Origin of the sequence: Fibrobacter sp. UWB13, from assembly GCF_900177805.1 — a bacterium.
Classification (GTDB): domain Bacteria; phylum Fibrobacterota; class Fibrobacteria; order Fibrobacterales; family Fibrobacteraceae; genus Fibrobacter.
On sequence record NZ_FXAX01000001.1, the window covers coordinates 2,016,699 to 2,074,369 of the forward strand.

The following is a 57,671-nucleotide window of genomic DNA, read 5'->3' on the forward strand; positions in this document are numbered from 1 at the left end:
TTGGAACAAGAGAATGTCCGCGGAAATGACACCAGGCAAGGCCATCCGTGCCGACCGTGGGCTTCGCGGATGGACGCAGAATGTTCTCGCGCAAAAACTCGGCATCTCTATACAGAACCTTTCTGCGATGGAACATGACCGTCGTCCGATATCCAAGAAAATGGCCGCAAAGCTGTCTCTAATTTTCGACGTTCCACCCGAAACATATTTCAAGTTCTGACTGTAAAATTTTCTTACTCCCCTAGCCAACATTTTCGATATTAGGTACATTAATGCAGCACGTGATTTTCTGTCAAATGGAGAATCGCGTTTTTTTTTATTCCGTGATTTTGGAATAAGGGGACGCCTTCAACTAATCAAAGGAGGCGCAACGGCTCTATCTAATATCGACATCGCTACAATTCTTTCAATGGAAGAATCGCAGACTTTTGACCGCAAAAGCATTAATATTGCTCCGCGTGATTTTTCCAACCATGTCTGCGCATTCGCCAATGCCGATGGCGGCATTATCGTAGTCGGCATTTCGGACAAGACCAAACGCATAGAAGGCGTTGATTCTCGGGAACGCCAAGTAAATGAGCTGTTGCGAGTACCAATGGACTTCTGCACGCCAACGGTTCCATTCGTTCATGAATTTGTGGATTGTGTAGATTCAAACGGCAAGGCAAACCATGTTCTTGTTTTCCATATAGAAGCGAGTCCGCTTGTCCACGAGAACCAGGCGCATGACGCCTATATACGGATTGGAGACAAATCAAAAATTCTTTCTTACGAGGACCGCATGACGCTTAGCCTAGACAAAGGATTGCGCTCGTTTGAAGATATTTTGGTTCCAGATTCAAGTTACGACGATATTGATGAAGTTTACCTCAAGGAGTATCTGCAAATGGTAGGATACTCAAGAAGCCCTCGGGAGTATCTATTGCAAAACAAGAACTTTGCCAAGGAGAAGGCCGGCGAAATACGGCTAAGCGTTGCAGCTATATTACTATTCGGAAAGAATCCGCAGCAGTTCTTTCCTCGCGCTCGTGTACGCTTTATCCGCTATGAGGGTACCGAGGAAAAATTTGGAACTGAGATGAATGTCATCAAGGACGTAATCTTTGAGGGGCGAATTCTTGAACAGATTCGGCAGGCTGTTGCCTATATTCAGACGCAAATCAAGGAACGTACGTATTTGACCAAGGGCGGAATTTTTACCACAGAACTTGAGTATCCTGAATTTGTACGTACAGAACTAGTTGTCAATGCGGTAACACATAGGGATTACTCTATTCGCGGAACAGAAATTCAAATCAAGATGTTCGATGATCACTTGGTTGTCGAGTCACCAGGCAATTTGCCGAGTCAAGTAAAAATTGACAAGATTAGGAATGCACATTTTGCACGAAATTCACACATAGCGGAGTACCTGAAAGATTACAAGTATGTTAAAGATTTTGGAGAAGGCGTTGACCGAATTTATCGAGAAATGGAGGCGTCAGGTTTACCTGTGCCTGAATACCGTCAAGATTCATTCATTTTGAAGGTCATTGTCAAAAATTCAGGTTTTGCCCTTCAGAAAACGGGATTTGAGTCCGAAAAAACGGGATTCACCCTTCAAAAAACGGGAATTGAATCTGAAAAAACGGGATTTGCTCTCCAAAAAATGGAAATCGCATCTATTGTATTAAATTCAGGTTTTGGGAAGACAATAAAAGAAAAAATGAAAAAAATCATTGATGAAATAGACGAAAATCAAGTAATTGCAGCAAAGGATATTATGAAAATTTTAGCGTGTAAGCCAACAGCCGCAACAGAGATGATTAAACGAATGCGTTCGCTGAATCTTTTGAAGAAAATAGAAGGAGTAGGACCAGGTCGTTATTCCTTAAATTTTCTCTCAATAACCACACCGAAGGACTTGTAAAATTTTCTTACTCCCATGGCGCAAGCGCCAAATGGAGAATCGCGTTTTTTTATTCCGTGATTTTGGAATAAGGGGACGCCTCTAACATCAACCGGTCGCAAATTGTGACCACATGGAGGCTATTATGGCAGAAAACAAAGAAGAATTTGAGTTGCCAAAGGAACTCTTGGAATCAATAGCGGGGCTTAATGAACTTATGAGCCAGCAACAGGATCAAGCAGCAGCAATGATGTACAGATTGATGTTCCGCCATGAACGGAATCTCCATCTACTAGACCGCTATTCAGATATCGTACTTGAAGGCGTTTCTGGCATGGGTAGCGAGTTCGCGAAAGAGGATTACAGGAATTTTTTGCAATACCTGTCGTATGTTATTCCGGACGAATACGCTCCGCATAAGGAAATGTACGAAGAAGAGCTCAGAATCGCCGAAGATGATGATGAGTCTGCAGATAAGGAGGTCACGTAATGGATCTTGTAAAATAGATGTTCAAGTACGGGCGTCTTTATTCCGGTGTTGATCCCGAGTTTATCGAAGATGATGTATTCCGCATTATCCAGCCCCTGAACGAAAACTATTCATTCGATGCAAAGATTGCAAACGGAATAGGTGGTCAGAAGACTACACAGAAAACTACACAGAAAACTACACAGAAGACTACACAGAAAATTCTTGCTGCGATGGAGGATAACCCCAATGTGACTATATCCGAATTGTCGGAAATTTGCGGAATAACTGTTGATGGTGTAAAATGGCAATTGAGAAATCTCACAAAAACCGGACGCATCGCCCGCATCGGTGGAGATCGTGGTGGTTATTGGGAGGTGTGCGGAAAGTAACTTTTCTATCTTTCACGTCATGCAAAACGAAAACTCTCAAGAAAAGATCAAAGGCAACCCGATTGCCCTTTTGCCTATCGCCGTATTCCTGGTACTTTATCTGGGTCTCGGCATCACGTTTGAATATGTCCTCAAGATCCCGATGGGATTTTACAACATACCGATTGTCGCGGCATTCTTGGTGGCGATTTTCGTGGCTTGCGTACAGAACCGCAAGCTGAATTTTGACCACAAGATGAATGTGATGGCAGGCGCACTTGGCGACCGCAATATTTTCTTGATGATCCTGATTTTCCTTTGCGCGGGCATTTTCGCAGGGATTCTCGGGCGTTCAAGCGCCTCAGCGGCGGCATACTTGCTCTTGGATTTCATTCCGGCGCAGTTCGCGGTGGTAGTGCTGTTCGTTGTCGCGGCGTTTGTCTCTACGGCGATGGGTACGTCTGTTGGCACGATTGCAGTGGTCTCCCCGATTGCGGTCGAAGTCGCACAGATGGCGGGCTTTGGCGTTCCATTCTGCGTAGCGACGGTGATTGGCGGCGCAATGTTCGGCGACAACTTGAGCTTTATTTCGGATACGACGATTGCGGCTACATCTACGCAGGGTTGCAAGATGAAGGATAAGTTCCGTGTGAACTTTCTGGTGGCAGCTCCGGCGGCACTTCTCGCGATTATCATCATCACGGCAATTTCGTTTGTGACCAAAGCAAATACGGTTGCCGAAAACTCCTACAATCTCGTACAACTTATTCCATACGTTCTCGTATTGGTACTTGCGCTTACGGGCATCAACGTTTTTGCAGTGTTGCTCATCGGCATTGTTGCGGCATCCATCATTATGGTGGGTTCCGGCACACTCGACATGATTGGTCTTTTGCAGAACATCGGGAACGGCATTTCGGGAATGTACGAGACAATTCTCGTCGCAGTTCTGGTGAGCGCCTTGTGCGGGCTCATTCGCATTCACGGCGGTTTCGCAGCTCTGTTAGACTTTATCCATAAAGTGTTCAAGGGACACCGCAGCGGTCAAGTGGGCGTTGGCCTCTTGGTGAGCGCACTCGACATCGCAACGGCAAACAACACAGTCGCCATCGTGATGGCAGGTCCGATTGCAAAGCAGATGGGCGACGAATACAGAATCTCGCCGAAAAAGACAGCTTCGCTTCTGGACATATTCAGCTGCGTCGTGCAAGGCATTCTGCCTTATGGCGCACAAATGCTCGTAGCGCTCGCCGCCATTTCAACAGCTATCCCAAATGCAAACATCAGCGCGTTTGACCTCATTCCCTACATGTTCTATCCATTCCTGTTACTTGTCAGCGTACTTATATTCATTGCAATTTCTCCGCGCAAGAACAAACACTAACTTTAACAAAGTTTTGCGCCAACGATCCCCGCTACTAGCGGGGATTTTTTTCATATTCCAATTTAGACTACCCCACAACTACTCCTCATATACGTTACTTTGTAGTTTACAATTGAGGCAGACAAACGTCTCAGAATAAACTAGGAGGAAATCATGAAAACCTTAAAATTCATAACAGCTGTAATGCTTGCGTTTATGGTCACAACATCGTTCGCAGCACGAATAGTCAAATCGAAACTGGGCGATATCGAAGTCACCAACGCAAAGGACGGTGGGAAAGTTTTCTGCACAGCAGAATTCAATGACGAACTGACAATTGTCAAAGAAGCCGAAACTAAAGTCCTCGTCAAAGGGCGATGCGGAATGGGCTGGGTCGATAAATCAAAAGTTGAATATGTCGCCAAGGCGCAGGACAAAGTCATTATTTTTGACGAAATCCCGTTATTAGATTGGCACGACAATCCAATGGTTACCGGTATTTTGATCGACGACATTGAAGATTTTGACATCGCACAGATTGACCGCGATTTCAAAGAATACCTGACATACACTATGGATCGTGAGCAAACAGAAATACGAAATGGAGAGAACTGAGCTCACGCATCAGCGCTGCCCTGCGGGGCAGCGTTTTTTTTATAGCCCTTTCATAGCCTTGTACAAAGTCAAAACAGTTAACAATTCTTTATAATTTTATTACATTTTCCGTCGATTAAACAAACACAGATATTTCATCAAGGAATTCTTATGAATATTGCTATCGTCGGTACCGGTTACGTTGGACTTGTTAGCGGTACATGTTTTGCCGAAATGGGCGTCAACGTGACTTGCGTCGATGTGAACCAGGCCAAGATTGAATCTCTCCAAAAGGGAGAAATCCCTATATACGAACCGGGTCTCGATGAAATGGTGCTCAGGAACCAGCGCGAAGGCCGCCTCAACTTCACAACCGACCTCGCTAGCGTTCTCGACAATGTCGAAATGGTATTCAGCGCCGTGGGTACGCCTCCGGATGAAGACGGTTCCGCCGACTTGCAGTATGTGCTCGCTGTGGCACGCACATTCGGCCAGAACATCAAGAAGTACACCGTTCTCGTGACCAAGTCAACCGTCCCGGTCGGCACCGCCAAGAAGGTCAAGGCCGCCATCCAGGAAGAGCTCGACAAGCGTGGCGTGAACGTCCCGTTCGACGTGGCCAGCAACCCGGAATTCTTGAAGGAAGGCTCCGCCATCACGGACTTCATGAAGCCCGACCGCGTTGTCGTGGGTGTCGAAAGCGAACAGGCCAAGGAACTCATGACCCGCCTCTACCGCCCGATGATGCTCAACAACTTCCGCGTGATCTTCACGGACATTCCGAGCGCCGAAATGATCAAGTACGCCGCGAATTCCATGCTCGCAACCCGCATCAGCTTCATGAACGACATCGCAAACCTCTGCGAACTCGTAGGCGCCGACGTGAACATGGTCCGCAAGGGCATCGGCAGTGACACCCGCATCGGCAGCAAATTCCTCTACCCGGGCTGCGGCTACGGTGGAAGCTGCTTCCCGAAGGACGTGAAGGCACTCATCAAGACCGCCGAAAAGAACGGCTACAAGATGGGCGTTCTCAAGGCTGTCGAAGAAGTCAATGAATACCAGAAGACAGTCCTTTTCAACAAACTCGCAAAGCGTTTCGGCGGCGAAGCCAACCTCAAGGGCAAGACGATTGCCATGTGGGGTCTCGCCTTCAAGCCGGAAACGGACGACATGCGCGAAGCGACCGCACTCGTGCTTATCGACAAGCTCACCAAGGCTGGCGCTATAGTTCGAGTCTATGACCCGGTTGCCATGAACGAATGCAAGCGCCGCGTGGGTGACATCGTCACTTACTGCAACGACATGTACGAAGCATTGCTCGATGCCGACGCACTCCTCCTCGTGACCGAATGGAAGCAGTTCCGCATGCCGAGTTTCGGCGTGATGAAGAAGTCTATGAAGAACGCCCTCATCATCGACGGCCGCAACATCTACGACGCGAAGGAACTTGCCGACGCCGGATTCGAATACAGCGCCATCGGTTGCTAAGGAATAGCCATGCTTGATAAAAACGTTATCCTCAATGGAAAGGCCGTCCTTGTTACGGGTGCGGCAGGATTTATCGGCTGCAACCTCTGCAAGAAGTTGCTTAACGACTACAACTGTTCCGAACTCGTCGGACTCGATTCCATCACCGACTACTATGACGTAAACATCAAGCACGAGCGCCTCAAGGAAATCGAGGCTCTCGCGACATCAACCGGCAAGAAGTGGACATTCGTAAAAGCGAACCTCGCCGACAAGGCTGCAATCGACAGCCTGTTCGAGAAATACCACTTTGCCGTCGTCGTGAACCTCGCCGCCCAGGCCGGTGTCCGCTATTCCATCACGAACCCGGATGCCTACATCCAGAGCAACCTCATCGGTTTCTACAACATCCTGGAAGCATGCCGCCACAATGAGGTCGAGCACCTCGTGTACGCGAGCTCCTCCAGCGTGTACGGCAGCAACAAGAAGATTCCGTATTCCACCGACGACAAGGTCGATAACCCGGTCTCGCTGTACGCCGCCACCAAGAAGAGCAACGAGCTCATGGCACACGCCTACAGCAAGCTCTACAACATCCCGAGCACGGGGCTGCGCTTCTTTACGGTCTACGGCCCCGCTGGCCGCCCGGACATGGCATACTTCGGCTTCACCAACAAGCTCAAGGCGGGCAAGACCATCCAGATTTTCAACTACGGCAAGTGCAAGCGCGACTTCACTTTTGTCGATGACATTGTCGAAGGCGTTGTGCGCGTGATGCAGCACGCTCCCGAAAAGCAAAACGGCGAAGACGGCCTCCCCCTCCCGCCGTACAAGGTCTACAACATCGGCAACAACCACCCCGAAAACCTGCTGGACTTCGTGACAATCCTCCAAGAGGAACTCGTCCGTGCGAAGGTGCTCCCCGCCGATTACGACTTCGAAGCGCACAAGGAACTCGTGCCAATGCAGCCCGGTGACGTGCCCGTGACCTACGCTGACACGACCGCCCTGGAGAATGATTTCGGTTTCAAACCCGCCACCCCCCTCCGCGAAGGTTTAAGAAAGTTTGCAGAATGGTACGCAGGGTATTACGGAAAAGTAGAATAATAATTAAAGTTCTTTTTACAGAACAATCAAGCCGTCACTTTCAATCTGAAATTGGCGGCTTTTTTCTATTAAACATTAGAAAAACCTCAAAAAAAAAAGATTTATCAAAGAAATCATAAGACAAAGCGAGAGTATATTATAAGGAAATAAAAAAAATGTAAAACGTAAACAGTGAAATTTTCTACTTTTACGATCTCAATTGAGAATTGACCTATTGGAATTTTGCACGTGAAAAAAGTATTGCATATATCGAAGTACTACTATCCCTTTACCGGAGGCATAGAACAGGTCGCCAGAGACGCCGTTCGAGCTCTACAGGGAAAATTCGAGCAAAAAGTTCTTTGTTTTGAACACGACAACAGCGAGAACCAGAACGTCGTTGACGATATCGAAGTCATTCGCTGTAAATGCCAGTGCAAAATTTTTTCGCAGTCCATTTCGCTAGAATTGGCTTGTAAGTTCAAGGAACTGCTTAAGACGTTTAAACCGGATTATATCGTATTTCACTATCCGAATCCATTCGTCGCAAGCATTCTTTTAAGGAACATTCCCAAGGAAACCAAGCTCATTCTCTACTGGCATCTGGACATTACCCGCCAGAAGATCTTAGGCAAGATATTCCATCCGCAAAACTTGGCCCTACTGAAAAGAGCAGACAGGATTATCGCGACAAGCCCCAATTACATTGAGGGCAGTAAGTATTTGTCAAGATTCAGATCCAAATGCAAAGTCATCCCGAACTGCATTGACGAAAACCGTCTTGCAAAGACTCCCAAAGCAGTCGAGCTGGCAGAAAAGATCAAGCAAGAAAACAAAGGCAAGACCATCTGTTTGTCTGTCGGACGCCTTGTACCATATAAAGGCTACAGCTATCTCATCAAGTCAGCTCAAAAGCTAAACGAAAATTTTGTTTTCTATATCATTGGCGATGGAGAAAAGAGAAAGTCGCTAGTAAGTCAGAGCAAAAACTGCCCTACAGTCAAGTTCCTTGGGAAACTAGCGGACGACGAACTTAAAGCCTACTATTTGGCAGCAGACATTTTCTGCTTCCCATCAATTACCAAAAACGAAGCGTTTGGAATCGCCCTTGCCGAAGCCATGTACTTCGGTCTGCCCTCCATTACATACACCATTCCAGGAAGTGGCGTAAACTACGTGTCCCTGAATGGCGAAACGGGCTTGGAAGTTCCTAATAGGGATGTCGAAGCTTATGCAAACGCAATCAAGGAACTTTCTGCGGACAAGGACAAAAGAAAACAGTTTGGGGAAAAAGCATTTAACCGCGTGATAGAAAAATTTCTTTTCAACCAATTCAAAAAGAGCTTTATTGACTTGATAGCGGAGTAATGAATGATTGCGGTCAACGCACGCTTTTTAACCCAACCCCTTACTGGAGTTCAGCGGTTTGCACTCGAAATATCGAGAGCGTTACAATCTCTTTGTGGAAAGAATAATATTCTTTTTTTTTCACCGAGCAACATTCTATTACAATCAGAAGCAAAAGAACTTAATGTTGAAATCATCGGCAAGCATACAGGGCATCTTTGGGAACAGATAGACCTTCCCCGTCACTTAAAAAAGAACGGCAATCCACTACTTATAAATTTGTGCAATATAGCCCCGATTTTTTATAGCAATAAATTATCTACGCTGCACGATATTATATACATCCGTTATCCCCACACCTATTCAAAAGCATTTCGCTGGTTTTACCGAATTACCATGCCTCTTGTTTTAAAAACAAGCAAGCATATTTTTACAGTCAGCGAGTTTTCAAAAAAAGAAATCACCAGTCACTACCACATCCCGCAAAATAAGATTACAGTCGTTTATAACGCAGTCGATAAAAAATTCCGCCCACAGCCCGACAACGCACTAAAAAAAGAAAACTACCTTTTGGCGGTATCCTCCGTAAAGGAAAGCAAAAACTTCGCATTAATCCTCAATGCTTTTGAAGCCTTGTCAAAGCAAAGAGACGACTTAAAATTATTCATTGTTGGCGATTTAAAACAAGGAAATTTTTCCAATATCGACTTGAATAAATTTGTCAATCATCCAAGAATCAAGTTTTTGGGAAGAGTTGACGACAACCAACTAATAAAACTGTATTCCAACGCAAACGCATTTCTTTTTCCTTCTTTATATGAGGGCTTTGGCATTCCTGTTTTAGAAGCACAGGCTTGCGGGTGTCCAGTCATAGCATCAAACACCGCCTCATTGCCAGAAGTGTTACAAGATTCAGCAGAATTTGTCAATCCGCAAGACCCAGCAGACTTAACCCGCGCCATCAGCAAGATAGTAACCCATTGTGAATACAAAAATCAACTGATAGACAAAGGTTTCCAGAATCTGGAACGTTTTTCATGGGAAAAAAGCGGAAATACCATATTAAACGAAGCAAGAAAAGTAATGTAAAAATTCACTTTTTGCAAAGGATCTAACATGGCAGATAAGGCAGTTGCAATAATAGCGGTCACTTACAATAGATTAGATTTGCTGAAAGAAGAAATTAATTCCCTAAGAGAACAAACATACAAAGATGCACAAATCATTGTAGTCAATAACGGATCCACGGATGACACTCTTTCATGGCTACAACAGCAGCAGGATATCATAACTATAACACAAGAAAATCTAGGTGGAGCAGGCGGTTTTTTTACAGGTATGAAGTATGCCGCTGAAAACGGCTACAAATACTGTTGGGTTATGGACGATGACGTCATTTGCCAACCTACAGCCTTAGATGAATTAGTCTCAGCATACAAAGCGCTCCCAAACATAGGATTTGTTTGCAGCCGAGTCATTGGCATTAACGGTCAGCCGATGAACACTCCCAATATCAATTCACTAAAAGCAGACGGCTACAACGATGTGATTGACTATGTGGCAAACTACGCCTTGGTAAAAGTTATACATGCCACATTTGTTTCAGTGTTCTTATCGACAAAAACAATTTTTGAAGTAGGTTTACCGCTAAAAGAGTACTTTATTTGGGGGGATGACGTTGAATACACACGCCGAATATCTTCCAAGTACCCCTGTTTTGTTGCATGCAGAAGCATTGTAACCCATAAAAGAGCCATTCAAAAGTCATTACAGCTAATTCAAGAAACCAATCCACGACGAATAGCAATGAACTTTTATAAATTCAGGAACGAACTGAATAACGAAAGAAAGTTTAAAGATTGGCACATGTTCTTAATTACTTTTTTAAAGGATATCATTCTCCTAATAAAACTACTTAGCCATTTTAAACTACGACATGCATTTATCATAGTAAAAAGCATTCTTTCTACTATTACCTTCCGACCCAAAGTTCAATTCCCAATTGAAAATAGCAAATGAAAATTTTAATTGTAAATGAGTTTTATTATCCGTACCAACGAGGAGGCGCAGAGGTCTCTACGCAGCTACTTGCAGAAGAGCTTGTGAATTTGGGTCATCAAGTTACAGTCTGTTGCTCTTTTTCCAAAAATAAAATCGAGACACATAACGGCGTAAAAATTCATTACATGAAAGTCAACCCCTTATATTGGGGTGGGAATAGCACATCTCCGAGCGGTTTAAAAAAAGCTCTATGGCACATTATAGACTTGTGCAACCCATTCATAGTCAAGCCATTCCTAAAAATACTTGAAGAAGAAAAACCTGATATCCTGCATACCAATAATTTAAGCCATTTTTCAACTCTTATTTGGTTCTTGTCAAGCTTAAAGAAAATACCGGTATGCCACACAATTCGAGACTATTATTTGTTATGCCATAAATGTACCATGTTCAAAAACGGGTGCAACTGCATTAAAAGATGTCCTTCATGCAAAGCGACTTCTTTTTCCAAGCGCTACTTTTCAAAATACGTAAATGGTGTTGTTGGCATAAGCCAGTTCATTCTAGATTGTCATACATCATTCAACGTTTTTTCCAAAGCAAAAAACAAAGCAGTCATCTTCAATCCTGTAAAAAAAACATCTACAAATACTGAACATAAAGTCAATCACGCAATAGGCTTTATAGGAACAATACATCCAAGCAAGGGCATTGAAGTTCTAATAAAAGCATTTGCCAAATGCAATTTGAACAACTACCAATTGCTAGTTGCAGGTTCTGGAGACAGTACTTATATAGAATACCTAAAGCAACTTGCAGGGAATTCAAAAGTCACATTCCTGGGAAGGCAAGTCGCTTCTGAATTTTACACCAGAATCGATTTATTAGTTGTACCTTCTTTATGGAACGAACCTTTCGGAAGAACCGTTGTCGAAGCGCAATCCGCAGGAATTCCAGTCATCGCCTCCAACAAAGGTGGCATACCAGAAATTTTGGCGGATAGAAAATCCGGCATGTGTTTCAATCCCGACATCGAGGAAGAACTAACAACATGCATTCAGAATTTCGTCAACAAAAAAATTCAATTTGAAAATAATTTTCGTTTTGAAAATTTCAGCAGCCCAGAAATAGCCCAAAAATATATTTTATTTTACGAGACCATAAAAAGAGAATATTAATATGGGAACTTTTATTTTAATCATAAATGTACTTATATACCTATTCGTATTCAAATACACAAAAAGCAAATTTTCAAAATTTGGTCCAACATCATTTGCCCCCCTATTTTACGCATTTTTTGCAATAACAGCCGTATTTCTATATTATTCGGGCTATTATGAATTAATAAGACATGCAACAGAAGAAAAAATCAATGAAGTTTCCATATGGCCCTATTTGTACATGCTAATGTTCATAGGTATATTCTTTTATCCGATTTACAAAAATCCTATAGAAAAAGTATCTTCCATATTACCACCGCATCGTATAAATGAAAAAATTTTCACTATAATCTTTTTTACAGTATCTTTCATAGCAATAATTTTACTTTTACCCAACATGACATCAATATCTTCAGTATACGATCAAAGTACCGTTGCTGACGATTTTATGGATCGATGCATGGGATATTCACGATTTTCCCCCATTCAACAAAAATTCTTAAACTTTGTCAAAGTTTTTCGTACCGCAGGAATCCCTCTATTCTTTTTCTATCTATCGTACAGAACACATAAAATAAAAATGATTGTTCTTCTTGGCATAAGTTGCTTTCTTCCAACGCTACTAGAATCCATTGTAAATATATCTCGCGGAGCAATGCTTTATTTATTGTTAGACATATTTGTTGGATACATTCTATTTTATAATTTCATGCCAAAAAAAGTCAAACGATTCATAATTTTGACAGCAACCATCACTTTAAGCCTATTAACCATTCCCGCACTAATCATCACATTCGCCCGTTTTAGCGATGGCGCTTCCGGTTTCATGAGTATCGCCACATATTTTGGCGAGCCGTTTTTAAATTTTCCATTACTTTTTTGGGGTAATTACAAAGGTTTTTCTATGGGGGAATATTATTTTGGTCCCGTAATATCTCTATTTACAGAAGTAAACGCACCATCGGACAAAATAAGTCGTTTTTATTATTTTTCGCGAATTACAGGAACATCAATAGCATGGTTCAGAACAATCGTAGGGTCCTTGGTAATGGAATTTGGATACTGGGGAGCAATAGTATTTGCTGTTATATGGAATAAATTCTACAGTTATTTCATTCACATAAGAAGCACGACTATACCGTTCAACAAAATGATTATATATTACTATTGCTACATGCTCTTAATCCAAGGTATATGGGGATTCAACACGTCATATGATTTAATTTATAGGATTATCATTGTTTGGCTGTTTTTTGGCTATAACTTTAAAAAGAGAACCATCAGTATTTAACTCAAATGAGCAGTACAAGTTCAGCGCAGCACATTGCAAAAAATACAGTTTTCCTCTATATAAGAATGATACTAATTATGGCAGTATCCTTGTTTACCACAAGGGTTCTTTTTCGTTCTTTAGGAGAACAAGATTTTGGCTTGAACAATGTTATCGCAGGCGTTATCATTGTATTCTCCTATTTAAACAACTCCCTCGCTGCAGCAACATCTCGTTTTATCACCTTTGAGCTCGGTCAAAATAATTTAGAACGCTTAAAGCATGTATTCAAGACATCGTTAACTATTCACTTTCTTTTCGCATTAATAGTCGTAATCATTGGAGAACCGATCGGCATCTATTTAGTGAACAAAGTTCTTTCAATACCTCCGGATAGATTATACGCATGTAATTGGACGTACCAATTTGTAGTACTGTCTTCCATCGCTACAATACTCCAAGTTCCATTCAACGCACTCATCATTTCCTATGAGCGCATGAATATTTATGCATACATAGGCATTTTTGACGCCTTTGCCAGATGCGCCATAGCTTATATGATTTGGTCAACAGGATACGACAAACTCATTCTCCTAGGCCTTCTTCAATTTGTCTTATCAGTACTATTAACCCTATTTTACATTACATACTGCAAAAGTAATTTCAAATCTGTCTTTTCTTTAAGACTGTGCTTCGAGCAGAATCAGATTAAATCAATGCTAAGCTACTCTACATGGAGCCTTATCGGTTCTACGGCAAACATGCTAAAGAACCAGGGCGTAAACATCATACTAAACGTTTTTTTCGGTTCCGTTATAAATGCGGCAAACGCAATTGCCTACCAAGTATGCCATGCTGTGACAAATTTTTCAAATAATTTTACCATGGCAATGAACCCCCAAATTATCAAAAGTTATGCAGCCAAAGAATATGAGAAAACAAAGCAACTTATTTTTAGGGGTGGAAAACTCTCATTCTACCTTTTAATGTTCCTATGCATTCCAATTATATACGAAATCGACTTCATTTTAAAAATCTGGATGGGAAATGTTCCTGAATATACAAATCTCTTTACCCGCCTTGTTTTAATTCTTTCTTTAGTAGAAGTATTCACATTTACCATTGGATGCGCGATTCAAGCAACAGGAAATATCAGGAACTATCAGCTTGTAATAAGCGGAATAAACATGTTAAATTTTCCAATTTCATTCATCCTGTTTAAATTTGGTTTACCCCCATATACAGCACTTACCGCATCTATCGCCATCAGTACCATCACTGTACTAATGAGACTTTATTTCATCAAGCATTTGCTTAACATATCCCCATCTGAATACTTCTTTTCAGTTCTATTAAGATCCTTTGTTGTAGCAATTCCATGCCTAATCGTACCAACAATTATCTACACAACCATGCACGACGGTATAATCCGCTTTTTCACGCTTTGCATTGCGACATGGTTCTTTAATTTTCTTATTATTTATCTTATAGGAATCGACAAAAGCGAAAAATTATTTCTCAAGCAACTACTAATAAAACTCAAATCAAGATTTTATCATGCCAAACCTACCTAAAGAAAAAGATTGTTGTGGATGTGCAGCATGCGTTGACTCTTGCCCCAAAAAAGCAATTTCTTTAAAAGAAAGTAAGAACGGTTATTTTTTCCCTTTTGTAAATGAAGACCTATGCATCAATTGTAAGTTGTGCGAAAAGAACTGCCATATACTGCACCAAGATGAGCTTAAGCGCAATGACCTTGCATACGAAAAGCCCTACGCCGCATGGACCTTAGATGATGAACTAATAAAGCATAGTGCATCTGGCGGTATTTTTGCCCAAATAGCAAAGGATTTCCTGCAAAACGGAGGTTTTGTGTACGGAGCCGCCCTGCAAGACGATTCGACAGTAAAGCACATCGAAATATCATCAGTCGAAGAACTTCGCAAACTTCAAAATTCCAAATATCAGCAAAGTAACGCTTCAGGTATATACACCCAAGTAAAAAAACGCCTTACCGAGGGGTATAAAGTACTATTTTCAGGAGTACCCTGCCAAGCAGGAGCTCTTTATACGTTTTTACATTATAATGAAGCTTTATTAAAAAATTTATTCGTATTAGAAATTGTATGCCACGGAGTGCCAACAAATCATCTAAGCAAGTTAGCCCTGAAATTCACTGGAGCAAAGAAAATATTAAAATACAGGACAAAATCTAAAGGATGGTTGGAAGGCAACAGAATTACATACGAAATGCCAGACGGTTCCATTCTAGAATGCACTAAGCGCCGTAAGGATTTCTTATTCCGTTCATACTTGACGATGTCCAACATAAGAGAAAACTGTTATACTTGTAAATACGCAAGAATAGACCGAGTAAGCGATTTAACACTGTGCGATTTTTGGGAAGTCAATCAAAAAAAATTTAATCATCGAGATGGAATTTCTCTCGTCCTCGTCAATTCAGCAAGAGGCCGAACTCTATTCGTAGACAATCCTCACATATACAAAGAACAGGTTTCTTGGGAAGAATCCATTCCACAAAATCAAAATCTTTATATGCCAACAAACCGGCAGCTTTTTAAAGGCTGCTTTAAAATATCAAAAATAATGAATTACCCAGATTGGCTATGCAAAGTAATCTTTCAGAACGGATTTGAAAATAAATACATAAACAAGATATTTTTTATTCTACAGTCCTTATTTACTTATCCGCTCAAAAAGAAGCAAAAGAAAGAACAAGCTCGCAAAGCTCATGAAACGTTAAAAATGTTAAAGGATTTTCAATAATGAAGACAGCCGGAATCATAACGACTTACTTTGCAACAAATTTCGGGGCTATGTTACAGCCATTTGCAATGAAGCGGACTCTAGAGCAGTTAGGATTAGATGTCGAAATAATCCGTTATAAGCAGCCACACGTCTATAACGTGTACAATCCTCTTCATTATCGTAAATTTATCAGAAAAAACGTTTTTGCAATTTTAGAACATTTAGAAGGACTTCCTTCAAAGCTTAAAAAGAATCAAGTTTTCCAAAAATATCTACTACAGCACCTGAATCCAGAGCCTGGTTTTTGCAAGCAAATCCCCCAAAATAAGGATTATTACTTTTTCGGCAGCGATCAAATTTGGAATCCCATAGTTACTGGCGGCTATGACAAAATTTACTTTGGTGAATTTCCTGTAAAAAAGAATGCCAAAAAGATTGCATACGCAGCCAGTGCAGAATCAATTCAGTATAATCCTAATACAATTGAATTTTTCAAGCATTATTTAAAAAACTTCTACGCAATCGGCGTAAGAGAACAAAAATTAAATGATGATTTGACAAAATATACTGGCATAAAAAATATTACCACAGTCTTGGATCCAACTCTAATTGCGGACCCAGCAATTTACAGTGAAATAGAGCAAAAAAATCCACTTCCAGGTGAAAAATTTGTTCTATTTTATAAAATTCGCGACTGCATGTATTTCACAGACAAAATCTATGAATATGCAAAAAAAACTGGGGCAAAGCTACTCATTTTATCCTCATGGTTCGAAAAAGACATTGTAAAATACGCCAAGGCGCACACAAACGTTATATACATGCCCAACGCAGGCGTTGAGACATTCTTAGGTGCAATCAAAGCAGCCGAATGCATATTCACTCCATCATTTCATGGTTGCGTATTTCCAATCCTAAACCACAAGCGCTTTTACAGCCTCGTCCTTAAGGATTCCTGGAATACAAGAGCTAACGACCTTTTAAACACCCTAAAGCTTCAAGACCGTTTATTGACTATAAACGGAACAATTTCAGACAACTCAATCGATTTTACAGAAGCAGATCTCATCTTAGAAAAAAGACGAGAAGAATCCCTTAATTTTATCAAAACATCAATAAGTGAATAGTAATGCACCATTTCGATTATCTCATTGTCGGTTCAGGTCTTTTCGGCTCCACATTTGCATACCGCGCCACACGTGCCGGGAAAAAATGCCTCGTCATAGACAAACGTGAACAACTAGGTGGAAATGTTTATTGCGAGAATGTCGAAGGAATCAACGTCCACAAATATGGGGCCCACATATTCCATACTAGCAACAAGCAAGTATGGGACTTCGTCAATTCCATCGTGGAATTCAACCGCTACACAAACAGCCCAGTCGCTAATTACAAAGGCAAGCTTTACAACCTGCCATTCAACATGAACACGTTCTACCAGATGTGGTGCGTCACAACGCCGGCAGAGGCAAAGGCAAAAATCGAAGAACAGAAAGCCGAAGCTATCGCCGTATTGAATGGACGTGAACCAGCCAATCTCGAAGAACAGGCGCTCACGCTCGTCGGCAAGGATATCTTTGAAAAGCTTATCAAGGAATACACCGAAAAGCAGTGGGGTCGCAATTGCAAGGACTTGCCGGCGTTCATCATCAAGCGCCTCCCAGTTCGACTCGTATTCGACAACAACTACTTTAACGACAAGTACCAGGGCATTCCCATCGGCGGTTACAATAAGCTCATTGACGGTTTACTAGCAGGAATCAAGACACGCACCGGCGTCGATTTCTTTGCTGAATATAAAGACAACTGGCGTGAAATAGCAGACAAGCTTGTCTATACGGGTGCTATCGATGAATTTTTCGGATATAAGCTCGGCAAACTCGACTGGCGCACCGTCAGTTTCAAGACACGTATCGAAAACACTCCGAATTTTCAAGGAAACGCCGTTGTCAACTACACATCGCATGACCAGCCGTACACGCGAATCATCGAGCACAAGCATTTCGAAATGTTCGGCGGCGATGTCTATAACGTTCCGAAAACCGTCGTTTCGGAAGAATACTCCACCGAGTACAAGGAAGATATGGAGCCATACTACCCCGTCAATGATGAACGCAACAACAAACTTGCCGAAGAATACCGCAAGCTCGCCGCGCAAGAATCAAACGTCATCTTCGGCGGACGCTTGGCTCAGTACAAGTATTACGACATGGCTCCCATCATCGAGCAAGTGCTAAACCTAAAGGAAATCTAAAAAAGATATATTCAATACAATGGGTTGGCTATAGCTATAGCCAACCCAATTAAGATTTCTAATACTGGCTATCTATCCATTGTATTCTTTTCGAAATCCAAATTTTTAAATCATCAACAGCATCTTCATAACTGTCAAAAGACTGATGCAAACATCCTTCAGAAATACCTAAAACATTCCAACGCTTAAAATTATTTTGTGTAGATTTTTTTAACTTTACGGACACATAATCTATCGTATCAAGTACAGACGCAAACAAATGAGATTTTTCATTCCACATCTTTTTGGCGTATTCCCTATACACGCTATCTTGAAAAAGATATTCATACCAAAGGACACGAAGAAACCAATCTTCAATAGCATTGTTTTTTTCAGTGCCATGATTTCCAAAAGCTAAATCAAAATCCCATACAGGACCCATTTTTATTATTTCACCTTTGACCCATGAAAAATAAACACTTGTATAAAATCTAGCATCTGTATTTTTTGATAACTCTTGAACCCAATAATGTTTTATACTTTCATCAACATCAATCCATTCATCTACAGAATTATCTTTTCCTACCTGAATCGTTTTAAAAAAATTTTCAAAATTTTGAATATGATCCTGAACAGTATCTAGCACATTATCTGTAGCATTTTTAGGATCATGAACTCTAAACGCTATTCCTGTTCCATTTTCTGTTATTACATCAGAAAAAACAACTTGTTCATTTTTATTATACCTTCCATCAACTTCAACTATATAGGAATAATCATTCTTCGGAATATTCACTCTATTTTCCGATATTTTTATCGTCTCCGTTAGCAAATACACTCCCAAATATTCCCCATTCAAATACAACTCTGCAAATTCACATCGTGGCGCATAATAAGCCCCAAGAGCAGCAGACAACCGATACGCAATAAAATTCCGCATCAACGTTTTGTCAGCATAATTCGCAATTAGCGCCCAATCCTTATCCTTTGGCATGCCTAGCATCGATTGTTTCTTAGCAAACTCAATCTTATAACTTTTTTTAGGCATTCCCCACGATGAATTTCCTCTCCCTCTTATGGTCAAATCAAGAATTTCGCTTTCGGCTTTTTTCTTGCCCCATATTTGGAGTTTAGCGGGAATTTCTGTTTCGCGGTCTTTAATCTTTTGCTGATTTTCCGTATAAATTACAATGCGGGGAATATTTGCGTAAGGATATTCCTTGTCATTCGGTTTAAACGTATCGGGATAAAGTTCTTTTGAAGAAGAACTTTTTGCTTTCGAAGAACTTGAACTTTGCAAACTTGCCGTTGGTTCATCCGCATCCGCTGAGGAGCTGTCGTCACACGCACTCAGAACTGCCGTCGCTAGAGCAATGCACAAAAAAAACATATATGCGGCATGCGATTTCCAACCAGCTCGAATCATGTTTCTTACTCCAAGATACCCAAAGATAGCATTATTTACACCATGGGTATTTCAAAAGCACGCCATTTCCTACAAAAAGGCTATACAATTACGTTCAGAAACTTTTTTCAGAGGGTTTTATCATCTATTCAAGAATTTCAATATTCTTTTGCAATAGTCCGGGGCTTCGTCGTTCACGGCATGGCCGTAGTTCTCGTAAACATAAAGTTCCACCGGAGTTCCATTTTGCTTTAGTGCTTCGGCAATTTCCCTAGAAGCGATTACGCCCAAGGTTTGGTCAAGTTTCGCACCCAAGACGAGTGTCGGGCACGTGACGTTTTCAAAATTTGCATAGGCTTCGAAATCAAGGCACGCGCGGGCGAGTTCAATGCCTAGAGCGTCCATTGCCTCAGCGGTATCCGTCGCCATTTTTTCCATCAAGTACGAATCACCAAAATTCTTTTTGCGGTCGAACAGATAAACTGTAAAACCGTCTTTGAATATTTTATACGAATCCGCTACCATCTAGGCAACGCTCATCGTACTTTTCAAGCTCATGCCAGGGAGCAATACAAGCGGGCGGGCACACGTGCCGAACTTGGCATAATCCATTTAAAAATTATTCGTCTTAACGGTCTGTACTAACGTTTCTGTCATACGACAAGATACTATAATTTCAAGGTTTTCAAATAAGTTTTTTGCCAGTCTGTGGTGCGATTGCTTTCGATTGCCTTTTGGATGGTCTTGTTGTGCGTCCACGCATCGAGTTTGCATTTTTCAATGAACGGGAGCGTAGCGTTGTACTGCTTGGCAAGTGCTGTCGCAAAGAACCTCGCGACCATCATTCGCAACCCAATTCAAGAATTTCGTGTCAAAGTCATCTTCCAAGAAAAACGACATCAGCGTTTCAATACCAAAGCGTGCCGTATAAACTATCGTCACGGGAGTATTTATCCAATGTTGAACATATTTCAAAAGGCGCTTGCGGTTCGCGGTTTTTGCAGATGGCTTGCAAAGTTCTTCGCAATGGTGCGCAATTCGGGAGTGCGTACGCAGATAATCGACTATGCATCCGTAGTCGGGATTATCATGCTATGGAAAGCCTTGAATTTCAAGTCCTGTTTTGCGAAAAGAGCTTTTTGAATTTCATTGATGATGGTCATTTTACTACGCCGTTTTTTTTAAGCTCGTTTCAAAGACTTCAAGATAACGAATTTTGAACTTTTTTCTAAATTTGCGCGCATGGCAGAAAAAAAGAAAATCCTCGTAATGGTCGCAAGCCCGAAGAATGAACGCAGTGGCACTCTCATCCCGACGAAGGCTTTTGTCGAAGGGCTGGAGCAGAACGGCGACTACGAGACCGAGTACATTTTCATTGACAGAATGAACATCAAGCCGTGTCGCGGTTGCCTCAGTTGCTGGGGGCGCGAGGACGGTTCGTGCTTTATGAAGGACGACGACGTGCCGATGATCCGCGAAAAGCTCATCAATTCGGATATTGTCATCTGGAGTTTTCCGCTGTTCCTGTTCAGCATTCCTGGGCAGATGAAGGTCCTGATGGACCGCATCGTGGGCATGGTCCACCCGTACATGGGCCAGAAGCTCAAGGAAGGCGCCAATGCGATGAATTCGCACTTGCACGGATTGCAATTCCAGAAGGAAGGTCAGAAGATTATCCTGCTTTCGAGTTGCGCCTGGATGGACATCGACGTAGTTTATGAACCTATCCGCAAGCAGTTCGACATCATCCTCGGGCACGAGGGTTACACGCTTATTGCCTGCCCGCAGATGCGCGCGCTCGACCACCGTGGCGGTCCGCGTCGTTTGAATATGCTCCGAAAAAAGTACCGCAAGGGCGGTGCCGAACTAGCTACGACAGGAAAGCTCTCTCAAGAAGCGATTGACTTGATGCAGAAGCCGATTTTCAGCGAAGACGCTTACGTGACGCTCGTGACTGAATTCGTGACGCATATGTTCGATAGAGACGATAATTTCTAGCGCCTTCGGCGAGTTACTAGTTAATAGTTATTAGTTACTAGAAATTTGTTAAAAGTCGCGGCTTTGCCGCATGTGTCATGCCCCGCTCCAACGGGGCATCTTCTTTTTTCAAGCACAAAAATAACTGGATTGGGCTGAAGCCCCAACTCTTTGGCTCGGTTATAAAAATGAGCAAACTCATTTTTGCAACGTTCGCCTTCTGAGTTGTCTTCGCTACGCTCAGGATGACGTATTGGGAGCAAATACAGAAAAACCCTGGCAGATGCCAGGGTTTTCCGTAAAAGCAAAATCGCAGATTAGCGCTTGCTGAACTGGAAGTGCTTACGAGCCTTCTTGCGGCCGAACTTCTTACGTTCAACGGCACGTGCGTCACGAGTCATGAGGCCTTCCTTCTTGAGAGCCGGCTTCACTTCTGCGTCGTTAGCAACGAGTGCGCGGGAAATGCCGAGACGGACAGCGCCCATCTGGCCAGCGATGCCACCGCCACGAGCGGTAACTTCGACGTCCCATTCTTCAGCGTTGCCAAGGATGGCGAACGGAAGATTTGCAATCATGTCCTGCACTTCAGAATGGAAGTATTCCTTGAAATCACGACCATTGATTGTGCGCTTGCCGGAACCCGGCTTCAGAATCACAGCGGCGATGGCGTTCTTGCGACGGCCAGTGCCGCGGTAGATCTTCTTATTCTTTGCTGTAGCCATAGTTTTCTCCGTTCTAAATTAAAGTTCTACGACTTCGGGTTTCTGGGCAGCGAACGGATGTTCGGCACCTGCAAAAATCTTGAGCTTCTTGATCATCTTGTGGCCAAGAGCGCTGTGCGGGAGCATGCCCCAAATGGCAGCTTCGAGCGGAGCAGTCGGGTTCTTTGCCAAGAGGTCAGCAAAGTTGATCCAACGTTCACCGGCGATGTGGCCAGTGTGGTGGAAATACTGCTTCTGGAGAGCCTTGTTGCCAGAAACGGCAACCTTTTCAGCGTTGATAACAACCACGAAGTCGCCAGTGTCGACGTTCGGGGAATAGATGGCCTTGTGTTTGCCCATGAGGAGACGAGCAACTTCGCTTGCAACGCGTCCCATCGGCTTGTCAGCTGCATCCACAAGCTTCCACTTGCGGGAGACAGTCTTCGGGTTTACCGTAATGGTCTTCATGTAAATCCTCTAGTGAGTGAAATTCCGGGGCAAAGGCGCCCCGAGAAAAGCAAAGTAAATTTAGATGATTTTCTGCAAGGGTTCAAGGGTAAAAAGGTGTAATTTTTGAAAAAAGTAGTATTTTTGCGGGTTAAACGTTCTATCAATTGATGGAATTATATTAATTAGTATAGCGTTTTTGTTAGACAATGGTCTTTGGTCAATAGTCATTAGAAATACGTCACTAGATGGGGCTAGTAGCCCCAACCTCTTCGGCTCGGTCATACCCATACGAGTATGGTTGCGACACTCGCCTTTTGAGGTTGTCTTCGACTCCGCTCAGGATGACACAATCCTACCTTAGAACGAATGTATTAATGGCGACCCCGGATTAAATCCGGGGTGACAATTGGGCATCACAAAGCCTCATCCTACTGTCTACTTTTCTCCTTGCGCATGGAGGCGAGTGCCTTGGACTTGCGGCGGGCAGTTTCCTGGAGGTTCACAGCCACATCAAACTCATCAACGATTTCGCGACCGAGGATTTCTTCGAGAACGTCTTCGAGGCTCGCGATGCCGGCAATGGCACCGAATTCATCCACAACACCCACCATGTGGCCGCGCTGTTTGAGGAATCGGAGTAAAAGTTTGTCCGTCATGAGGCTGTCGGGCACGAGCTGCATCGGGCGCATGAGCTGGCGCAGTTTCACATCGCGTTTGCCTTCGGCTAAAAGATTGTACGCATCGCGGCGGAGCACAATGCCTATCCAATTGTCTTTTTTCTTGTCGTAAAGCGGCACACGCGAAAACGGCCAGTTTCCGCGCTCGTCAAGAGTCTCGCCTATCGTACTGTCGGCGGGGAGCGTAAATACGACCTGTCGCGGCGTCATCACACGGCGCACCGGGAGCGACTTGAGCGAAAGGATGTTCTTGATGACAAGTGCCTGCTGGCGGTCAATCACATCTTCACGCAACCCGAGACTCACAAGGCTGTTGATGTCCTCGATGCTCACGTCCTTCTTTTCTTTGTCTTCGTGCGTCCAGTGCTTGGTAAGCGTGAGGCAAAGCCAGATGATTCCCGTCCAGCTGAGGATTTTCGTGATGTAGTAAAACGGTACAGCCACGAGCGGTGCGCAGACTTTCGCCTGTTTGACGCCGAGCGTCTTGGGAGTGATTTCGCCAAAAAGCAAAATGAGAATCGTGAGTATCACCGGCAAGAGCATCGCCGCCGAAGGCGACAAGCGCTTTACCGCCAAGGCTGTCGCTAGTGACGCGCCCACCGTATTTGCAACCGTATTCACCACAAGCACCGAGGCTATGTAACGGTCGATATTATCCTTCACGTGCTTCAGGTAACGTGCAGTAAATTTCTTTTGGCGCTCCAAGACTTCCACCGTCGAAGGCGGGACACTGTAGAACGAAGCTTCGGTCACAGAGCAGAACGCCGAAGCAGCAAGACAACAAAAAACAGTTAATGCAATTTCTAACATAATTTATTCCATCAACCCCGGCTCTATCGCCCAGAACTGGGTGCGCTCCATGTCACGAATAAAGTTTCCAAACGATTTCGTGTTCATAAACGGCACCACAAAAGAATCCTCGGTATTCAATTGCATCAGTTCAATTTCCGTAGATTTCGGGATATCGGCAAGCTTGCGAACTTCGTCAAGAGCGTCGTCAAACCCACCCAAGCCATGCACAAGCCCAGCCTCTTTCGCCTTCCAGCCGACCATCACACGACCGCCGCCATACACGGAATCGACCACAGCTTGGTCAATTCCAGTTGCCTGCGAAACTACACCCGTAAAACGATTGTAGAAGTCATCCATGTATTCCTGGAGAGCCGCCTTTTCGGTATCCGTCCACGGGCGTGCAAAAGAGCGTGCATCTGAATAATCATTCGTCTTGACCGGTTCATTGCGCAGTCCGACTTTTTGCATCAAGCCCGAAGCGTCAATTTTACCGCCATAAATCCCAATGCTTCCCACAATGGCGAAGGGTTCTGCAATTATCTTATCTGCACCACAAGCAATGTAATAGGCGCCCGACGTTCCAGAACTTCCGATACTTGCCACAATCGGGATGTCAAAACGCTTCAAGTTCTTAAGCGCACCCCAGATTTTATCAGACGCAATGGCGCTTCCGCCCGGAGAACTAATCCGTACCAGCAAAGCCTTCACGCCCATGCCAGGGAGTCGATGCAAGTTATCAAGCACAGATTCTTCCATGCGGGAATCAATCGTACCATTGATGTTCAACAAAGCCACTTTTGTGCGGTGATTCCAACGTTCGTCAAAGATCTTGGTATTCGACGGAGCCCAAGTCCTAAAGCCCGCATACGGAGCATCGATATCGAAGAACGTCTTTAGCGCATACGCAGGCACCTGATCAATATAAAGCAGTGTATCAGCAAGCCCCACTTTCTTGGCGCCAAGGGCAGTAATTACAGGCTTTTGCGCGAGCTCGTCCAATTTTTCTGTATTTACCGACGCAGTTCCAAATTTCATGCGACCAGCAACACGCATACGGACAAGTTCCCAAATATCCTTGTAAAGCGTTTCGATATTTTCGCGGGCATTCACCGACATGGAGTCCGCGGTGTAAGGTTCCACTGCCGACTTGTACGCACCATGGCGCAGGAATTCCACCTTGATGCCTAATTTATCCAAAAGCCCCTTGTAAAACGTAATTCCGCCACCAAGACCAAGCCAAGTAAAATACGCCGAAGGCTCCACCACAATGCGGTCCACATTCGCAGCAGCCATAAGCACTGCCGGGCGCACGTCATCCATGTAAGCGATCACGAGACCGCCACGAGCCTTGAGCTTTTTCACGTAACGGTTGATTTCTTCGGATATAGCCAAGTTGCCACTATAGCCAGAAAAATCAAGCACCACAAGCCCTGCCGCCGGATCGCGCAACAGATGTTCGAATAAATTGCGAACCTTCATGAGGCCGATAGAAGATGGAGCAAAGAACAAGAATTTCTTTTCGACTTCGGAAACTTCCATATTTAGCGGCACACGCACAATCTGCGCCGAACGCGATGCACGAGGATTACGTGATGTATGGAAACCGATGCTACCGCCTTTAGGCAAAAAGTCATCAAAAATTTCCAATGAAGCATCAGCATGCCCGCCAAGCGATACCGAAAGCGTAAACGCGTATTCATTATCATCGCCATAAATCGGCATCTTGAATCCAAAGCGATACCCGTATAGCGAAAGTTCCAGAAGCAGACGATGTTCCTTCCAGTCTTCGACATCGTAACTTGCATTAAAGAAATCGCCCAGACGAAGTGTTGCACCAGCGTTGTGCACACGCTCCATTGATGTGGGGCCCAGATATAGCAAGTTATCGCAAGAATAGCCTAACGAAAGCATGCTGAACGGGCGAATCAAAATGCCCGGAGAATACGTCCATTCCGTTCCCTTAAAATCAGCACTGCGAAACGCCGTAACGCGTCCACCCAAAAACGCGCTGCGGTCAAAAAGCGGAAAGCTATGCGTCAAGTTCCAACGGGATTCATCCATTCCCTTATCGTTAAAGCGATACTCGAAACCCGCTCCAACGCGGTCCAAGTTACCGCCCACGCGAAATTCCGTAATGCCATCGTCAAACTGGTACGAAGCTAGAGCCCCCTTGGAATCCAAAGCCGAGAGCCCAGCCGGATTCCCGAAAACACCGTGCGCCCCTTCAAGCGAAACAAAACGCGATTCACCCGGCAGGTAAGCGAAAGCCATCGCAGAAAGCGCGGTAATCGCAACAGCAAATGCTGAAAATGGAAAATTTTCTTTCTTCATCATAAATATTTTAGTAAATTTAAAAGAAGGTGGAATTTGGGAAAGGAATAAACCATGAAAAACACAGCCCTTCTTGTTTTTATCCTTTCGTTTTTGCTCGTTTCCTGCGGGGATGATTCCGGCAGTTCCGCTGGTGATTTCAATGAGGATTACGAACTCTCTAGCAGTTCCAGCGAAAAAAACAACAATAATTCCAAATCGTCTAGCAGCTCCAGCGAAAATTCGGAACTTTCAAGCGTTTCTAGCAGTAGCTCCAACGAGATGGAATTAGACAATGATTCAGCAAAAGATGGCGATATCCGTTGGGTAACATGGCAAAATCCCAATGGTTATGGAAGTGGAAGATACTGCGAAGTTTACGATGGCACGACTTGGCGTGATGGAGAATCAAACGAATGCGGATCTGATTTTGGAGGCTGTACAAAAAAACGTGAAACAAAAAAAATATACCATTCGGATGGGTATTATATTTGCCAAAACAAGGCCTGGATGTGGGTTAGCGTTCCAATAGATTCCATCAACCCGGAGATGAATATCGAGAACGAATCAGATACTTTAGGTTGGAAAGATACGACAGAAGGCGCTATTCGCAAAGGCAACATAACGGACGTCATCTACATTTTCGACAATAAACAATGGCGTGTAGCAACGCTCCCAGAAGCTTCTCTTGGAGGGTGTAACGAAAAAACTGAAAACGGTTTTGGATATGTGGAAATGCGCATATGGCAAAATTTTATTCCCCCCACATGGTTCGAATGTAAGAAAAACTCCGATGAATGTCCTAATGCTACTTACAGTCCGGGCTATTACATTTGCCAAAAAAAATACGATAAAAAATTTTATTGGAGTGGATTAGACATCAGCGACCACAACCATCTATGCAATGATTCCAGCTATTACGCAAACAGCAAAGAAGGCGACGCCCATTGGGGTAGCATAGAACCCATAAAGAAAAAATGTATAAATTGCAAACAAGAGAATATTGATTTTTTGGAGAGCACCTGCAAAAAACGCTGCTACGTGCTCGATGGTGGATGGCGTTTAGGATTCGCAACTGAATGCGCATTAGGTGGAGGCGGATGCACAGAATCCCGTATCGGTACAATGATCGAGGGTCCCGCCATTAAAACAGAAATCCATCACGATTATTTACCTTATGAAAGAACAATTTCCTATACATCCGTGACATCTATTGATAGCACGCAAAAAAGAAAGTATATCTGCAAGAAATCTAATTGGATTCTTGGTCCAGAATATCCCCCCCGAGGCTGGGATGTAGCCTCGGATATTGACATCGAATTATATCCCGTATTTTGTAACTATGCATGGAGTTGCAAGGGAGGAGAATTCATTTCAGGAAAGAACAACAATAAATATGTATGCGATGATTACGGGTTTAGAGAGGCCACCCCAGAGGAAATAGAAGCGGGTAACGCCTGTACAGGATGCATGCGCGAGGTCGAAAAATGCGGTATAGTGCAGGACAATAATCAATAGGAAGAACCCATGAAAAACACAGCCCTTCTTGTTTTTATCCTTTCGTTTTTGCTCGTTTCCTGCGGGGATGATTCCGGCAGTTCTGCAGGCGATTCCAACGAAGAAGCCGAAAAAGCCATCAACACGACCATTTCAGGAATGGCGCAAGGTCCCTTTGAAGAGGGGGCTACGGTTTCTGTTTACGAGCTTGACTCAAATTTTCAGAAAACAGGATACAACATAGAAACGGAAATCACAAATGAACATGGCGAATATTCGATAAATGTAAAGAACTTCAAATCCCAATACGTATTGCTTAAAGCAGACGGCAAATTACATGATATTTTCACATCAGAGAAAACCTCAGGCAAAACAACCCTGTACGCACTCGCCGATTTAGGCAACACTAAAAAAACAAACATAAACATTCTCACCCACTTGGCACATAAACGGGCGCTATATTTGGTCACAAAAAAGAACATGACCGTAACCAAAGCCCAAAAGCAAGCAGAAACTGAAGTCTTGAAATCATTCAGCATTAATGATGATTTGGGGGCCGCAGAAGATATAGACATTTTTACGGATACCAAACAAAATTGGCCTATACTCTCCATATCTGCACTAATGCAAAGCGATCTTCTAAATAGGGGCGTTAAAGACTTCTTGGCAGACTACGTCTCGGATATCGAAAAAGACGGCACTTGGGACGACAAGAAAACAATCACAAAGATTGCCGACTGGGCATACGAAAGGAGCAAAAAATCCTGGAGCGACCTTGAATATAAAATTTCAATCGATACATCCGCAATCAAAAAACACATGAATAAATTTTGGCAACAAAATTACGGTCTTGGAAATTGCACAAACAAACAAAATAATGTAGTCAAAAAGAACAACAATCCTGCAAGCAACGAAGCAAATACGTTCTTCATTTGCAAATCTACAGATTGGGCAACCGCAAGAACAGTTGAAGTAAATAAATATTACTATACGGATACATTATACACCGACACCACCGCAAGCGACGGAGATATCTACTGGGACAAGAAATATTCCGTCTGCTATGTCTATGAAGACAGTGTATGGCACAAGATCAATAAAACCATTTGTAAAACAGGATTGAGTGGCTGTACGAAACTTCGTAAAAATGAAGCAGAACAGAATAACAGCAAACTCTGGAATATCTGCGATGGCAAAGAGTGGCTTGATATGGACAACTGTTTTTTAGACTCGACTGAATTATGGGAAAAAGGACTTCTATTCGAAAAAGACACTCTAGATTGGAAAGATACTACCGATGGAGCCATCCGTAAAGGCAATAAATCAGATGTCATCTATATTTTCGACAACAAAAAATGGCGAGTAGCAACACTCATCGAAGCTTCACTTGGAAAATGCAGCAAAAAAAATGTAGGAGCCTTTGGTTACGTAGAAGATCGTAATAATTGTCAAAGTTCTCCCCTTAGCTACGCTTACGGTGTTCATGGAGCTTACCATGGTCCAGAGTTTGGCAACTATGGTATTTGCCAAAATGACGGAAGCAACAATTTTTATTGGAATCTTATCGACGATGGTTCCTTAAACAAATACATATGTAATGATTCCAGCTATTACACTAGCAATAAAGCAGGCGATGCCCATTGGGGTAGTATAGAATCAATAAAGAAAAATTGTATTAACTGCAAACAAGAGGATTTCGATTTTTTGGAAAACCTGTGCAAAAAACGCTGCTATGTACTTGATGGAGAAAGTCCTTTTTATTCAAGTACGGATAAAACAAGCAATGGATGGCGCATAGGAAATGTAACGGAATGCGCATTGGGCTTCGGCGGATGCACAGAGTCCCGTTTAGGCACAATAAACGAAGGACCCTTGATAAAGTTAAAAAATGACTACGAATATGCGGGTGACGTAAATGACGAAGCCTATTTATCCGCAACATCAATAGACAGCGCTAAAAAAACAACTTACATCTGCAGAACCCACTATTCTAATCCCTATTCTAGTGAATATTCGTTCCCCCCACGTTGGTATATCGCCTCGGATATTGACATCGAATTAGCACCCAAACTATGTGATACTTGGAGGAATAGCAAGGGGGTTCTCATTTCTGGAAAGAATAATAACAAATATGTTTGTGACTATGGCGGGTTTAGAATCGCCACCCAAGAAGAAATCGATGCCGGCATCGCATGTACAGAATATATCCGTAATACAGGAATAACGGAATGCGACGATAAACTAGAAAAAGAAACAGGTATGGCCTGTACAGAATATATGCAACATGTAGAGAAATGCCACACCAAGCAAAAAGAGTAGGTATGGATATACTCGGAATTTGTCATTTTACCTTATTCACAGAAGGGAATAGATCATGAAAAACAAAGCTCTTATTCTATTGCTCCTTTCTCTTTTGCTCGTTTCCTGCGGGGATGATTCCAGCAGTTCCGTAGGCGATTCCAACGAAGAATCCGAAAAACTCATCAACACGACCATTTCAGGAATGGCGCAAGGTCCCTTTGAAGAGGGGGCTACGGTTTCTGTTTACGAGCTTGACTCAAATTTTCAGAAAACAGGATACAACATAGAAACGGAAATCACAAATGAACATGGCGAATATTCGATAAACGTAAAGGACTTCAAATACCAATACGCATTGCTTAAAGCAGACGGCAATTTACGCGACATTTTCGCACCAGAGAAAACCTCGGACAATACAGCCCTGTACGCACTCGCCGATTTAGGCAACACCAAAAAAGCAAATATAAACATTCTCACCCACTTGGCACATAAACGGGTGCTGTATTTGGTCACAAAAAAGAACATGACCGTAGCCAAAGCCCAAAAGCAAGCAGAAACTGAAGTCTTGAAATCATTCAACATCGGGGAAGATTTGGGAGCTGCCGAGGATATAGACATTTTTACGGATACCAAACAAAATTGGCCTATACTCTCCATATCTGCACTAATGCAAAGCGATCTTCTAAATAGGGGCGGTGAAGATTTCTTGGCAGACTACATCTCGGATATCGAAAAAGACGGCACTTGGGACGACAAGAAAACAATCACAAAGATTGCCGACTGGGCATACGAAAGGAACAAAAAATCCTGGAGCGACCTTGAATATAAAATTTCAATAGATGCATCCGCAATCAAAAAATACATGAATAAATTTTGGCTGCAAAATAACGGTCTTGGGGATTGCACAAACAAACAAAATAATGTAGTCAAAAAGAACAACAATCCAGCAAGCAACAAAGCAAACACATTCTTCATCTGCAAATCTGGAACTTGGAGAGAGGCTCAAAAAGATGAAATAGTGAAATACCTCTATACGGACACATTGTACATCGACACCACCGCAAGCGACGGAGATATCTACTGGGACAAGGAATACTCCGTCTGCTATGTCTATGAAGACAGTGTATGGCACAAAATCGATCGAACAAATTGTACGATGGGTTTGAGCGGATGCACGAAACTTCGCAAAAACGACGCAGAACAGGATTCCGACAATCAATGGTACATTTGCGACGGCAAAGAATGGATTTCCATGAACGATTATGAAACAATCAAGGAAAAAGGGCTTCTATTCGAAAAAGATATTCAAAACTGGAAGGACACAACTGAAGGAGCCACCCGCAAAGGCGACATAACGGACATCATCTATATTTTCGACAACAAGAAATGGCGAGTTGCAACACTCCCCGAAGCCTCTCTTGGATTGTGTAATGAAAAAACTGTAGGAAATTTTGGATACGCCGATTCTGATTATCATCCAAACTTTTACATTTGCCAAAAAGATTATGATAAGAAATTTTATTGGAGTGGATTAGACGCTTTTGACTATGATTACATATGCAACGACTCCAGCTATTACGCCAACAACAACGACATCCATTGGGGCGGCATAGACCCTATAAAATGTGTAAATTGCAAACAAGAGATTTTCGATTATTTTGAAAACATTTGCAAAAAACAATGCTATAAGGGAAGATTTACAATGAATGTATTAAAATGCGCAACAGACTTCGACGATTGCACAGAATCCCTTTTAGGCACAATAAAAGAAGGTCCCACCATAAAATCTAAAACCGAGATCAAAGATCTAGGTGAAGATTGTTACAGATACCATTCATACGTGACTTCAATAGACAGCACCAATAAAACAACATACATCTGTCGAATCCGATACATCGGATACAATTATGAGACATCCTATATCAAACCACATCCATCCTATCAATGGGATGCAGCCTCAGATTTTGATCTCGACGCAATCCCAACTATATGCACTTTGGATATCGACGGTCAAATTGTTGTCGGAAAGAAAAATACATACGTTTGCGAAAACGAAACGCTTAGGTTAGCGACCCCAGTAGAAATTGATGCGGGTTTTGCATGTACTATGTACATGGGCGATAGCGGAAATTGCAAGGGAGAAATCATTTCGGGAAAGAATAATAAATACGTTTGCGATGAATCCGGGTTTAGATACGCCACGCAAGAGGAAATAGAAACGGGAATTGCTTGTTCATCATGCATAATACTTAACGGTATTTCATGCAACACTGAAACGGAAAAAGAATATGGTAAAACCTGTACTGAACTCAAGAGTATTGTAGAGAAATGTCGTACAAATGAATAGAAACTAGCAAGAGATAAATTTATCAACAGGAGCAAATCATGAAAAACTTAGCCATTCTTTCATTTCTCCTTTCTTTTATCCTCGTTTCCTGCGGGGATGATTCCGGCAGTTCTGCAAGCGATTCCATCGAAGGAATCGGAATTTCTAGCAGTTCTAGCGAAAAAGCTAACAGGGATTCCAAATCGTCTAGCAGCTCCAGCGAAAAAGCAAACAAGGATTCCAAGTCTTCCTGTAGCTCTAGTGAAAAAGCCGAAAAACTTTCTGTCATCAACAAAACAATCTCGGGCATGGCGCAAGGGCCTTTTGAAAAAGGGGCGACAGTTTCTGTTTATGAACTTGACACAAACTTTCAGCAGACGGGAATCAGTTACGAAACAAAAATTAAGAATGATTCAGGAAGTTACTCCATCAAATTGGAAGATTTCAAATCACAATATGCATTGTTTAAAGTGAATGGTCGCTACATCGACAACATTACTGGTGCAAAATCAGCCTACAGTATCACATTGTATGCCTTCACTGATTTAGACAATCACGACAATGTAAACATAAACTTCCTTACCCATTTATCGTACAAACGCATATTGTATTTGATCAATGAAAAAGATATTTCTGTGACAAGCGCGAAAAAACAAGCAGAAACTGAAATTTTAAGAGCATTCGATATTGAAAACGACGGATTCGATGATGCCGAAAACATTGACTTCTTTGGGAAAGACAAACAAAGCGCAGCTTTACTTGCTATATCGGTACTCTTGCAAAGTCACCTCCTTGATGAAAACTTAAATAACCGCTTAACAGACTTTACGTCATATATCGAAACATTTGGAACCTGGAACAACGAAGAGACTAAAACAGAAATTGCCGATTGGGCAAGCTACTTAAGCCAGAACACTGCATTCGAGAAAATCAAGGGTTATATAAAAAAATGGAACCAAACCGTTGATTTATCAATATTAAAAAAATACATGGATAACTTTTGGCAACAAAATTACGATCTTGGAGAATGCACCGACAAGCAAGAAAACAGAATTAAAGAAAATAAAAATAAATTAAGTTCTTTTGGGGAAGAACATTTCATTTGCCGATCCAGCAAATGGGAAATAGCCACGTCGAAAGAAATAGACGACTATCCAAATATAGATACATTAAACAGCAAAATTGCAAAAGATAGTGACATCCGCTGGCTAGATTCTGAAAAGCGAAAATGCGAAGTTTACGATGACACGTACACAACTTGGCGCATAGGGCATTACTCTGAATGCGAATACGGTTTTGGAGGTTGCACACATAAACGTGAAAATACGAAAGTAAAAAAAGGTGATAGGTATTATATTTGCAAAAATAAGATGTGGCTAACGCTCGGATTCAGAGATTCCTACCCCATCGAATACGAATTAGATACTTTAGATTGGAAAGATACGACAGAAGGTGCCATCCGCAAAGGCAACGTAACGGATGTTGTCTATATTTTCGACAACCAAAAATGGCGAGTGGCAACAATCCCTGAAGCATCTCTTGGAGGGTGTAACGAAAAAAATGTAGGAAATTTTGGATACGCAGAAAGCCGCATAAAGCAGGCTTTATCTAAACTTGAATGTATACTCTATCCCGAATCCCCCGAAGATAATGATTGTTTTAGAATCGTTTATAACCCAGGCTATTACATTTGCAAAAAAAATAGACGTGAAAGCCCCCAAAATAGATATGAAACAATTTTTTCCTGGGATTGGGAGCACATAAGATATCGAGAATATACCAGCATTTGCAACAATCCAAGTGATGACGCCGACAGCAAAGAAAACAATGCTTACTGGGGCAACTTCACCCCCGTAAAGGAAAAATGCTTAAATTGCAATCAAGAAAATATTGATCATTTTGAAGATCAATGCAAAAAACGTTGCTACGTGTCAGGAAATATAGCCCATGCGTCCGCATGTGTATTGGGTTTCGGATGTGACAATGACCTTTACGGTACAATAAAAGAAGGCCCCTCCATGGAACTAGCCTCCGATACCATATTCTATGAAGACGAATATTATAGTGAACATTTATATTACTTATCATACCCTATTTCAATAGACAGTACAAAAAAAACAAAATACATCTGCCAAAGTTTCTACTATGGCTTAGGGGATTTACACTATGGATGGAAAGTCGCCACAGATATAGACATCGACGTCGCTCCGGCCATATGTACTTCGAAGGGTGGAAATTATACCATTTCAGGAAAATCGGGAACGAAATACGTTTGCGACAACGGCAAGTTTAGATTAGCCACTCAAGAGGAAATAGACGCGGGATTCGCCTGTACAACCGAATTAATCGATCAGGGAAAATGCGAAGTCAATGAAAATGATTGAGCCAAATACAATTCGTCCACATAAAAAAGATAAAAAGAAGCCCTTACGCAAGAATTGCCACATTCCCAAGCCCTTTATTTTTCTAATTTAGTATACTAAATTGGATATTTAAGGTATACTCTATGGCATCAGCAAAGAAAGAAGAAACGGATCTTTGGGACTTATTAAAAGACCTGGCAAAAAATTGGAAAATCATGGTTCCGTGTATTTTTGTCGCCGGAATCATCGGCGTATTCATCGCATTTTGGATACGCCCCGTCTATAAAGTAGACGCGCTGCTCCAAATTGAATCAAAGAGCAACAAGAGCGTAGGCATGATGGGCGGACTTCCTAGCCTGTTCGCGAGTTCCAGCCCTGCAGAAACGGAAATCGAACTTATCAAGAGCCGTCATATCATTGGCGAAGCTGTTGAAAAGATGCACTTACAATACACAGCAACCCCAGTAAACAGCCTTGATCGCCTATTGCACCGCGAAGGTCGCATGGAAATCAGCCGTTTCGAAGTGCCTTGGACGCTCATTCCCAAAAACGAAAAAATCGTACCTTGGATTGCAGAAGCAACTGACAGCACGACTTTCAACCTGTACGACCACAACAATAAATTGGTACTTTCGGGAAGTGTCGGCAACACATACCATTTCCCATACGCAGGCGATACAGCCGTATTCTGCGTCCATCGAATGGAAGCTACCGCAGGTCAAAAATTCGAACTTCAGGAACTTAATCGCCTGGACGCCATCGCAGCATTCAAGAAGGCTTTTGATATCAAGGAAAAAGGCAAAAAGACTGGCATTTTGGAATTTAGCTACCAGGACATCTATCCGGACCGCGCCACCCAAATCCTGAACGAAATTGCAACATCTTACCTAAGGCAAAACGTTGAACAGCGCAATGCCGAAGCTCAAAAAACGTTGGAATTTTTGGAAAAGCAACTTCCGGCAGTCAAAGAACAGATGGATAGTTCGCTCCTTAAATTCAATACTTACCGCAACAAAGTTGGCTCCGTAGATATCGGCGCCGAAACCCAAATTATTTTGGAAAAGCGCAATGTGTTGCAACAAAAGTTGCTGGACTTGCAGCAAAAAAAACAAAGTGCAATCCGTTTATTCCAACCGGAACACCCGACAATCAAGACTCTTGAAGAACAAGAAAACAACCTAAAGCGTGAACTCGCCAACAACACGGCCGCAACAAAGCGACTTCCGAACACGCAACAGGAAGTTTTGAAACTCACGAACGAAGTGGACATGAGCAAGCACATGTACACGACGATGCTCAACAACATCCAGCAGCTAAAGCTCGTATCAGCTGGCGAAGTCGGATCGGTCCGTATCATCGACTTTGCCGAAGAAGTTTCTCGCCCCATGAAGCCGAAGAAATCCATGATCATCTTCGCAATGCTGTTTCTGGGCTTACTCACGGGCGCGACATTCGTAACGCTTCGTAGCAAGTTCAGCAACGGCGTACGTGATGCAAACTTTATCGAACGCGAAACAGGATTCAGCGTCTATGCCAAGGTGCCGAAAGGCAACCCCAACGGCACCAAGGGAACACGCCCCCTTGCAGTTGTCGAGCCAGACGATGTCGCTGTGGAATCGATTCGTGCGCTCCGAAGCTCTCTCGAATTCAGCATGGAAGAAGGCTCCAGCCCAACCATCGGCGTCAGCGGTCTTATTCCGGGTGTCGGCAAGAGTTTCATCTCAGTAAACCTCGCCGCATTATACGCAGGGCTCGGCAAAAAGGTTCTGCTTATCGATGCCGACCTCCGCAAAGGTCGTCTGCACAAGGAATTCGGCATCAAGCGTGGTAAAGGGCTCTCCCAGATTCTCCTCGGTGAAGCCACTGTGGACGAAGTCATCCATAACACTGAAGTCGACAACCTGTTCATCATGCAATGCGGTACAGTACCCCCGAACCCCTCTGAACTGCTCGGTTCCAAGCACTATGCATCCATGATCAGCGAACTTGAAAAATCCTATGACCTCATCATCGTAGATACGCCGCCAATCATGCTTGTGACAGATGCTGCTCTGGCTTGCCGAGTCGTATCCCAGATTGTCATGGTCATCGAATACAACAAACACAGTATCGACGCCATCAAGGACGGCATGACTCAGCTCCTGAAGGGTAACAGCAATGCCCACGCAAGCTTTGTCATCAACAAGTACGAGCACGGCCACAGCGATGGCTATGGTTATAAATACGGAAAATACTAGCATTACATTTTGCCATGGCATCCGACCTTAAAAAGAAAACAGCCAAAGGGATGTTTTGGAGTGCTGTAGAAAGATTTTCTACACAGGGCATTCAGTTTTTATTTGGCATCGTACTTGCACGTCTATTGACCCCTGCGGACTACGGCGTCATTGCGATGCTAACCATCTTTTTGGCCATTTGCCAGACATTTATCGATAGTGGCTTTGCAAACGCAATCATCCGCAAAATAGACCGCACCGAAAAGGACATGGCGACGATGTTTTTCTTCAACATCGGCATGTCCCTTGTATGCTACGCCATACTATTCTTTACAGCTCCATTTATAGCAAGCTTCTATAACATGCCGGAACTTACCCTCGTATTAAGAGTTCTAGCATTAAGACTCATCGTGCAATCGTTTTCAACGGTGCAAGTTACCAATCTAACCATTAAAATCGACTTTAAAAAGCAAGCCAAAATATCATTAGCCTCAGCAATCATCTCTGGAATTGTAGGGATTGGATTTGCATACAATGGATATGGAGTTTGGTCACTTGTCATTCAAGCTCTATTTTGCTCCACATTCAACGCATTTCTTTATTGGCTTACGGTTCGCTGGCATCCACAGTGTTTTTTCGACAAAGAATCCTTCAAGAACCTTTTCTCTTACGGTTCAAAGCTACTGATTTCAGGACTTCTGGACACCGTCTACAACAACCTTTATCCACTTGTCATCGGAAAATTCTATACGCCTGCACAATTAGGAGCATTTGCAAAAGCAGATCATTTTTCCCAGTTTCCATCGCAAAACATCATGCGCATTTTACATCGAGTATCTTTCCCCGTATTAAGCGCCCTGCAGAATGATCCCCAGCGCATGAGAAACAGCTTTCTAAAATTCATTAATTACTCTGCACTGATTATTTTCCCGCTCATGCTAGGACTTCTTGCATTGTCAAAGCCAATGACATTGCTTCTTCTGACGGAGCGTTGGAAGGAGATGATTCCCCTTTTGCAAATTCTATGCATCGCCATGATGTGGTATCCGGTTCACGCAATAAACCTGAACATACTACAGGTTCTCGGACGATCCGACTTGTTCCTCAAACTGGAAGTCATCAAAAAAGTCATCGGTTTAGCAATACTCCTTATAACGCTTCCTATTGGCATTACAGCCATGTGCATTGGGCAAATCGTAGATTCCATTCTTGGATTATTCATAAACACCTACTACTCCAAGAAATTCATAAACGCAGGAATTGGGGAACAGTTGAAGTTCCTTTTCCCGACATTGTTCAACTCCACTGCAATGGCAGCAATCATCCTTGTCATAAACAATTTTATGCCTCAAGATGAATATGGTCTTCAAATAGGGGTCGGGCTTACCGTCGGGATACTATACTACCTTACGACAAATTACCTTTTCAACAAGGATGTATTCAAGGAAATCCTGAGTCTGTTAAAGAAATCGTAGGAATTATTCAACAACGACTTCTAGCCAAGAATCCTGTTTTTCCAGGGCATCAAGCAATTCATCGTTTGTTTTAAACGCAAGAATTAACATTCCAACAGCATTGTTCGCGCCTTCAAATCCGCTAACAACATCGCCCGGCTTTACCCACAAATCTCGTTCAACGACTTTTGCAGGCAAAGATTCTTTAATTTGAAGATCCTTAAAAACGCCATTCTTTTTCGAATGTAAAACAACTTCAGCCCAACAGCCATCGTAAGGTTTTTCCTGAATATCGCTAATAGGATCCCCAACCGCAGCTCGCGTACACGCAGTGATCAAGTCGACACCAGTAGCATATCGGAGCATTTCAGCCAATCTGTTGCCACCGCCACGAGGAGACACTTCCATGATGTATGGCTTTCCATTTGTGCCTACGCGCGTTTCGATATTGTAGATGCTCGTCCGCATGCCAAGAAGAGTTATCAAGCGCTGAATTTCCGACTTTAAATACTCTTCCTCTTCGCTCGTAAATGTCGACGGCCAGCTAAAAGCGGCAGGAACATAAGGATTCACGGCATTGACATCAAAACGCTGCGCAGAAAAAGATGTAACCAACATTTTTCCGTTATACGAAAAACAATCTGAATCCGAAGAACAGCCCTGTTTTTCAATAAACTCTTCTACAATAATGTTGCCTTTAAAAGCATGATCGAAAGCATACTGAAGCGCGGGCTTCAGTTGGTCTTCAGAATCCACCCTAGAAACACCTTTTGACCCAGCCGAGTCTGTCGGTTTTACAATTACCGGATACTGATACCAATCTAAATCGCTCAAAGCCTCCTCCATCGAGGAAAAGCCCCTTGCTCTCGGAACATTAAAGCCATTAGCCGTAAGAAAAGCGCGGAATTTGTCTTTATTCTGTAGGATCTCTACAGACTCATAAGGACCAAATGCTGGCAAGCCCATTTTATCCTGGACATAGGCTGCCGAAACGACCCCAGGATCAACGCCAAAAGACATAATGCCGTCAATATTCTTTTCTTGAGCGACCTTAAGAACGGCTTCTTTATCCAAAACACTGACATTCACGTATTCGTCAGAATACTTATGCGCAATATTACCTTCCTTATAGTCAGCCGTAATAACGTAATATCCCTGTTCATGAGCAGCCTTTATGACAGGGAGCAAATAACGGATTCCGCCAAGCAGCATCAGTTTCTTTTTATTCATGAAACAATAGTCCCTTAAAATTTACACCCCTAATATAAAAAACTTCTCTACGGTTTCTTTTTACAATCGCTTTTTTACAGCTTTTGTGCTTTTGCTTTTTTCGGGCCAACCGTTAAAAAACTATATTGCATTAGGTAAAATTTCAGAATTATATCTAATTCACAATATGCCTAAAGATTTAATAACTGTCACATCACCGCTTCTGCCATCTCTTGACGACTTTATTCCGATGTTAAAAGACATCTGGAACCGCAAATGGCTTACAAACAACGGGCACTACCATCAGGAACTAGAAGAAGCTCTAGCAGACTATCTCGGAGTCAAATACATAAGCCTTTTTACAAATGGCACGCTACCTTTGATTACCGCACTACAAGCGATGCGCATCACAGGCGAGGTGATTACGACACCTTACAGCTTTGTCGCCACGACGCACTCTATCTGGTGGAACGGCCTTAAGCCCGTATTTGTAGATGTCGATGAAGCTACGGGCAATATCGATCCAGAAAAAATCGAAGCGGCAATCACGCCGCATACAACAGCCATCATGCCGGTACACGTCTACGGCACGCCTTGCAACATAAAGCGCATCCAGGAAATCGCAGACATTTATGGCTTAAAGATAATCTATGACGCAGCCCACGCCTTTGGTGTACGCATCAATGGAGAATCGGTCCTGAAAGCAGGAGACATCAGCACGCTCAGTTTCCACGCCACCAAGGTCTACAACACCATAGAAGGCGGCGCCCTAATATGCCATGACGAAGCCACCAAGAACCGCATAGACTATCTTAAGAACTTCGGCTTCGCCGACGAGACGACAGTTGTCGCCCCCGGCATAAACAGCAAGATGGACGAAGTCCGTGCTGCATACGGATTACTGAACCTGAAACAAGTCGATGCCGCAATTGAAAAACGCAAGGCAATAGCCAACAAGTATAGAGAAGCCCTGAAAGAAATCGATGGCATCCGATTCCTCTCGGATATCGAAGGTGTCCGCCACAACTATGCCTACTTCCCCATTTTCATCAACGAAAAAGAATACGGTCTTAGTCGTGACGCATTGTACGAGAAACTCAAGGAAAACGACATCTACGGACGTCGCTATTTCTACCCGCTCATCAGCACGTTCTCGGCATACAAGGGACTGGACTCCGCCAATCCTTCAAACCTTCCCATAGCCCACAAACTCGCGTCCCAGGTGCTTTGCCTTCCGATGTTTGCAACTCTTGACGAAAATGGAATCGACAGAGTTATCGAAGTCATTAGAAATCATAAATAATACACTCTTCGAAATAGACAATCGTTAAAACGGCTTTTGGATTAAAATGAAAAAACGAATTATTTTCTTTGATGCTAATTTATCAACGCTGCCGGCAATAAAATATGCAAAGTCATGCGGATTTCATGTCGTAACATGTGATAATAAAGCCGAAAATCCAGGGCACAAAGAAGCCGACGAATCCATACTAATCAGCACCTACGACTTGGACGCCATAGATGCATACATCGAAAAGAACCCCGTAGATGGCGTAGTCTATTTTGCATCGGCACACGGCTCTTATGCAGGAAGCCACGTCATTGAGAAATTCCACCTGCCTGGAATTACAGAGTCTATCAAAGACACGTTATCCTATAAAGACAACTTTAGGCAATACCTTAAAAACAACGGTTTTTCGTCTTATCCCAAGTTCATTTTACTTAAGGGCAACACCATTCCTGCAAACATAGACTCCTTAACGTTTCCAGTTATCGTAAAGCCAACAGACTCTGGCGGAAACAAAGGCATTACGAAAGTTTCAGACATAGCAAAGTTGCAAGAAGCAGTAAATCTCGCCTTTGAGGAATCTAGAAGCGGAAATGTTGTCATCGAAGAATACATTGACGGAACACTCCAAATAAATGGGGACTGCATCGTAGAAAATGGGGTGGTCAAGCTAGCATTTTTAGGGAGATACCTTTATCCATCTTGCAACAAGATCCTGCCATGCGCAACAATCTTCGGCAATGGAGTGCTTTCAGACGACACATTAGCACAGGTCAAGCGCGAAATACAGAAACTCGTGTCCTCCACCGGAATTAAATCCGCTGCTTTAAATCTCGAATTTAGAGTATCTTCTTCAGGAAAGATTTATTTTATCGAAGTCAACACAAGACATAGTGGCAATTTCATATACCAGATGATGAATATGGCGTATGGAATCAGCCTAGAGGAAATCTCTGTAAAACTGGCGTTAGGCGAAGCGCTTGGTATAACCAACGAATCCCCCAATGGCTATTTTGCGTACACCCTGTTCTATTCAGAAAAAGACGGCATACTAGACAGCATAGAGATTTCTGAAGAACTCAACAAATACATTTTCAAGAAAATAATTTTCAAAAAAGCAGGCGACACCATAAACAAGCTGACCGTGCTTTCTGATCGAATCGGCGTATGTCTCCTAAAATTCCCTTCATTCGAAAAAATGACCGAAATAACAGAAAACTTCGGAAACTACTATCACATCAACTTAAAATAAAAAAATGTTTAATACAATAAAAAACATAGCCAATGAAGTCGGCACTCCTTTCTACATAGCACATCCGAGCCGATTCAAGGACAACATAAAAAATTTCCGCCAAGCCTTTCTATCGCAATACGATCGATTCATTCTGTCCTATTCATTTAAAACGAATTACACGCCATTCTTACTGGAAATCGTCAAAGAACTAGGTGCTTACGCAGAGGTTGTTTCAGAAATAGAATACGATTTGGCACTATTGATGGGTTTTCAGGGCGAGCATATCGTCTTGAACGGGCCCATAAAAGACGAGCCTCTATTAAGGAAAGCTATCATCAACGGTAGCATTATTCATCTTGACTGCATGTATGAAGTAGACTCTGTTCTCAAAATAAAGGAAGAGTCACCCAATCAACCTATTCGTGTTGGTTTACGTATAAACATGGAAATCAATACTGAAAACGGAGCTTCGGCAGTTCAAGGAGGATTAAAAGAAAGTCGTTTTGGCTTTACCGCGAAAGCTTTAAAAGACGCTATTTCAAAACTAAAAAGCGCAGACATAGAAATCATCTCGCTCCACGGTCATACATCATCAACAAATCGCGTTGTAGACAACTACAAAATCATAGCGTCTCGGTTGATGGAAGTCATATCCATTCACCAACTCAATCACATTAAATATATCGACCTGGGTGGAGGCTTCTTTGGTGCAGCCCCCAAAGAAGTTGACATTTCAAAAAAGCCCACCTATCAAGATTATGCCCAAGGCATTTGCAATGTCCTTTTGAGCAATAGCGACTTTCAGAAACTAAGACCCTACATTGTCATAGAGCCTGGGGCATCTGTTGTTACAAATGTTTTCGACATCGCCACGCAAATATACCAGCGCAAACAAATAAACAACAAAGATTTCATTATTGTAGACGCAAGCATCTATCAAGTAAGACCTCCTGCAGGAAAAGTAAATTATCCTTTTGAAGAGTGCAGCCCCAACGAGGCTCAAAATGAAATTACCGTCGACATTGTCGGTTCCACATGTATGGAAGTGGACAGAATTTCCGAACAGGTAAAGCTCTCTCATTACCAAAAAGGAGACTTCCTAATTTACAAGGGCAGTGGCGCCTACCAAAACAATTTGACACCATTCTTTATCAATCCGCGCTGTGCCATTGTAGAATTGACACCAGACGGATACAAAATCATCCGCAAACGACAAGATGCAAAGCATTTATTAGATCTTCTGCAATAAGCATCAAAATATATTATACAAAAAGAATCATCATGAACACCCAACCTCTCGTCAGCATCCTTTGCGCAACATATAATCAAAAAAATTTCATTGCGCAAACCATTGAAGGCTTTCTTATGCAGAAAGTCAATTTTCCTATAGAAATCATCATTCACGACGATGCATCTACTGACGGGACTACGGAAATTATCGCACAATACGCCCAAAAGTACCCCAACCTGATTAAGGCAATTCTACAGAAAGAAAATCAATACTCTAAGATTAAGGATATTTGGAGTAAATTCATTTATCCTTCTGCCAAAGGAAAATACTTTGCTGAATGCGAAGGCGATGACTACTGGACGGATCCAAACAAACTGCAAAGGCAAGTAGACTTTCTCGAATCACATCCAGACTACATATTGTCCACTGAAAATGCCAATGTTCTTTTTACCGAAACGAACATTATAAAGCCTTTTTCAACAGAACCCGAACACGATGTAAGCCTTGACGATTTGCTCATCCGCCGAAGATTTCCAACAGCTTCAGTAGTGTACCGCAATACATACATTAAAGAACTAAGTCAGCAAGAAACTTCATCTTTTGACACCATGATGTGGGCTTTCCTTGCCCAAAAAGGAAAAGTTCATTTCAATCCCATAATTTCATCAGTTTACCGTCGTGGCAGTGGAGTCACTGAATCGAACAAAATAAAATGGGCGTACACAAATGAGCGGTATAATAAAGAAATTACAGAATTTTTCAAGCCAAACAAATCTGTAATCAAAGAGCGCAATAAAGCACTCTATCAAGATTTCAGGAACGGGATCAAGGCAGCCAAAAAGCAAGGTAAGAGAAACGATTACCTAAAATTAAGCGCCAAAGCATTCTGCCTCAGTCCATTGAGTTACATTGCAGATATTTTTAAGCGCAGATGGAAAAAATACATAACTGGTGAAGAAAAGCGCATCCAAAGAGCAAATTTTTGGGTTAAGTTTCAACCAACAAAAAAACTAGCACCCTCTCATAGAGAAACCCCTATCGTCGTTTCCCTCACAAGCTATCCCGCCCGATTCAGCACACTTCATCTTTGCTTAAAGTCGATTTTCAACCAGACACTACAAGCAGACAAAATCGTCTTGTATTTAGACAAGACTGTTTCATTGCAAGATGTTCCTAAAAAAATATTAGACATGCGAGATAAAGGTCTCGAAATTCGCACTATCTGCGAAAACATCAAGCCGCATAACAAGTATTTCTATGCAATGCAGGAATTTTCCAATGCCATCATAATCACGGTGGATGATGACGCTTTGTATTCAAAAGACTGTATCGAATCTCTTTACAGAAACTTTAAAAAATATCCCAACTGTATTTCCGCAAGACGAGTTCATAAAACAACACATTTGCTTGATGGAACAATAGCCCCTTACAAGCTGTGGGATTTAGAATATAAAAAAATAGCAACCCCCTCTTCCGATCTTATGGCTACCGGAGTAGGAGGTGTATTATATCCCCCGCATATTTTCAATACCAATAGCGATTATTTCAAGATTGAAAATATTCAAAATCACTGCCTTAACGCGGATGACGTCTGGTTAATGTTTATTGAGAACAGAGAAGGAATAAAAGTCTGCTGGGCACCAAACAAACACCCTTCACCATATCCAATCATTAGCGATAAAATCAACGACTTTGCGTTAAGCAATGACAATGTTGAAAACAACAGAAATGATTATTTTATCGAAAAATGCCAAAGTTTTTTCAAGATAAATATTTGAATATGGGATGTGCACGAATGAAAACAAAAATTGTTTATGTTCTTGTAAGCTCAGAAGACGACATCTACCTAGAGCAAGCATATGTATCAATGCTTTCAGCAAAGCATCATATGCCAGATGTCCATATTACGCTCTTAACAGATTCAAAAACAAGCGAATCCTTAACAGGAACGAGAAAAAAAGAATCCGCTATCGCGGATGAAATAATCATTATCGAATTAGATCCATCTATTTCCGCGCAAAAAAGAAGTCGTCTATTAAAGACTAATGTTCGGAACTATGTACAAGGCGATTTTTTATTCATTGATTGCGACACAATCATTGTAAAACCATTAGATGAAATTGATGAAATTGATGTAGATATGGCTGCATGTTGGGATACACATGTACCATTTAAAGACAATCCATACAGGTCCATGTGCCTAAAACATGGAACAAAGCTAGAATGGCCTATAGAAAACGAAACCGAATACTTCAACAGCGGAGTAATATTCGTTCGAGACATTCCAGCAACCCACAATTTTTTTACAAGATGGAATAAAAATTATCAAGATGGGACTCTAAAAAGGGTATCCATGGATCAACCAAGTCTAGCCAAGACAAATTACGAATTGGGACATCAAATTAAAACTTTGCCCGACTGCTGGAACTGTGAATTCAAACATGGATTACGCCATTTTAAAGATGCAAAAATAATTCACTATTTATGCACCAGCGAAAACAATGGCAAAATGCCCCCTTTTTTGTTAAATGAAAAAAAAATTCTCCTGCAAGTCAAACAACATGGGGAAATAACGCCACAAATAGAAAAACTTTTTGACGATCCAAGTAAAGGAATTGCGCCATTAACTTGTTTAATATCAGGAAGCGATGTTTTATTTTTTGAGGACCCTTTAATTGTTATTCTTCGGTCCTGGTATGACAAGGGTAAAAAAGCATATAAAATAATATCTTTTCTAGTCAGGAAATGTTCATTAATAAAGTCTAAAATTCGAAACAAAATAAAAAAACTTTTTTAATTATGAAAGAATTCGATTACCTCATTGTCGGTTCAGGCCTTTTCGGCGCCACATTTGCATACCGCGCCACCCGTGCCGGAAAAAAATGTCTCGTCATAGATAAGCGCGCACAACTTGGTGGAAATGTCTATTGCGAAAACATTGAAGGTATCAATGTCCACAAGTACGGAGCCCATATTTTCCATACTAGCAACAAGCAAGTATGGGACTTCGTAAATTCCATCGTGGAATTCAACCGCTACACGAACAGCCCTGTTGCAAACTACAAAGGCAAGCTTTATAATCTGCCATTCAACATGAACACGTTCTACCAGATGTGGGGCGTCACAACGCCGGCAGAGGCAAAGGCAAAAATCGAAGAGCAAAAAGCCGAAGCCATTGCCGCATTGAATGGTCGCGAGCCAGCAAACCTCGAAGAACAGGCGCTCACGCTCGTCGGCAAGGACATCTTCGAAAAGCTCATCAAGGAATACACCGAAAAGCAGTGGGGCCGTAATTGCAAGGACTTGCCGGCGTTCATCATCAAGCGCCTCCCAGTGCGTCTCATATTCGACAACAACTACTTTAACGACAAGTACCAGGGCATTCCTATCGGCGGTTACAACAAGCTCATTGACGGATTGCTCACCGGAATCAAGACGCGCACCGGCGTCGATTTCTTTGCTGAATATAAAGACAACAGGCGTGAAATAGCAGACAAGCTTGTCTACACAGGCGCCATTGATGAATTTTTCGGCTATAAGCTCGGCAAGCTCGACTGGCGCACCGTCAGTTTCAAGACGCGCACAGAAAACACGCCAAACTTCCAAGGAAACGCCGTCGTCAACTACACTTCGCATGACCAGCCGTATACACGTATCATCGAGCACAAGCATTTTGAAATGTTCGGCGCCGATGTCTATAGCGTTCCGAAAACGGTTGTCTCAGAAGAATACTCCACCGAATACAAAGACGGCATGGAACCTTACTACCCCGTCAATGATGAGCGCAACAACAAGCTCGCCGAAGAATACCGCAAACTAGCCGATCAAGAAAAAGATGTCATCTTTGGAGGCCGTCTTGCGCAATACAAGTATTACGACATGGCCCCGATTATCGAGCAAGTCCTGAACATTGAAAAATTCTAAATTTCAGCCATGCTCGAAGATTCCAAAATAAAGATTCTCGTCTGTTGCCACAAACCAAGCGAATTGCCGCAAGACGGTATATTCTTACCGATTCATGTCGGAGCAGCCATTTCAGAGGCAAACCTTGGAATCCAACGCGACGATCAATTGAACGGAGAGCCTTGTGACAATATCAGCAACAAGAACCGCAGTTTTTGTGAGCTGACCGCAATTTATTGGGCGTGGAAAAATATCAAGTCTATTTATCCGAACTTAGAATATATCGGACTAAACCATTATCGTCGTTTTTTCGCGTTTAATGAGACTCGCCTCACAAGCAGTGGCATACCAAAAGATGTAAAAGGCATTTCCGAGTACAAGCTCAATACATCTAGAATCGAGTCCTGGCTTTCTGCCAACAAGGTCATCACAACCCCCAGGGCGTACCTCAAGACCTCAGTCGCAAGCGGCTACGAACATGCCCACTACAGCTCCGATTTACGCGTCATTCATGATATCGTTCGAAACGACTACCCAGAATTTTTAAACGCGTTCAACGATGTATTTCTCGGCAGCAACTACTTTTACGACTGCAACATGTTCATCATGCCGTGGAACGAATTCGACGATTACTGCAAATGGCTTTTTGGAATTTTATTCAAAGCAGAAAAAATCATCGACATCGAGAAATACGATAGCTACCAGAAGAGGATTTACGGATTCCTCGCCGAAAGACTTTGGACTGTATGGGTCAAGTACAAGCAGTATTCTTTAAAGAACCTGAATTACTATGTTTATACTGAAAATCCAAAAAAGATTGACGAGGGATTAATAGCTCGGCTAAAGTATAAAAAAATGCGCATTAAGGATAATTTCGCATTTTTCCTGTCAAAAGTCCGTGGAAATAAACAAGAACGCTACTGGACCGTTCCTTAAGATTTTTATTTTTGAATTATGAGCGAGAAAAAATACAAACGAGCTATTACCTACGGTACATACGACCTATTCCATATAGGCCACTTGCGTCTCCTCAAAAGAATCGCCAATTTGGCAGACGAACTATACGTAGCAGTTTCTTCGGACGAATTCAACACCCTGAAGGGTAAAAAATGCATCGTTCCGTTTGAAAATCGCAAAGAAATCGTAGAATCCCTCCGCATGGTTACAAAGGTCATCCGAGAAGACAACTGGGAACAAAAAATAAGCGATGTCCAAAAATACCACTGCGACCTATTCGTCATGGGAAGCGACTGGACAGGAAAATTCGATTTTCTAAAAGATTACTGCGAAGTTCTCTATCTTCCAAGAACCGAAGGTGTCAGCACCACGGAAATCAAGGAAGAAATCAAATCCCCTAAAGACTAATCATGGTAGAAATAGTTCTTTGCACAGATGAAAACTATGTCATGCCGACATCAGTCCTCACGACATCTATTGGTCTTACTAATCCAAATCTCGAGATTCATTACAATATCGTTTCTACGAAACTGGACCAAAAATTTAAGGACCAGCTATCTAGGCATCTCGGGAACGCCAATTCAAGCATCAGCTTTTACAGCCTTGACGAATCCTGTTTGAAAGATTGCCCGATTCGTCCCGGAGAACATGTTTCTTTGGCAACTTACATCCGCCTATTTTTACCCTCAATTCTCCCACAAGACCTAGACAAAGTCCTTTACATCGATGGTGATGTCATTTGCACAGGCTCTATCCAGGAACTTTGGGAAACTCCGCTTGCAAGCCACGCCGCAGCCGCCGTCCCAGACATGCGCTGCAACGACATCCGTATTCTGAACCGTCTGTCGCTCCCCAAGGACAGCGACTACTTCAATGCCGGAATCATGCTCATCAATCTAAAATGGTGGCGCGACAATGACATTCAAAACAAAGCGCTCCATTACATTGCCAACAATCAAGACATTTGCCAGTATCACGATCAAGACGCCTTAAATGTCATACTTCATGGGCTAATTGCAGAACTCCCGATTTGCTACAATCTACAAGAACATTTTTTCGAACCGCTAAAAGACCAGTTCATTAGCAGAAGCCATTTCGAGGAATTGCAGACAGCGCTATCCAACCCGAGCCTAATACACTATACAGGTTTTAGAAAGCCTTGGCACCGTGAATGTGTCAATCCATTAAAGTCTGTTTGGCTATTTTTCTACGATAAAACAGAATGGCGAAACACCAAACTTGGTTTTCGCCACAAAGGATTTAGACTTTTTAAATACAGACTTCGTGAAAAGATTGCCAACTACGGACTGATGACATCGAAAAACATATACAAGGACATGGATTTTTCCGACATTCAACAGGCCGTAATGAACAAGGTCAAATCAAAAGTTAAATAGTTTATTTATACTCAAGATTGACCATAATCGGCAAATGGTCTGAATGATAGCGCCACTTTTTACCATCATAGTAACGTTCATTCAAGATTCCATATTTCATCACATTAAATGTCGGGCTTACAAATACGTGGTCAATTTGCCATTTGCCATAAGTATTCGGGTCAAAGTTGTTGAAAGAATTATTTGGAGCATAGACGATTTTTGAAGCCTTTCTGGAATCCATGAGAATTGAAGACCTCTGCATCGTATTGTAGGGTTCCTTATCCGTTTCAACATTAGTATCTCCAGAAAAGATTGCCAAGCCTGTCCCCGCAATGTCCTTAATCTTTCTCACCGTCAGCTTTGCAGATTCCTTTCGAGCATCCCAACTTTTATGGTCCCAATGTCCGTTGAAAATGAACAAAGGCTTTTTATTCTTCCCTTGTTTCGGCATCAATTTAGCCCACGAGCAATAACGAATTTGGCTTGCACCCCAACCAATGGAACCACGTTCGCCAGATTCAGAATACCAGAACATTCCCGAATCAACTTTTTTAAAAAGGGACTTCTTGAAAAAGATCGGATGGAAATAAATGGAATCGGCTTGGACATAATCATAATCCGGTAGCAAGGCAGCCAAATCTGCCACCTGGTTCTTATCCGGTTCCTGCATAGAAATGATATCGAAATCATAGAACTGGATTACCTCGGCAATTCTCGGAGCGCGCTTGCCCCAGCCATCCCCATTAGCAGAATCCTTCGCATTGGCGTAGCGGATATTCCAAGTCGCATAAGTAACTTTTTCAGCAAAAGCCTGACCACAAAGGAGTCCTGCTATTACAAAGAAAATAGTCGATAGTTTCATTTTACACCTTCCTTTTTTGATAGATAAAAAATAATAGTTTTTCAAAGACCCGTTTTGAGCAATTTGAAACTTTTTTATATTTTCAGCACGCTATGATTGATTTTCTTGTCTATGCCATTTTCGCATCCTGTTTTTTTGTACTGCTCTACAAAGATGCTGAAGCCCGTTTTTGCGCATTGTTCATAGGCACGCTTCTTTTTCCATCGTGCATTTGGATTATCGATTCCCCAAAGCTTTCACCCCAGCATATTCTTCTATACTCGTTCTTTCTTGTCGAAATTTTAAAGAACTATAATTTTTTCATTGAATCCCTAAAAAAATTTCCTTTTAAAATTCCGCTCTCATTAGTAATCATTTCATTTATTTGCACAGTCTATTCAAACAATAAATTTGACATCAAGGAATATTACGTTCTCGCCCGCTACATCATAGAACTGTATGGCTACCTGTTGGCCGCGTTCATTATCGGTCGTAGAATAGACGTCATAAAGACTCTACAGCAGTTATTTCCGATCATATTCATATTAGGGGTGCTTGGCGTTTTCGAAGGGCTGTTCAACGCCAACTATCCATTCAAGTACATCTGTTCCGCGTTCCCCTATTACGACGGCTTTTACAACCTTGCAACAAATATCAACGCAAGTGATGCATGGCGCACAAGAACGTTACTTACCACAACTTATCCAACGGCTTACGGCACGCTCCTTTGCGGAATAATCCTAGTATTCTTCCCAATGCTAAATAAAATCGACATCAACAAGTCATGGAAACTTGCATTCGTCGGCATTTATCTTGCCAACCTGTTACTTAGCGGAAGCCGAACGGGAATGCTTTGTTCTGCAGTCGCACTTGCATTTTGGTTTACCCGCAAATGGCATATTCTTATAAAGTTGTTCATGATATTCGCCCTCGTCATCGCGGCATACTTCGGCATACAAAAAGTCATTGATAATTTTTCCCAAGAAACCCGAGGTAGTTCATTACAGCTCCGTGAACAGCAACTTCTATTTTCAATCGTTCAAATTGCAGAAAGCCCTCTATTCGGAAACGGAGTCGGATACCTGACCAAACATATTTTTGAAACAGACGCCTATGGAGACCGAATTCGAAACGAAGATATTTTAGGAATGGAATCCATCCTCTTTCCAAAACTGATCAATTACGGTTTTGTAGGACTATTCCTATACTTCACACTTTCCATCTGGATTTTCGTCTACTTCTTCAGGCGTCGAAACGAAAACATGGTTGCCATATCAGGAGCACTTGAAATATTCGCCATGACGCTATTCTTTATACTGTCTGGGAATATGGGCAATGCATCTGCATACACCTACCTTATCATAGGTCTACTCGCAGGGAACATTCAGATTTCAGAAGAATCGGAGCAAAAGGAAGAAATAACCAAGAATCCCCAAATGAAATCTTTGGCTCAAGACGTACGGAGCAAATGACTTTCCCCAGTACGACATTTTCCATTGACGGATTTCAGACTTTGGAATCTGACAGTGGACTTTCCATAAAGCCTTTGCACGCTTAAAACCGCGATGGTTCATAGCAATCAAGGCAAACATTCTCGCATAAACAGGGCAATGCCTACGCATCAGGGCAAAATCAAAATCTATATGATTTGCGGCCGCCCATTCCTTGATTTTATTCCACCCGGCAATACGGTTTTCCAAGGAATACGTCCCCTTGCTAATAGAATGTTGCTCCGGGTTCACCCTATAGTAATAATAAGCTAGGTTAATAACAGCCACTTTTTTTGCTTTATAAAGTGTTTCAAGGCAAAACAGGACATCCTCATTGTATTTGAGCGATGTATTGAATTCAATTTTTTCAACGAGCTTTCTAGAAAAAAAGCAACGCCATACATAACCGTAAAAGTCAATGCCTGCGCCAAGTCTCTTTTTGAGAATATAATCCTTATCTTCCAACGAAAGGAGCCGATCTTCACCAACAGACAACGGAACAATTCTACTCCTTCCGTTTTCAACGCTAAAGAACGGAACATACCCCAATTCAGCATCAAACAAAACATAAGCATGAAACGCTTTTACAAAAGCAGTAGCATCAATCCAGTCATCCGCATCGATAAAAGTAACAACTTCTTTTTGAGCATTCTGCAGCCCTAAATTGCGGGCTCTACTCACGCCACCGTTTTCGACATGCAATACACGGACATGCGAATCCATTTTTGAAAACTGGTCACAAATAGCAGCGCTCGAATCTTTCGACCCGTCATCAACAATAACAAGTTCCCATTCAATTGAATCCTTAAGACTCAAAACCGATTCAATGCATTGAGCCAAATGCTTTTCAGCATTATAAACTGGAAGAATGAATGATATCGATTCACTCATACTCTATCAAGAATCCATTGACAAGCTTGTTCAGAGGCATGTCCAGTTTCACAGACATGTCCATAGAAATCCAGAATCTGTTTGCAATTTTCAGGGGCATCCGATTCGTTAAAATCAATGATCGTCTGGAACAAGTCTTTTACATTCTTTGCATACTTGAAAGGACTTTTTTCGACATCAAAATTCAAACCGCGACTAGATTTATAATCATCTAGATCGGGCACATACAACACCACAGGTCTATTCAACAAAACATAATCGCCAACCAAGGATGAATAATCCGAAATTACCACATCGGAAATCAGCAACAAATCCTGCATTTCAGGATACTTGGATGCATCTACAATTCGGGAATCCGTTTTCCATTCAGGCAACATTTTCACCTTGTGGTGTTGACGAATCAGTATTCCCCACTTTTTTCCATCTCTCTTTTCAAGTTCATCAGCCAAATACGAAAAGTCTAACATATCGGCGGCAACGCCATTTCCTCGAAAAGTAGGAGCATATGTAAGAATTTTGTCAAAACCCTCCAAATTCAAAGCCTTGCGAACAGAGTCTGCCTTATGGGTATAATCTTGGAAGAACACATCATTTCGAGGAGAGCCACAGCGCAATATTTCAGCATTAGGATTCAAAGAGCGCCGAATAATTTCATCACCATAATCGGAGCCTGACAAAATAACATCTGCACACTTATACGCCTCCGAAAGAAGCGAACTTCCATCTGATGTTTTATCGACATTTTTAAAGGCACGATCTCCATGCCACGTATCCATGTAGATTTGTCCTTTTCGCTTGCACGGGATCACAATACCCGCATTCAGCACCCAAAATTTAGATGTAAACAATTCTCTATATTCTGCGAAAGATTTTTTCTTTACAATTCGCACATAATCAGGAATTTCCGCAACATCATTCACATCGTTCAAACTCCAGACAATTTCCATGTCCGGATCCATTTCATGCATTTTCTCGGAAATCGCTCTCGGATTACACGCGTAACGCAAGCCATTATATGCTCTAAAAAAAATTTTTTTCCGGTTCATTCGGTAAAATACCGAAACGAAAAAGCATAGCATGCGAAGAATAAAATTCTTAATCCATCGAGACATGTTTATAGTTCCTTATAACACTTTTCAAGCTTATCATAAACGACTTTAGGGGAAAAAGCGTCCTGAGCCCTTTCCCAGCCTGCACGTCCCATGCTCACGCGGAGCGCCTTGTCGTTTACCAATTTTTCCAATGCACGCGTCAAAGCCTGAATATCACCCGGTTCACAAAGAATGCCACATTCTCCGTCCTTGACCACTTCTGCAGTTCCACCGACAAATGTCGAAATTGCAGGCAAGCCAAAACCCAAAGCTTCGACCAGACTCATGCTAAAACGCTCTGCATACGACGGAAGCACCAGCAAATCGTATTTAGGGAGCATCTTCACATACTCCGAATGAACGACCCAGGAAGACACGCTGATATCTCTGCATTTCGGGGATTCCTTGACTGCGGCACGAACCTGTTCCACCTCTCCATCACCAAACAAAGACAGCTTTACAGGAACCGAGAAATTCGCTTTCGAAAAAGCGTCAATCAAATCGTAAACGCCCTTACGCTTTCCAAAACGACCCGAAAAAATAATCTGGACAGGTAATTCATGCGCTTCAAGATCAACCGGAGCATCAGCAATATCAGCACCAGGATTTGGAATCGTCGTAAACTTTTCAATAGACGGATCCACACTCTGCACGATACCCTTCATTTCCGATGAAAGGATCAGAACTCTTTCGGCTTGACGAAAATAATCTTTCAGCATCCATTTGAGCAAAGGAGATGCCTCGTCGCAAAACTTGTCGAATTGGCTGCCATGAATATGGGCTGTATATTTTTTTCCCCGAAAACGCAAGCAACGGCTTATAAGATACTTTCTGTAAAAGCTGCCGTAACTAGACGTATGGATTTGGTAAAACGCAAATTTTTTCGACGGGAAAAACAGGAGCTTCAAGCAGACTTTCAGCAAGACCGGAAGGGAACGGACAAATGAGCCGTTATATGATTCTATAAAATTCCCTTCAGGCAAATTGAAAAGTTTTTTATAGCAGACAAGAACTGAACTAATTCCACCCTGCACAGCAAAGCCAGGGCCAATATGACAAACCTTTTCAAACATGCATGAAATCTAGAAAAATAAAAGACTACAGCACACTTATCTTCGTCACGATTTCTACAGAATCCCTGCATTCAATTTTTGCATATAGGTATCGCGCCGGTTCCTTATCGCCAAAGTGTTCCGAATACCAGCCGTCTTCACGAATGGAATACGAAAGTTTCTCGTCAAGAGCAATCACAACACGGCGAGCGCCCGACACATCGACCGTTGCCAAGGCGCCATCGAGCTGCACCTTAGCGGTCGGATGCAGATGGAACGGAATTTCGACCGTGAACGGAGAGAATCCATGCAATGTATCTGTAATCGTGAACTCGTCCTTTTCTCGATTGTATTCGACTTTACGGACATGTTCTACGCCATCCTTGCGGTAGCCATCGTGCGTTGCTTCAACAAAGTTTTCGCCGACATTCAGCGTTTTGCAATGGTAGTGTGCAAGCCACAATGTGGGTCCCGCCTGCAGCGCCTGATTTTTGCCGTTCACGCAAACCGTATTGTGAGCCAAAGTACTCACAAAATAACGGCGCAAATCCTTATGCGTGTGGTACGTGAACGTTCCCGGATCAACTATCACAGGCATTCCATCGACATGCAGAATAAAGCTAAGCGCATCGGCATGAGCATGAGCTGCAATGCTTAAAAAGCCGAGCGGAGCCGCATCGAAATGCAAATACGTCTCACGCACGCCAGTAAAACCATCGAAACGTTTTTCGGCGTTACAAGGCTCCACAGCCTTACGGAAAATAAAATGCCCACTTTCCGGATAAAAATGATTACCATCAAGAGTTTCGCGCTCATCGGCAACATTCAGCGATTCAAATGTTTTACGACCTGCATCACCAAACAGCAACTCATTTTTCTCGTCCCAAACAACATTTGCACGCTTTAGCGATCCATCTTCAAAATACGTTGCAAACGAAACAAGCAATGACTTGAAGTTGTTGAAATGTACACCTGCATCAGGGCGGAGCACAAAGCCGTCATCGCCATCGCCGTACATCGGGTAATTAAAGTTGCCATCCAAGAATGCATTCATGTAACGCGCCATCGCATGCAAGCGTTCATTGTACGCATCCGAGAATTCATTACCGGCATGGAGCCCAGCCACAGCAGCGATCAAGAAAAAGTCGTCGATGAACTGGATATATTCCGCCGCCTCTTCGCGGTTTACACCTTCAGCAGAGTTTTGCAAAAGAATTTCGCGTTCGAGTCCCACCTTTGCATACTTTAAACGAGCTTCGCGATGTGGGATGTTCCATTTGCAAGCCGCCACAAACAAGCCTGCATATTCCGAAATCAAATGGTTGTTTGCCGAAGAACAAAGCGACGGGTGGTTGTACGAATATTCCGCATGTTCAAAAATGAGCGGCAACCAGATAGAATCGACAATTTTCGCAAAATCCGCATTCGATGCACGAAGATTTTCAACATCAAAAACTTGCCAGCAATAATACCAGCAAATCAATCGCAAGTTGACTTCAATATTGCTGTACCAGTTGACCCCGACCATGTACGGGTTTTCATTTTTCCAGCTCGTCAAATGATAGCAGAACAGATCCAAATACTTTGCATCACCGCTCTTTTTATAAAGCATCGCGATGTGCAACATAAACTGCATGCGGTTCACTTCCCACACATGCTTGGCGCTACCATACTTATCGCTACGGATATCAATTTTATGCGCAAAGGATTTCGGAAATTCCCGTCCTGCCGACAAGTCCAAATGCCAATGGATAGGCTTGAACACGTCAATAGTCTTATCAAAAATCGGATAATTCAAATGAGACGCATCATCGTCAATGACAGCAGATTTCGGCAATGCCACCGAAGCTATAGACACGTCCATCAGGCGTTTATCCAAAACATGCGTACGCACGCGCTGACGAATGCGGTAGATAAATTCACCCGCAGAGAAAGTCTTTAATCTCTTGATGTACCAGGACAGTTTCACAAGAAAACAGTTCCCTTTTTACAGTCCAAGCAACTTCTTGTACGCGCTAATCAGCTTCGGCTTTTCGTAATCCCAGCTGAGTTCGTTTTGCACACGCTTGCGACCAAAGGCGCCCATTTCCGCCGCCTTTTCAGGGTTGTCCAAGAGCCACAGGATCTTATCGGCAAAGTCGTCCGTATCAGTATTCTTTGCATAAAGCGAAGCTTCCTGTGCCGAGAACTTGCCTTCCTTAAGCGTAAACTGCACAATAGGCTTTCCAAACGCCATGTATTCCATGATCTTGTTCATGGTAGACTTGTCATTCATTTCAGAAGGCAAATCCGGATTGACGCACACATCAGCCGTATTCATCACGTCAGCCAAAAATTCATCACTCACGCGACCCGGGAACTCCACATAATCGGTCAAGTTCATCGACTTGTTCAATTCGCGAAGTTCATCCAAGGAAGGTCCTCCGCCCATGATGCAGAAGCGGATATCCTTACGACCTTTCTTGTTCACGATGTAATCGACAGACTTGAGCAAAAGATCGATACCTTCCTGCTTGCCCATCACGCCGATATAGCCCACCAAGTACTTAAAGCCTTTTTTGACTTCCGGCTTAGCAGGACCAATCTTCAACTTCGAGAGGTTCGGACCGCTGCGA

49 protein-coding genes (2 of these 49 cut by a window edge) are annotated in these 57,671 nt (G+C 42.6%); 35 read left to right on the forward strand and 14 right to left on the reverse strand.

The window, feature by feature from the left end:
- The 17 genes from B9Y77_RS08405 to glf (B9Y77_RS08485) all read left to right on the forward strand — a co-directional run.
- A protein-coding gene (locus tag B9Y77_RS08405) for a helix-turn-helix domain-containing protein (RefSeq protein ID WP_085491202.1) crosses the window boundary here: on the forward strand, positions 1–220 show its 3' portion. It extends 197 nt beyond the left edge of the window; 220 of the gene's 417 nt are visible here — the last part of the coding sequence; its start codon lies off the left edge, out of view; its stop codon occupies positions 218–220.
- A gap of 189 nt (positions 221–409) precedes the next feature.
- Positions 410–1,909, forward strand: coding sequence for an ATP-binding protein (locus B9Y77_RS08410; RefSeq protein ID WP_085491203.1), 1,500 nt, complete (start codon positions 410–412; stop codon positions 1,907–1,909).
- Positions 1,910–2,033: 124 nt separating this feature from the next.
- On the forward strand, positions 2,034–2,378 hold the full coding sequence (locus tag B9Y77_RS08415; RefSeq protein ID WP_085491204.1) for a hypothetical protein: 345 nt from the start codon (positions 2,034–2,036) through the stop codon (positions 2,376–2,378).
- 17 nt (positions 2,379–2,395) lie between these two features.
- Complete coding sequence (locus B9Y77_RS08420; RefSeq protein ID WP_085491205.1) at positions 2,396–2,749, forward strand: winged helix-turn-helix domain-containing protein; 354 nt, start codon at positions 2,396–2,398, stop codon at positions 2,747–2,749.
- A gap of 19 nt (positions 2,750–2,768) precedes the next feature.
- The gene (locus B9Y77_RS08425; RefSeq protein WP_085491206.1) at positions 2,769–4,112 is read left to right on the forward strand and encodes a Na+/H+ antiporter NhaC family protein; all 1,344 of its coding nucleotides are present in this window, start codon (positions 2,769–2,771) and stop codon (positions 4,110–4,112) included.
- Positions 4,113–4,265: 153 nt separating this feature from the next.
- On the forward strand, positions 4,266–4,706 hold the full coding sequence (locus B9Y77_RS08430; protein ID WP_085491207.1) for a hypothetical protein: 441 nt from the start codon (positions 4,266–4,268) through the stop codon (positions 4,704–4,706).
- Positions 4,707–4,856: 150 nt separating this feature from the next.
- A complete protein-coding gene (locus tag B9Y77_RS08435; protein WP_085491208.1) occupies positions 4,857–6,176 on the forward strand; it encodes a UDP-glucose dehydrogenase family protein in 1,320 nt (439 codons plus the stop codon).
- A 9-nt stretch (positions 6,177–6,185) separates the two neighbouring features.
- Entirely contained in the window at positions 6,186–7,262 is a 1,077-nt protein-coding gene (locus tag B9Y77_RS08440; protein WP_085491209.1) for an NAD-dependent epimerase/dehydratase family protein, read from the forward strand.
- A 228-nt stretch (positions 7,263–7,490) separates the two neighbouring features.
- Positions 7,491–8,609 carry a glycosyltransferase gene (locus tag B9Y77_RS08445; RefSeq protein ID WP_085491210.1) on the forward strand — a complete coding sequence of 373 codons (1,119 nt, stop codon included), beginning with the start codon at positions 7,491–7,493 and terminating at the stop codon, positions 8,607–8,609.
- A 3-nt stretch (positions 8,610–8,612) separates the two neighbouring features.
- Complete coding sequence (locus B9Y77_RS08450) at positions 8,613–9,677, forward strand: glycosyltransferase family 4 protein (RefSeq protein WP_085491211.1); 1,065 nt, start codon at positions 8,613–8,615, stop codon at positions 9,675–9,677.
- Between the two features lie 27 nt (positions 9,678–9,704).
- Positions 9,705–10,607 carry a glycosyltransferase family 2 protein gene (locus B9Y77_RS08455; protein ID WP_085491212.1) on the forward strand — a complete coding sequence of 301 codons (903 nt, stop codon included), beginning with the start codon at positions 9,705–9,707 and terminating at the stop codon, positions 10,605–10,607.
- A complete protein-coding gene (locus B9Y77_RS08460) occupies positions 10,604–11,767 on the forward strand; it encodes a glycosyltransferase family 4 protein (protein ID WP_085491213.1) in 1,164 nt (387 codons plus the stop codon). The genes B9Y77_RS08455 and B9Y77_RS08460 overlap by 4 nt, the downstream gene beginning before the upstream one ends.
- Position 11,768: 1 nt before the next feature.
- Positions 11,769–13,040, forward strand: coding sequence for an O-antigen polymerase (locus B9Y77_RS08465; RefSeq protein ID WP_085491214.1), 1,272 nt, complete (start codon positions 11,769–11,771; stop codon positions 13,038–13,040).
- Between the two features lie 5 nt (positions 13,041–13,045).
- Entirely contained in the window at positions 13,046–14,593 is a 1,548-nt protein-coding gene (locus B9Y77_RS08470) for a lipopolysaccharide biosynthesis protein (protein WP_085491215.1), read from the forward strand.
- A complete protein-coding gene (locus B9Y77_RS08475) occupies positions 14,577–15,806 on the forward strand; it encodes a Coenzyme F420 hydrogenase/dehydrogenase, beta subunit C-terminal domain (protein WP_085491216.1) in 1,230 nt (409 codons plus the stop codon). The genes B9Y77_RS08470 and B9Y77_RS08475 overlap by 17 nt, the downstream gene beginning before the upstream one ends.
- On the forward strand, positions 15,806–16,915 hold the full coding sequence (locus tag B9Y77_RS08480) for a polysaccharide pyruvyl transferase family protein (protein WP_085491217.1): 1,110 nt from the start codon (positions 15,806–15,808) through the stop codon (positions 16,913–16,915). Before B9Y77_RS08475 ends, B9Y77_RS08480 begins: the two co-directional genes overlap by 1 nt.
- Before the next feature lie 2 nt (positions 16,916–16,917).
- On the forward strand, positions 16,918–18,042 hold the full coding sequence (gene glf / locus B9Y77_RS08485; protein WP_085491218.1) for a UDP-galactopyranose mutase: 1,125 nt from the start codon (positions 16,918–16,920) through the stop codon (positions 18,040–18,042).
- Positions 18,043–18,100: 58 nt separating this feature from the next.
- On the opposite strand, the gene B9Y77_RS08490 is transcribed toward glf (B9Y77_RS08485), so the two are convergent.
- The 3 genes from B9Y77_RS08490 to B9Y77_RS16205 all read right to left on the reverse strand — a co-directional run bounded on the left by B9Y77_RS08490 (position 18,101) and on the right by B9Y77_RS16205 (position 20,271).
- On the reverse strand, positions 18,101–19,447 hold the full coding sequence (locus B9Y77_RS08490) for a CotH kinase family protein (RefSeq protein WP_085491219.1): 1,347 nt from the start codon (positions 19,445–19,447) through the stop codon (positions 18,101–18,103).
- A 120-nt stretch (positions 19,448–19,567) separates the two neighbouring features.
- A complete protein-coding gene (locus B9Y77_RS08495; RefSeq protein WP_254899969.1) occupies positions 19,568–19,951 on the reverse strand; it encodes an alpha/beta fold hydrolase in 384 nt (127 codons plus the stop codon).
- Between the two features lie 143 nt (positions 19,952–20,094).
- Positions 20,095–20,271 (reverse strand): hypothetical protein, encoded by a 177-nt coding sequence (locus B9Y77_RS16205; protein WP_254899970.1) that lies wholly within the window; start codon positions 20,269–20,271, stop codon positions 20,095–20,097.
- A gap of 112 nt (positions 20,272–20,383) precedes the next feature.
- Here B9Y77_RS16205 and B9Y77_RS16210 point away from each other — a divergent pair, with 112 nt between their 5' ends.
- Complete coding sequence (locus tag B9Y77_RS16210) at positions 20,384–20,569, forward strand: hypothetical protein (protein ID WP_254899971.1); 186 nt, start codon at positions 20,384–20,386, stop codon at positions 20,567–20,569.
- Positions 20,570–20,668: 99 nt separating this feature from the next.
- Entirely contained in the window at positions 20,669–21,424 is a 756-nt protein-coding gene (locus B9Y77_RS08505; RefSeq protein ID WP_085491220.1) for a flavodoxin family protein, read from the forward strand.
- A 296-nt stretch (positions 21,425–21,720) separates the two neighbouring features.
- On the opposite strand, the gene rpsI is transcribed toward B9Y77_RS08505, so the two are convergent.
- The 4 genes from rpsI to sppA form a co-directional block, all read right to left on the reverse strand.
- Positions 21,721–22,125: a 30S ribosomal protein S9 gene (gene rpsI, locus B9Y77_RS08510; protein ID WP_014545713.1), complete on the reverse strand. Its 405-nt coding sequence runs from the start codon at positions 22,123–22,125 to the stop codon at positions 21,721–21,723.
- A gap of 18 nt (positions 22,126–22,143) precedes the next feature.
- Positions 22,144–22,572 (reverse strand): 50S ribosomal protein L13, encoded by a 429-nt coding sequence (gene rplM, locus B9Y77_RS08515; RefSeq protein ID WP_014545714.1) that lies wholly within the window; start codon positions 22,570–22,572, stop codon positions 22,144–22,146.
- Between the two features lie 410 nt (positions 22,573–22,982).
- Positions 22,983–24,041 (reverse strand): hemolysin family protein, encoded by a 1,059-nt coding sequence (locus B9Y77_RS08525; protein WP_085491222.1) that lies wholly within the window; start codon positions 24,039–24,041, stop codon positions 22,983–22,985.
- Between the two features lie 3 nt (positions 24,042–24,044).
- Positions 24,045–26,357, reverse strand: a complete 2,313-nt coding sequence (gene sppA, locus B9Y77_RS08530; RefSeq protein WP_254899972.1) for a signal peptide peptidase SppA — start codon at positions 26,355–26,357, stop codon at positions 24,045–24,047.
- 51 nt (positions 26,358–26,408) lie between these two features.
- Between sppA and B9Y77_RS08535 the strand changes: the two genes are divergently transcribed.
- The 6 genes from B9Y77_RS08535 (at position 26,409) to B9Y77_RS08560 (ending at position 38,511) form a co-directional block, all read left to right on the forward strand.
- On the forward strand, positions 26,409–27,851 hold the full coding sequence (locus B9Y77_RS08535; RefSeq protein WP_085491223.1) for a hypothetical protein: 1,443 nt from the start codon (positions 26,409–26,411) through the stop codon (positions 27,849–27,851).
- Between the two features lie 9 nt (positions 27,852–27,860).
- Complete coding sequence (locus B9Y77_RS08540) at positions 27,861–30,149, forward strand: hypothetical protein (protein ID WP_085491224.1); 2,289 nt, start codon at positions 27,861–27,863, stop codon at positions 30,147–30,149.
- Positions 30,150–30,204: 55 nt separating this feature from the next.
- Positions 30,205–32,478, forward strand: a complete 2,274-nt coding sequence (locus B9Y77_RS08545) for a hypothetical protein (RefSeq protein WP_085491225.1) — start codon at positions 30,205–30,207, stop codon at positions 32,476–32,478.
- A 38-nt stretch (positions 32,479–32,516) separates the two neighbouring features.
- Positions 32,517–34,841 (forward strand): hypothetical protein, encoded by a 2,325-nt coding sequence (locus tag B9Y77_RS08550; RefSeq protein WP_085491226.1) that lies wholly within the window; start codon positions 32,517–32,519, stop codon positions 34,839–34,841.
- Between the two features lie 122 nt (positions 34,842–34,963).
- Positions 34,964–37,057 (forward strand): polysaccharide biosynthesis tyrosine autokinase, encoded by a 2,094-nt coding sequence (locus tag B9Y77_RS08555; protein WP_085491227.1) that lies wholly within the window; start codon positions 34,964–34,966, stop codon positions 37,055–37,057.
- A gap of 14 nt (positions 37,058–37,071) precedes the next feature.
- Positions 37,072–38,511 carry a lipopolysaccharide biosynthesis protein gene (locus tag B9Y77_RS08560; RefSeq protein WP_073423681.1) on the forward strand — a complete coding sequence of 480 codons (1,440 nt, stop codon included), beginning with the start codon at positions 37,072–37,074 and terminating at the stop codon, positions 38,509–38,511.
- A gap of 3 nt (positions 38,512–38,514) precedes the next feature.
- Here B9Y77_RS08560 and B9Y77_RS08565 read toward each other — a convergent pair whose 3' ends face one another.
- On the reverse strand, positions 38,515–39,720 hold the full coding sequence (locus tag B9Y77_RS08565) for an ATP-grasp domain-containing protein (protein WP_085491228.1): 1,206 nt from the start codon (positions 39,718–39,720) through the stop codon (positions 38,515–38,517).
- Positions 39,721–39,886: 166 nt separating this feature from the next.
- Here B9Y77_RS08565 and B9Y77_RS08570 point away from each other — a divergent pair, with 166 nt between their 5' ends.
- The 9 genes from B9Y77_RS08570 to B9Y77_RS08610 are packed head-to-tail and all read left to right on the forward strand — an operon-like array spanning position 39,887 to position 49,709.
- A complete protein-coding gene (locus tag B9Y77_RS08570; RefSeq protein WP_073423683.1) occupies positions 39,887–41,002 on the forward strand; it encodes a DegT/DnrJ/EryC1/StrS family aminotransferase in 1,116 nt (371 codons plus the stop codon).
- 46 nt (positions 41,003–41,048) lie between these two features.
- Complete coding sequence (locus B9Y77_RS08575; protein ID WP_085491229.1) at positions 41,049–42,239, forward strand: ATP-binding protein; 1,191 nt, start codon at positions 41,049–41,051, stop codon at positions 42,237–42,239.
- Positions 42,240–42,243: 4 nt separating this feature from the next.
- Positions 42,244–43,470, forward strand: coding sequence for a type III PLP-dependent enzyme domain-containing protein (locus B9Y77_RS08580; RefSeq protein WP_139829284.1), 1,227 nt, complete (start codon positions 42,244–42,246; stop codon positions 43,468–43,470).
- Positions 43,471–43,502: 32 nt separating this feature from the next.
- Entirely contained in the window at positions 43,503–45,230 is a 1,728-nt protein-coding gene (locus tag B9Y77_RS08585) for a glycosyltransferase family 2 protein (protein WP_139829285.1), read from the forward strand.
- 17 nt (positions 45,231–45,247) lie between these two features.
- Positions 45,248–46,249 carry a glycosyltransferase gene (locus B9Y77_RS08590; RefSeq protein ID WP_085491231.1) on the forward strand — a complete coding sequence of 334 codons (1,002 nt, stop codon included), beginning with the start codon at positions 45,248–45,250 and terminating at the stop codon, positions 46,247–46,249.
- A gap of 2 nt (positions 46,250–46,251) precedes the next feature.
- A complete protein-coding gene (gene glf / locus B9Y77_RS08595) occupies positions 46,252–47,376 on the forward strand; it encodes a UDP-galactopyranose mutase (protein ID WP_085491232.1) in 1,125 nt (374 codons plus the stop codon).
- Positions 47,377–47,385: 9 nt separating this feature from the next.
- Positions 47,386–48,291: a DUF4422 domain-containing protein gene (locus B9Y77_RS08600; protein ID WP_085491233.1), complete on the forward strand. Its 906-nt coding sequence runs from the start codon at positions 47,386–47,388 to the stop codon at positions 48,289–48,291.
- 18 nt (positions 48,292–48,309) lie between these two features.
- Positions 48,310–48,720, forward strand: coding sequence for an FAD synthase family protein (locus B9Y77_RS08605; RefSeq protein ID WP_073423689.1), 411 nt, complete (start codon positions 48,310–48,312; stop codon positions 48,718–48,720).
- 2 nt (positions 48,721–48,722) lie between these two features.
- A complete protein-coding gene (locus B9Y77_RS08610; RefSeq protein ID WP_085491234.1) occupies positions 48,723–49,709 on the forward strand; it encodes a glycosyltransferase family 8 protein in 987 nt (328 codons plus the stop codon).
- Position 49,710: 1 nt separating this feature from the next.
- On the opposite strand, the gene B9Y77_RS08615 is transcribed toward B9Y77_RS08610, so the two are convergent.
- A complete protein-coding gene (locus B9Y77_RS08615) occupies positions 49,711–50,553 on the reverse strand; it encodes an endonuclease/exonuclease/phosphatase family protein (protein ID WP_085491235.1) in 843 nt (280 codons plus the stop codon).
- A gap of 92 nt (positions 50,554–50,645) precedes the next feature.
- Here B9Y77_RS08615 and B9Y77_RS08620 point away from each other — a divergent pair, with 92 nt between their 5' ends.
- Positions 50,646–52,004 carry an O-antigen ligase family protein gene (locus tag B9Y77_RS08620; protein WP_073423692.1) on the forward strand — a complete coding sequence of 453 codons (1,359 nt, stop codon included), beginning with the start codon at positions 50,646–50,648 and terminating at the stop codon, positions 52,002–52,004.
- Here the strand turns inward: B9Y77_RS08620 and B9Y77_RS08625 are convergent.
- The 5 genes in view from B9Y77_RS08625 to B9Y77_RS08645 are tightly spaced (at most 25 nt apart) and all read right to left on the reverse strand, a layout consistent with a single transcriptional unit that may run on beyond the window.
- On the reverse strand, positions 51,924–52,913 hold the full coding sequence (locus B9Y77_RS08625) for a glycosyltransferase family 2 protein (protein ID WP_085491236.1): 990 nt from the start codon (positions 52,911–52,913) through the stop codon (positions 51,924–51,926). The two genes, B9Y77_RS08620 and B9Y77_RS08625, sit on opposite strands and share 81 nt — an antisense overlap.
- On the reverse strand, positions 52,910–54,025 hold the full coding sequence (locus B9Y77_RS08630; protein WP_085491237.1) for a CDP-glycerol glycerophosphotransferase family protein: 1,116 nt from the start codon (positions 54,023–54,025) through the stop codon (positions 52,910–52,912). Before B9Y77_RS08630 ends, B9Y77_RS08625 begins: the two co-directional genes overlap by 4 nt.
- A 2-nt stretch (positions 54,026–54,027) precedes the next feature.
- A complete protein-coding gene (locus B9Y77_RS08635; protein WP_085491238.1) occupies positions 54,028–55,077 on the reverse strand; it encodes a glycosyltransferase family 4 protein in 1,050 nt (349 codons plus the stop codon).
- A 25-nt stretch (positions 55,078–55,102) separates the two neighbouring features.
- Entirely contained in the window at positions 55,103–57,025 is a 1,923-nt protein-coding gene (locus B9Y77_RS08640; protein ID WP_085491239.1) for an alginate lyase family protein, read from the reverse strand.
- 18 nt (positions 57,026–57,043) lie between these two features.
- Positions 57,044–57,671, reverse strand: the 3' portion of a protein-coding gene (locus B9Y77_RS08645) for a glycosyltransferase family 4 protein (RefSeq protein ID WP_085491240.1). The gene runs 584 nt beyond the window's last position; the window shows 628 of its 1,212 coding nt (coding positions 585–1,212); its start codon lies beyond the right edge, outside the window; it ends in the stop codon at positions 57,044–57,046.

Excerpts from the sequence above, each read along its gene's own strand:
- B9Y77_RS08450 (WP_085491211.1), top strand. The coding sequence starts at position 8,613 with ATGATTGCGGTCAACGCACGCTTTTTAACCCAACCCCTTACTGGAGTT.
- B9Y77_RS08440 (WP_085491209.1), top strand. The coding sequence starts at position 6,186 with ATGCTTGATAAAAACGTTATCCTCAATGGAAAGGCCGTCCTTGTTACG.
- B9Y77_RS08415 (WP_085491204.1), top strand. The coding sequence starts at position 2,034 with ATGGCAGAAAACAAAGAAGAATTTGAGTTGCCAAAGGAACTCTTGGAA.
- B9Y77_RS08465 (WP_085491214.1), top strand. The coding sequence starts at position 11,769 with ATGGGAACTTTTATTTTAATCATAAATGTACTTATATACCTATTCGTA.
- B9Y77_RS16210 (WP_254899971.1), top strand. The coding sequence starts at position 20,384 with ATGTTGAACATATTTCAAAAGGCGCTTGCGGTTCGCGGTTTTTGCAGA.
- B9Y77_RS08430 (WP_085491207.1), top strand. The coding sequence starts at position 4,266 with ATGAAAACCTTAAAATTCATAACAGCTGTAATGCTTGCGTTTATGGTC.
- B9Y77_RS08505 (WP_085491220.1), top strand. The coding sequence starts at position 20,669 with ATGGCAGAAAAAAAGAAAATCCTCGTAATGGTCGCAAGCCCGAAGAAT.
- B9Y77_RS08490 (WP_085491219.1), bottom strand. The coding sequence starts at position 19,447 with ATGATTCGAGCTGGTTGGAAATCGCATGCCGCATATATGTTTTTTTTG.
- B9Y77_RS08480 (WP_085491217.1), top strand. The coding sequence starts at position 15,806 with ATGAAGACAGCCGGAATCATAACGACTTACTTTGCAACAAATTTCGGG.
- glf (WP_085491218.1), top strand. The coding sequence starts at position 16,918 with ATGCACCATTTCGATTATCTCATTGTCGGTTCAGGTCTTTTCGGCTCC.
- B9Y77_RS08420 (WP_085491205.1), top strand. The coding sequence starts at position 2,396 with ATGTTCAAGTACGGGCGTCTTTATTCCGGTGTTGATCCCGAGTTTATC.
- rpsI (WP_014545713.1), bottom strand. The coding sequence starts at position 22,125 with ATGGCTACAGCAAAGAATAAGAAGATCTACCGCGGCACTGGCCGTCGC.
- B9Y77_RS08550 (WP_085491226.1), top strand. The coding sequence starts at position 32,517 with ATGAAAAACTTAGCCATTCTTTCATTTCTCCTTTCTTTTATCCTCGTT.
- B9Y77_RS08410 (WP_085491203.1), top strand. The coding sequence starts at position 410 with ATGGAAGAATCGCAGACTTTTGACCGCAAAAGCATTAATATTGCTCCG.
- B9Y77_RS08435 (WP_085491208.1), top strand. The coding sequence starts at position 4,857 with ATGAATATTGCTATCGTCGGTACCGGTTACGTTGGACTTGTTAGCGGT.
- B9Y77_RS08625 (WP_085491236.1), bottom strand. The coding sequence starts at position 52,913 with ATGAGTGAATCGATATCATTCATTCTTCCAGTTTATAATGCTGAAAAG.
- B9Y77_RS08475 (WP_085491216.1), top strand. The coding sequence starts at position 14,577 with ATGCCAAACCTACCTAAAGAAAAAGATTGTTGTGGATGTGCAGCATGC.
- B9Y77_RS08620 (WP_073423692.1), top strand. The coding sequence starts at position 50,646 with ATGATTGATTTTCTTGTCTATGCCATTTTCGCATCCTGTTTTTTTGTA.
- B9Y77_RS16205 (WP_254899970.1), bottom strand. The coding sequence starts at position 20,271 with ATGATGGTCGCGAGGTTCTTTGCGACAGCACTTGCCAAGCAGTACAAC.
- B9Y77_RS08535 (WP_085491223.1), top strand. The coding sequence starts at position 26,409 with ATGAAAAACACAGCCCTTCTTGTTTTTATCCTTTCGTTTTTGCTCGTT.
- B9Y77_RS08585 (WP_139829285.1), top strand. The coding sequence starts at position 43,503 with ATGAACACCCAACCTCTCGTCAGCATCCTTTGCGCAACATATAATCAA.
- B9Y77_RS08570 (WP_073423683.1), top strand. The coding sequence starts at position 39,887 with ATGCCTAAAGATTTAATAACTGTCACATCACCGCTTCTGCCATCTCTT.
- B9Y77_RS08600 (WP_085491233.1), top strand. The coding sequence starts at position 47,386 with ATGCTCGAAGATTCCAAAATAAAGATTCTCGTCTGTTGCCACAAACCA.
- B9Y77_RS08525 (WP_085491222.1), bottom strand. The coding sequence starts at position 24,041 with ATGTTAGAAATTGCATTAACTGTTTTTTGTTGTCTTGCTGCTTCGGCG.
- B9Y77_RS08630 (WP_085491237.1), bottom strand. The coding sequence starts at position 54,025 with ATGTCTCGATGGATTAAGAATTTTATTCTTCGCATGCTATGCTTTTTC.
- B9Y77_RS08605 (WP_073423689.1), top strand. The coding sequence starts at position 48,310 with ATGAGCGAGAAAAAATACAAACGAGCTATTACCTACGGTACATACGAC.
- B9Y77_RS08610 (WP_085491234.1), top strand. The coding sequence starts at position 48,723 with ATGGTAGAAATAGTTCTTTGCACAGATGAAAACTATGTCATGCCGACA.
- B9Y77_RS08565 (WP_085491228.1), bottom strand. The coding sequence starts at position 39,720 with ATGAATAAAAAGAAACTGATGCTGCTTGGCGGAATCCGTTATTTGCTC.
- B9Y77_RS08495 (WP_254899969.1), bottom strand. The coding sequence starts at position 19,951 with ATGGTAGCGGATTCGTATAAAATATTCAAAGACGGTTTTACAGTTTAT.
- B9Y77_RS08540 (WP_085491224.1), top strand. The coding sequence starts at position 27,861 with ATGAAAAACACAGCCCTTCTTGTTTTTATCCTTTCGTTTTTGCTCGTT.
- rplM (WP_014545714.1), bottom strand. The coding sequence starts at position 22,572 with ATGAAGACCATTACGGTAAACCCGAAGACTGTCTCCCGCAAGTGGAAG.
- B9Y77_RS08460 (WP_085491213.1), top strand. The coding sequence starts at position 10,604 with ATGAAAATTTTAATTGTAAATGAGTTTTATTATCCGTACCAACGAGGA.
- glf (WP_085491232.1), top strand. The coding sequence starts at position 46,252 with ATGAAAGAATTCGATTACCTCATTGTCGGTTCAGGCCTTTTCGGCGCC.
- B9Y77_RS08635 (WP_085491238.1), bottom strand. The coding sequence starts at position 55,077 with ATGTTTGAAAAGGTTTGTCATATTGGCCCTGGCTTTGCTGTGCAGGGT.
- B9Y77_RS08575 (WP_085491229.1), top strand. The coding sequence starts at position 41,049 with ATGAAAAAACGAATTATTTTCTTTGATGCTAATTTATCAACGCTGCCG.
- B9Y77_RS08615 (WP_085491235.1), bottom strand. The coding sequence starts at position 50,553 with ATGAAACTATCGACTATTTTCTTTGTAATAGCAGGACTCCTTTGTGGT.
- B9Y77_RS08545 (WP_085491225.1), top strand. The coding sequence starts at position 30,205 with ATGAAAAACAAAGCTCTTATTCTATTGCTCCTTTCTCTTTTGCTCGTT.
- B9Y77_RS08555 (WP_085491227.1), top strand. The coding sequence starts at position 34,964 with ATGGCATCAGCAAAGAAAGAAGAAACGGATCTTTGGGACTTATTAAAA.
- B9Y77_RS08590 (WP_085491231.1), top strand. The coding sequence starts at position 45,248 with ATGAAAACAAAAATTGTTTATGTTCTTGTAAGCTCAGAAGACGACATC.
- B9Y77_RS08425 (WP_085491206.1), top strand. The coding sequence starts at position 2,769 with ATGCAAAACGAAAACTCTCAAGAAAAGATCAAAGGCAACCCGATTGCC.
- B9Y77_RS08470 (WP_085491215.1), top strand. The coding sequence starts at position 13,046 with ATGAGCAGTACAAGTTCAGCGCAGCACATTGCAAAAAATACAGTTTTC.
- B9Y77_RS08580 (WP_139829284.1), top strand. The coding sequence starts at position 42,244 with ATGTTTAATACAATAAAAAACATAGCCAATGAAGTCGGCACTCCTTTC.
- B9Y77_RS08455 (WP_085491212.1), top strand. The coding sequence starts at position 9,705 with ATGGCAGATAAGGCAGTTGCAATAATAGCGGTCACTTACAATAGATTA.
- B9Y77_RS08560 (WP_073423681.1), top strand. The coding sequence starts at position 37,072 with ATGGCATCCGACCTTAAAAAGAAAACAGCCAAAGGGATGTTTTGGAGT.
- sppA (WP_254899972.1), bottom strand. The coding sequence starts at position 26,357 with ATGATGAAGAAAGAAAATTTTCCATTTTCAGCATTTGCTGTTGCGATT.